Genomic DNA, 56842 nt, shown 5'->3' with positions numbered 1-56842 from the left:
TGTCTGCCGCGACGGGCGAGTCCGCGGTCGTGGCGGCCGCCCCCTCGCCCACGACTGCGGTCCCGCCCACCACGGCAGGCAGGCCCGCGGACGAGGTCACCACCGGGGCCGGGGAGCGGTCCACCCGCACGACGCCGGCCGGAGGCCAGGGCTCGCCACCGGGGACGCGTGGCAGGCCGCGACGGAGCGTGACCTCGGCGGCACCGGCCGGAGCTGGAGCGTGCGCAGCACCGGCCGCGGGCTCGGCAGCGCCAGCACGAGGAACGGGAGCCGCGGGGGTAGCGGGCGCCGCCGGGGCGGGACGATCCGCTGCAGCAGGCGCGGGCTCGGCCGCCTCCCGCACGGCGGTGCCGTCGGCTCCTGCCGAAGCCGCTGCCGCCGCGTCGGCCGGCGGCCAGGCCGGCCCGCCGGGACGACGGGGCAGTCCCTGACGAAGACCCTGGGAGAACGTCGCCACGGTGGTTACGCCTTCGCCTTCTCGATCTCCGCGATGAGTTGCGGCACGACGGTGAACACGTCGCCCACGACCCCGAAGTCGGCGATCTCGAAGATCGGGGCGTCCTCGTCCTTGTTGATCGCGACGATGGTCTTCGCGGTCTGCATCCCGGCCAGGTGCTGGATCGCCCCGGAGATCGCCAGGCCGATGTAGAGCTGCGGGGAGACCTGCACGCCCGTCTGGCCCACCTGGGCCGACGACGGCACGAACCCGGCGTCCACCGCGGCGCGCGACGCCCCGACCGCGGCACCGAGAGCGTCGGCGAGCTGCTCGACGAGCGCGAAGTCCTCCTTCGAGCCCAGCCCCCAGCCGCCCGAGACAACCTTCGCGGCTCCTCGCAGCTCTGGGCGCCCGGCGGTCTTCTCGGCGATCTCGACCGCACCGGTCGCGGCGGCGGGAACGCCGCTCGCCGCGACCTCCAGCGTGACCTCGGCCAGCGACCGCGCCTCGGCGCGCGCCTCGACGGCGCCCTGGCGCACCGTGACGACCGGGGCTCCGTGCGTCACCGCCGAGGTCACCGTGTAGGCCCCGCCGTAGGCGGAGCTGCGGGCGATGACGCCCTGGTCGTCACGGTCCACCCCGATCGCATCGACGACCAGGGCCGAGCGCGTGCGCACCGCGAAGCGGGCGGCGGCTTCCCGGCCGTCGACCGAGTGGGACGCCAGGACGGCGTCGGCCCGGGCCAGGGTCGCGGCGGCGACCAGGGCGTCGACCACGCCCACCTGACCGTCGGCCGACGCGGGGGCGCGCAGCACCGTGGCGGCCCCGAGCTCGGCGGCCGCCGTGGCGGCTGCCTCGTCGCCGAGCACGAGCGCGACCGGCGTCCCCACGGTCGAGGCCGCACCCAGCAGCGCGGCCGAGGACTTCGCCAAGCCACCGTCGGGGGTCGTGTCCAGCAGTACCAGGATCGAGTCAGCAGCGAGAGTCATCATCGTCCTCCTTCTCAGATCTGGTGGTTCTCGGCCAGGAAGGCCGCCAGCCGCACGCCGGCATTGCCGTCGTCGTCGGTGATCTTCACGCCCGCGCCTCGTGGAGGACGGGCGTCGACCGCGAGCATGATCGAGCGCGACGCGCTCAGGTCGTCCGCGTCGATGCCGAGGTCCGCGAGCGAGATCACCTCCAGCGGCTTCTTCTTCGCCGCCATGATCCCCTTGAAGCCCGGGAACCGGGGGTCGGGGAGCGCCTCGGTCACCGACACGACGGCCGGCAGCGGCGCGCTCAGGCCCACCGTCGCGTCGTCCGACGCACGCGTGCCGCTGACCTCGGCGTCCTCGATGGCTACCGCAGCGAGGTTCGTCAGGCTCGGGAGATTCAGGTGCTCGGCCACCATCGCCGGCAGCACCCCGCCCATGCCGTCGGTGGACTGGTTGCCGGCGATCACCAGGTCGTACCCGACCCGGCCGAGCGCCGCCGCGATCACCTCGGCCGTCAGCCCGAGGTCCGCGCCGACGAGTCCGTCGTCCGCGACGTGCGTGGCACTCGCCGCACCCATCGCGAGGCACTTGCGGATCGCCGCCGTCGACTCCTGGGGGGCGACGGACAGCGCGTGCACCTCGGTGCCCTCGTGCGCGTCGGCGTAGGCGAGCGCGACCTCCAGGGCACGCTCTCCGATCTCGTCGGCGACGAGACCGGCCGTGGCACGCTCGGTGAGCCCCGTCTCCAGGCTGAGCGTGCGCTCAGCATTGGTGTCGGGCACGACTTTCACCAGGACGACGATCCTCATGGGCGGACTCTGCTCTTTCCTCGGACGGCTGACGGGAGAAGGCTACTTGCGACCGGTGATGCTGCGGGCGACGATCTCGCGCATCACCTCGTTCGTGCCACCGTAGATGCGGTGCACACGGGCGTCGAGGAAGGCCCGCGCGATCGGGTACTCCAGGATGTAGCCGTACCCGCCGTGCAGCTGGACGCCCTGGTCGAGGATCTCCCACTCCCGTTCGGTGCACCAGAACTTCACCTTCGCGGCCTCGTCCGCGCTGAGCTTGCCCTGCCGGTAGAGGTTCATCGCGCGGTCGATGTAGGCCCACATGACGTCGACCGTGGTGGCCATCTCCGCCAGGCGGAACCGGGTGTTCTGGAAGTCGACGACCTGCTTGCCGAACGCCTCGCGGCTCGTCGTGTAGTCGAGCGTCCACTCCACCGCTGCCTCGCCCACCGCCGCGGCGACGGCACCGATCGAGAGGCGCTCCAGCGGCAGGTTCATCATGAGATGCACGAACCCGCGGCCCTCGACGCCTCCGATGAGGTTCTCGTCCGGCACGAAGACGTCGCTGAAGCTCATCTCGGCGGTGTCGTGGCCGGGGAAGCCCATCTTGTGCAGCTTCTTGCCGTGTTCGAACCCCTCCATGCCGTTCTCGAGGAGGACCAGGCTGAAGGCGTCCGGACGGTTGCCCTCGCCGGTCTTGACGAACGTGACGACGAGGTCCGCGGTCTTGCCGCTGGAGATGAACGTCTTGGCACCGTTGACGACGTAGCCGCCGTCCACCTTCTTGGCGGTCGTCCGCACGCCGCGCAGGTCGCTGCCCGCACCCGGCTCGGTCATCGCGAGCGCGCCGAGCACCTCGGCCGTGGCCATCTTCGGGAGCCACTTCGCCTTCTGGGCGTCGGTGCCGAAGTGGGCGAGGTAGGGCACCGCGAGGTCGTCCTGGATGCCCGCGGCCCCGGCCAGCGCCGAGCCGTGGCCGCAGCGGATGAGCTCCTCGTTCACCACGCTGCGGAAGCGGTAGTCCATCAGCATCCCGGCGCCGCCGAACTCCTCCGGCACCGAGAGCCCCACGATGCCGTGCTCCGCCGCCGCCTTCATCGTGGCGCGGTCGACCTCACCGTCGGCGTCCCACTGCTTCGCCTTCTCGGGGGTCACGTAGCGCTTGACGAACTCCTTCACCACCTCGCGGAACGCCTCGTGGTCCTCGTCGTAGATGTCACGCTGCATGGCTTCGCCTTTCGTTGAGCCGGGCGGCTGTGGTGCCCGGCGCATGGAGGGGAACTACCGCGTTCCGGCCAACCGGCCTCGACGGGACCCGGGGGCCCGCCCTCGACGTGGCGTGGGGGCGCGCCGCGACGACTGTCGTCGTATCGCCAGCTCGCATCGCGCGTCCCGTCCTGTCTCGTCGTCGAGAGTCTCGTGCGGTCGGCATCGCGCCGCCACCCGGTGCCCGCGAGTATGCCTGAGACGCAGTCTCAGATCAAGCATCACCTGCCGACGGAGGCCCGTCCGGCGGACGGTTCCGAGCCGACGCCTGGAACGGCGTCTCCCCAGCGTGGGGATCCTGGCCGACGGCCTCCGCCCCTACTCCGTTGCCTTCTCGATGAGGTCGTAGTGCTTGCGACCCCACTCGCCCAGAGGCTGCATTGCGGCGACCAGCTCGGCCCCGACCGCCGTCGGCGTGTACAGGATCTGCACGGGCATGGTGGGCACCACCTCGCGTGCGATGAACCCCTGCTGCTCCAGTTCGCGCAGGCGCCGGGTCAGGAGCCGGTCCGAGATGCCGCGGACGTAGCGGCGGTACTCGACGAACCGCCGCGCGCCCGCGACCCCGGCGTAGAGGATGGCTCCCGACCAGCGCCGCCCGGCGCGTTCGAGGGTGCGCTGGAAGATCACGCAGTCGTCCTCTTTCACGACGACACCGCGCGCCGCGCCCGGTGCGGCGCTCCGGGCGCGGGCAGCAGGGATGGCCGGATCGGAAGTCACTTACCCATAGTGAGTTACTAACCTGGCCCTTGGCAAGCTGCGACGGTTGCCGGACGATTCGTGAAGCGCTCGAACGGGCGCTGCTCTCGCCGGATACGCCCGGCCACTGTCCTCGGAGGACCCGTGTTCGTTGCCTTTGTCATTGTCTCCGCGCTCCTCGCCCTGGCCGCCGCGTTCAGCGGTTACAGCAAGCTGGCGCGCAACCCCCAGCTGATCGAGCAACTCACCACCAAGCTCGGCGTGCCCGAGCGGCTCATCCCGGTGCTCGGCACGCTGCTGGTCGCCGGCGCTGTCGGCACCGTCGCCGGGATCTGGTGGGCGCCGATCGGCATAGCCGCCACCGGATGCTTCGTCCTCTACTTCCTGGGCGCGGTCATCACCCACCTTCGTGCCAAGGACTGGCCGGGTCTCGGGCCGACCGGCGGCCTGATGCTGCTCTCCGCCGCGGCGCTGGTGCTGCGCGTGCTCTCCCTCTGAGACGAGGTAGTGGCCTGGTTGCCGGTGAATGCGACGACTCACAGGCGACTCGAGGATCAGCCCTCGCCGCGGTAGCTCCCGAAGCTCCACAGGTTGCCCTCCGGGTCGCGTACCACGCAGGACCGACCGCCGTAGTCCTGGTCGGCGGGCTCCCTGAGGCGGGACCCGCCGGCGGCGAGGGCGGTCTCGTAGACTCCGTCGACGTCGTCGGTCACCGCGTAGGCCGAGCCCGTCCCGGGCTGGTCGGGCCATCCGGGGCTCGGACGGTGCGTGCCGAGCATGACGCCACCGCCGTCCGGCCAGTCCAGCTCGGCGTGGTGCACCACGGCGGGGTCGGCGTCGTCCCGGTAGACGGCGCGCTCGGTGAAGCCGACGGCCTTCAGCCAGGCCATCCCCGCGTCGGCGTCCTGGTACTTCAGGGTCACCCACAGTCCGGTGCTCATGTCGTTCCTCCTCGGTCGGGTGTCTCCCACGATGCCCCGGCCGGGTCGGCCACGTCTTGAACGAACGGGAGCTCTTCGCGCATCCAGGTGGTCGGGGTGCACCCGCCCAGGGCCACCCATTCCCGGGTCATGTGGGCGTGATCGGCGTACCCGGCCGACGCTGCGACGTCTGCCAGGCCGACGCGTCCCGACCGGGCGGCCACCACGAGCACGCGGCGCGAGCGGGCGAGGCGGGCAACGCGACGCAGGTCCCGAGGTGTGAGCCCGCACTCGGCACGGACCAGGTCCTGCAGGTGGCGGCGGCTCCAGCCCTGCTCGGCCGCGACCTCGCGCACCTGACCGCCGCCCGCGATGCGGGCCAGCGCCCGCCCGACGTCGGCCCGCGGTCGCGGCTCCCCGGCACGGGCGAGCCGTTCGACCAGGGCGCGTGTGACCGTCGTGGCGTCGGGGGACGCTGCCAGCATCTCGGGCAGGTGTGCGAGGTGCGGGGCGACCTCGGGCAGGCTCACCAGCTCGCCGGCCAGCTCGCTCGCGGGCACCCCGAGCAGCGCCCGCGCACCGCGCAGCGTGAGGGACACGCTGACGCCGCGCTGCCAACCGCCGTGGTGGATCGCGGCGGGCCGCGTGTGCAGCCCGGACACGCACGACCAGGCGCGACGGCGGGAGCCGTCCTCCCCGGCCCACGAGACCTCGATCGGCTCGCCGAGCGGCAGCTCGAACGTCAGCCCGGTGCCGGGCATGCCGCGGTGCACGCCCGGAGCTCCCATGTCGAGGTCGTACGGCACGACGGCGGTGACATAGGGAGCGAGGACCTCCGGGACGCCGGAAACCGGGACGCGAGTCACCTCTCCACGGTAGCCGTCGCCTTCGAGACACGGCCGGGCGCGGCGGGCCGCCCACCGATACCCGACGTGGTGCCGGGGAACGCGCTCGCAGTCACGAGCGCGTTCCCCGGGTTCAGAGCGATTTCAGCACGCGAATGCGGTCGGCGATGGCACGGCGGGCCACGTCCGAGTCGGGGGCGATGGAGTCGAACTCGTGGGGGACGCCCGGGCGCAGGTGGAACTCCACCTCGACGCCGGCGCGGCTGAGTTTCGTGGCGTAGGCGGTGTCCTCGTCGCGGAACACGTCGAGCTGACCGACCTCGATGTACGCCGGCGGCAGGTCCACCGCATCCTCCAGACGGGCTGGGGCTGCGGTGGCGGGCACGTGGTCTCCCCCGGCGGCCTCGCCGAGCAGCGCCGGCCAGGCGGTGCGACTGTCGTCGTAGGACCAGATCAGGAACGGCTCGATCAGCGGGTCGGGCGTGGCGGTGCGATCGTCCAGCATGGGCATGAGCAGGATCTGACGCGCGATCTTCGGACCGCCACGCTCGCGCGTGAGAATCGCCAGTGCGGCTGCCATGCCGCCGCCCGCGCTGTCGCCCATCACACCGATGCGCTCGGGGTCGACGTCGAGTTCCGCTGCGTGGTCGTGAAGCCAGCGCAGTGCGGCGTACGCGTCCTCGAGAGGCGTCGGATATGGGTGCTCGGGAGCGCGACGGTACTCGACCGACAGCATCGACACGCCACTCGCCGATGCGTACCGGGAGACCGGTCCGTCGAACTGGTCGATGTGACCGAAGATGTAGCCACCGCCGTGGAAGAACAGTGTGGCTGGACCCGCCGGCGCGCCGGACTTCACGTACCAGCGCGCCGTGATCGTCGCGCCGTCGTCCGTGAGGATCTCGACGTCGCGGGTTGTCACATCGGCCGGTGTCGGCAGCACGGTGCCCGCGGCGGCGAGGATGGGCTCCCACATGGCACGGCGCCCGGCAATGTCACCGACCGCAGGTGGGGTGGTTGCCGCCATGGCCTCGCCCATCGGGGCGAGGGCCGAGGCGACCTCAGGATCGAGAGTGAAAGACATGTCGCACTTCTTCTCTTGGGAAGGGGCGGGTGGAGAGGGATCAGTGGGCGTCGGGGACGGCCACGACCTTGCCGCGCAGCTCGCCGGCGGCTGACTGTGCGTGGATCGCGGGCAGCTCACTGAGCGACACCCGCCGCGCCACATCGACGCGAAGATCGCCGCTGTCGACCAGGGCGACCAGCCGGGCCAGCTCTTCGACGTCGGCGCGGACGAAGATTCCGGCGGCCCGCACCCCGCGCTCGTCGTCACTGGGCGTGGGCATCCACGCGGTCGTCGAGGCCACGACGCCGCCGTCACGGACCAGCGTGACGAGAGTCGTGAACTCGTCGGGGCTGATCGGCGCCAGGTTGAGCAGGACGTCGACGGGTTCGCTCACCGACCCGAGGACGGTGGAGGCCGTGTGGTCGATGACCTCGTCAGCGCCAGCACCAACCACCGCGTCGCGGCTGCGGGGGCTCGCGGTCGCGATGACGTGGGCACCTGCTCGCTTGGCGAGCTGGACCGCATGCCCGCCCACCGCTCCGCCGGCGCCGGTGATCAGCACTCGCTGACCGCTCTTGAGCCCGGCCTCGTCGAAGAGCGCCTGCCAGGCGGTGAGCGCGACGGAGGGCAGTGCGGCGGCGTCGGCGAGGTCGATGCTGGTCGGGGCCTTGACGAGGGCGTCGGCGGGGGCGACCACGTACTCCGCCGCGGAGCCGTTCTCCGTCATCGGGAGGAAGCCGACGACCGCGTCGCCGACCTGGAGGCCGCTCACGCCGTCGCCGATCGCGTCGACCGTGCCGGAGACGTCGTAGCCGGGCACGTGCGGCAGCGTCACCGGGATCGGCAGGAGGCCGCCTCGAATGCCGTTGTCGGCCGGGTTGAACGCGGAGCCGGCCACACGGATGAGCACCTGGCCCTCCCCGGCGACGGGCCGGTCCGTGTCCTCGTAGCGCAGGACCTCGGGGGAGCCGATCTCGTGGAATCGAATGGTCTTCATGATGGCCTTCTCTCCGTTGGTGCTTCGGATTCGAAGCAACTGTGGAGACCGTATCACTGCTTCGAGTTCGTAGCAAGCACTTCGAGTTCGCAGCAACGTAGACTTGACGGCATGGCCGACACTTCTCGTTCCTTCGACGCCACCGAACTCGGCGCCTACTTCGCGCTCATCGAGGTCAGCAGCCTCTTGCGGCACACGGTCGAGCAGCAGCTGCGGGAGGCCGGCGATCTGAGCTACGTGCAGTTCCAGCTCCTGGCCCGGCTGGGCAACGCGCCTGACGGGAGTCACCGCATGACCGACCTCGCCGACGGCGTCGTCTACAGCCGCAGCGGCCTCACCTATCAGGCCCAGTCGCTCGAGCAGCGCGGGCTGGTCACTCGCGCACCGTCCCCCGACGATGAACGCAGCACCACGGTCACGATCACCGAGCAGGGAAGGGACACCCTCGCGAAGGTCTTCCCCGGCCATATCGCCGTACTCGATGAGCTGCTGTTCGAACCCCTGGCGCGGAAGGACGTCGAGGCCATGGCCGACGTGCTGGGCAGGGTCCGCGACCACATGCGCTCGGCACCGCCGCGCTCCGCGGCACCGCGCCGACGCAGGACGAGCTGACCTTCGTGGCCTTCGACACCGACGGCGGCGTGACCTCCAGAAACCGGAAGCGGAGATCGGGCAAGCCAGCATGGACGGTGAACGCCGACAGATGGTGTCTCGCCGGTTGACCGATCCGAGAGGATGCGCTTGATGACCGAGACCAACCGCCCGCCGACGGCGCTGCAGGATCTGGCGCCGATCCTGTCGAACGCGCCCGGTTCGTTCGCCGAGGGTGTCCTGCTACGCCGGCATCCCGACATCGTGGCGACCGTGCGGCGCCTTGTCCCGTACCCGCGCGCCGTTCAGGAAGCGCTCGACGCTCTGCTGTCCACGATCGACGGCGCGATTCCCGAGCTTCCGGAGGGCGCACACGACGGGTCGTTCTGGCGGAAGTCCGACGCCGGCTACGTCGGGCACCGGTGGGTCGACGTGCCGTTCCTGTGGGCCGAGTCCTCCTTCTACCGGCTGCTGCTGGAAGCCACGGGCTACTTCGGCGACGGGCCATGGCGTGGAGTGGACCCGTTCGCCCCGCAGAAGCTGGCCGAGCTCGAGTCACCCGACCTGGCCCGCGACCTGGCAGTCCTCGACGACCTGGTCACCGCGCCCCCGGCCGAAGGACTCGCAGCAGCCCTGTCCGCGTCGTTGTGGGGCAACCGGGCAGACCTCGGGTTCCGCCTGTCAGACCCGTCATCGACCGACCGCGACCGGGTCGACGACCTGATCGCCGACGACTCGGCGACGCTGTGGCGGCTCCTGGACACCGAGCAGGGCAGCGTGCATCTGGTCGCCGACAACGCCGGCCGGGAACTGACCGCCGACCTCGTCCTGATCGACCGCCTCCTGGAGACCGGGCGCGCGACGAACGTGGTGCTGCATCTCAAGCCCCATCCGTACTACGTCTCGGACGCCACCACGACGGATCTCCTTGCCGTGCTGCGACACCTGGCCGCGACACCGGGCGCAGCGGTGGGGATCGCGGACCGGCTCCACCACGCGCTCGCGACCGACCGGCTCCAGGTCCACGCGCACGACTTCTGGTGCACGCCGGGGACCTTCCACCAGCTCCCGGAGGACCTGATCGACGAGCTCTCGGCCGCCGTGGTGGTGATCGTCAAGGGCGACCTGAACTACCGCCGCCTCGTCGGTGACGCCCACTGGGACCCCACCACACCGTTCACCGACGCCACCGCCTACTTCCCGGCTCCGGTCGCGGCCCTGCGCACCCTGAAGTCCGACGTCGCCGTCGGGGTCACGCCCGAGCGGCTCGAACGTCTCAACGCCACGGCACCCGGCTGGCGCACCGACGGCACCCACGCCGTCGTCCACGTCAGAACCTAGAACCTCGGGGCGAAACCACATGCTCCGCCGCCTTCTGGGCAGTTCCCGAACGCCGGCGGAAGGAAGTCCTCAGCTTGGCGTCGTGCCATGATGCGGCCGTGAGCACCGATGCAGTCGAGGACACCGCCGTCGAGGCGGCGCCCGTCATGCAGCCGAGGTTCGACCGCAAGGACGTGTCCGACGAGATCGCGCACCTGGTCTGCTGCCGTGACGCCTCGTGGGAGCAGACGTTCTGCGGAGAGCCGGGTGACTACGTGAACCTCGCCGCGACCGTCGTGTGCACCATGTGCGTCGAAACCGTCGAGAAGATGCTGCCCGGCGCGCTCGTGGAGTCACCACGCCGATGCCCCGTAGACAGTCAGCCGTGCCCGGACGTGGAAACCCTCGACGAGGTACTTCGCCGCCACACGCACGACTGACCCCGTCGGTCGCGACTCGGCGCAGGACCTCCGGTCCGAGACCGCGATCCAAGCAATGGCCTCGGCATGCTCGACCGACGCCATCCGCTTGCCGTCTCGCCTCATGGTGGCGCACTCGCGGTGTACTGCCGGGTCGTATTCGGCGTTGATCGCTTCACGGCCGGTGGATACTGTTCCCGGCTCGCAGCACGAGGAAGCCGGTCGGAACATGCTGCTCGCGATGGGGCATGACGAACCCCTGGCGCGTTTTGCCGCGACTCACGGCGCCTGGGATGTTCCCGACCGCCAACTGGAGGACCTGCTCGTCACGCTCGCCGACAAAGTGTGGAAGGGCAAGCGCATCAGCGACCTGGAAGAACGCATCGCCGACCTGATCGCCGCTCTCACGGCAACGGACCGGTGGGAGGCATTCCTGACCGTCGACGAACTCTGCGAGGAGTTGGCGGCAGGCGCCGACGAGCGGCTGGCGCTCCACAGCGCAGCGCCTGTTGGTGTCGGCCCGAACGGGCCACTCGCACCACTGAAGGACTGAGTACTCCCAGCCTCCGGCGGCCGCACGCTCGAAGCTCGGCGGTCAGCGTAGGCACCGCCACCGGACGAGCCGGCCCCGCGGGCCCCGGTGTCGACCGGGACGCCGCGAGGCCGCTGCGTCTGCGTGCGCGAGTCCGGCGCGCGGGATCTCGCCGTGGGGAATGGTTCCGTTCAGGGAACCGGGTCGCCCGACCGGCCGTGCAGCACGCCGGTGGCGAACCCGGTTTTCGCTCCGGCACCGACCGGCTCCGGCGCCGCCTCCTGGGTGGACCGGCCCACCGGCACCGTGCGGGAGGCGATGGCATCCGTACCCGCGGGTGCGCCGACACCCAGCTGCACCAGTTCCGGACCGGGGGCGGTGCCGCAGCATCCTCCCGCGCTGCCGGTCCCGCCGTCCGCGGCCAGGGCCTGGTCCGAGGAGCAGACGCCGGTCTCGGGCAGTGCCAGCTCGACCGCGTCCGCGGCCGAACGGTCCCCGGCGAGGGCCGCGGCGATCGAGCGAACCTGCTCGTACCCGGTGGCCAGCAGGAACGTCGGTGCACGCCCGTAGGACTTCATCCCGGCCAGGTAGAAGCCCTCCTCCGGCTGGGCGAGCACGGACTCCCCGTGCGGGGGCACGGTCCCGCACGAGTGCAGGTTCGGGTCGATCAGCGGGGCCAGCTCCGCCGGCGCCTGCACGACGGGGTCCAGGTCCAGGCGGATCTCGCCCAGCATGTCCAGGTCGGGCCGGAAGCCGGTGGCATTCACGATCGCGGCGACCGCCAGGTCCAGCGCCCCGTCGGAACCGTCGCGTCGCCCGGTACCCGCCACGCGCACGACCTCGCCGTCGGGCACCAGCCGGTCGATGACCACCCGGGTGACCAGTTCCAGCCGGCCTGCCTCGACCGCCGCGCGCAGCCGGCTGCCCAGCAGTCCCCGGGCGGGCAGTTCGTCGGCCTCGCCGCCGCCGTACAGGCGGCGCGCCGTGGCCCCCCGGATCGCCCAGGTGATCCGCGTGCCCGGCTCGGCCTCGGCGAGTTCGACCAGGGACAGCAGCGTGTTGGCCGCCGAGTGCCCCATCCCCACCACCAGCGTGTGCCGTCCGGCGAACCGTGCCCGGTCCCGCCCGAGCACGTCCGGGAGCGGCCCGGTCAGGTACCCGGCCGCCTCGGCCTCGCCGACCGCGGGCAGACCGGCCGCTCCGACCGGGTTCGGCTGCCCGAACGTGCCCGACGCGTCGATGACCGCGCGAGCCAGCACGTCGGCCACCGTTCCGTCCGCCCCGACGGTGCGGACCAGGAACGGACGCTCCTCACGGCCCACCGACCGCGTACGGTCCGCGCCCTGCCGGGCCACGGCGACCACCCGGGCGCCGTACCGGATCCGCTCGGCCAGCGGCGTCCGGGTGGACAGCGGCGCCAGGTACTCGCTCACCAGGTCGGCGCCGGTAGGCAGTGCGTCGAGGTCAGGAGCCCTCCATCCCGTCGGAGCCAGCAGCCGGGTGGCTGCCTGGTCGACGTCGTACCGCCACGGGGAGAACAACCGCACGTGACCCCAGCTCGCCACCGCCGCGCCCGCGCTCGGACCGGCCTCCAGGACCAGCGGTTCCAGACCGCGCTCCAGCAGGTGCGCGGCCGCGGCAAGGCCCACCGGGCCTCCGCCGACCACCACCACAGGCAGAGTCGTCATACCGTCCTCCTCAGATCGACATACTTCGATGCGATGACGCCGACAACATATCCACAAACTTCGATCCGTGGCAAGATGGGCACATGACCACGGCGCTCGAGCTCACCCCGACGACGTCGACGCCCTCCGGCGCCTGCTGCGCGCCCATGGTCCGTGAGGCCATCGAGGCCGAACCGGCCCGAGAGCTCGCCCGCGTCTTCAAGGCCCTGAGCGACCCCACCCGAGTGCAGCTCGTGTCGATCATCGCCGCCCACGACGGCGGTGAGGCGTGCGTGTGCGACCTGACCGAGCCGGTCGGGCTGTCCCAGCCCACCGTCAGCCACCACCTCAAGATCCTGGTCGACGCCGGATTCCTCACCCGCACCCAGCGCGGCAAGTGGGCCTACTACGGCATCGTCCCCGGCTCCCTCGACCGGATCGCCGAGTCCCTGACCACGGCCGCCCCGCTGCGGGGCTGAGTGCGGGCGGGCCGGAGCACCCGCTACCGCCGGCCCCCCATGGGGCGCGACAGCGCTGACGTATTCCCGTGTCGACGACGTCGTCGGACTCGCCGTGCCGTCCGAGAATCCGAGGGGCGAGCAGTTGCAGGACCCAGCGGGCGTCGTCGCTGGGGATGGTGTGCAGGGTGCCCCGCATGCACCAGTTGCGGACGATGCTCCGCTCGTCCTCGTACGCCGTGCGGATGGCCTGGGCGGTGATGTCCCGGCCGCGTACCCGGATACCCAGGTCGGCGGCCGTGGCGTCTTGGGCCTGGATGGCGAAGACCCGTCGGACGACCGCCTCTGCAGAGACCTCCCATGCTCCGCCAGCCAGGGCCTGAGCGTGGGCCCGCAGCCTGCGGGCGCTTTCGTGGTCAAGCATCGGGCTGTGCCCCTCATCCAGCGCGGTCAGGAAACGGTCTTGTCGAAGATGCCAGCGAGTTCAGCGGGCGCGGACAGCATCGGCCAGTGCCCGGTGGGCAGGTCGAAGCGCCGCCATGGCGGCTGGTTCAGGAAGGCCAGCATCGGCACCCCGGAATCCAGCAGCCCCATGAAGTCACGGCAGGCGACCAGGACACGGTCCACATCGGAACCGAGTTCCGCCGGGCCGGCGAGACGCTGGGTGAAGGTGCCGAACGGCTGAGGGGTGGCACGCGTGCGCAGAACGTTCTGCCGGCCCTCATCGAGCCCGTCGAGGCTGCTGGACAAGCCCAGGACCTCAAACGGCGGCATCGGTAGCCGCCACCCGTCGCCGGAAGCGTCGACCTGCTGGCGCAGCTGGTCCGCTGCCTGCGGTGGCATGAGGTCGAGCATGCACATGCCTGCGGTGAACGGTGCACTGTCCACGTAGACCACGCGCTCCAGCCGGTCGCCGAGACGTCCGGCTGCCCCGGTTACAGGGGCAGCCGCATAGCTGTGGGCGACCAGCGTGACGTCACGCAGATCGTGCTCTTCGACGAATCCCGTGATGTCCGCGATGTGCGTGTCCAGATCTGTCTGAGGGCCGCCCTGATCGGCGTGCTCGGCCAGGCCAGTCAGTGGCAGCGGCAGCGCCGTGTGACCGCGCTCCTGCAAAGCTCGGGCGGTGTCTTCCCAGGCCCATGCCCCGAGCCAGGCGCCGGGAACGAGTACGAAGGTAGCCATGTGATCTCCCTGAAGTGAGGTGCTGCCGGGAGCGTATAGTCGATACAGGACAGAATCCGCCCTGAAATGCCGAGTGATCCATGTCACATCCCCTCACCCGTGTGCTGACCCTGCTGGAACTCCTCCAGTCACACGCCCAGCTCACCGGGACGGAGCTGGCCGACCGGCTGGACACCGACGTGCGCACGGTGCGCCGGTACACCGCGCACCTGCGGGAACTGGGCATCCCCGTGGAGGCCGAACGTGGCCGCTACGGTGGCTACCGGCTGGCCCGCGGCTACCGCATGCCCCCTCTGGTCCTCACCAATGACGAGGCTCTCGCCGTCGTTCTTGGTCTGCTCGCGGCAGAACGTCTGGGCATGGGCACCGCCGCGCCGGCCAGTGCCGGTGCCTTGGCCAAGATCGAGCGGGTGCTTCCGCACGCCCTGCGCGAGCCGCTCGCCGCCATGCAGGAGACCCTGTCGTTCACCGCCAACGCCGTGATCGGTCAGGCACCCGGAACCGGCGTCCTGCTGGCCCTGGCCCAGGCATCCCGCGCCCGCGCGACCGTCGGTATCAGCCACAAGTCCTGGCGCCATGAACACACCGAACGCGACATCGACCCCTACGGCGTGGTCTTCCACACCGGCCGCTGGTACGTCGTCGGCCACGATCATCTCCGCGACAGCCTGCGGACCTTCCGCATCGACCGCATCGCCTCCGTCACTACCCGAGCCGACAGCTTCACCGCACCCGACGGTTTCGACCCCGTCGCCCACCTGACCTCGACCCTGGCTCAGGGGCCATACCGTTGGCAGGTCGAGGTGACGATCCATGGCCCCCTCGATGAGATCGCCCGCCGGCTGCCGCGCTCAGCGGTGACCCTCACCGCCCAGCCCACCTGCGTTCTCATGCACGCACGGGCAGAACGGCTGGACGGTATGGCCCACCTGCTCGCCTCCCTGGAATGGCCCTTCACCATCCACCATCCCGACGAACTACGAGAAGCGCTCAAGAATCTGGCCGCCCAGCTCGCCGAATCCGCAGAACGAGCACCGGGAGAAACACTGCAGTGATGGCAGCCGGCCGCCATCGGGAAAGAGTCTTGTCCGCCGCAGATCATGAGGGAGCCGTTGACACTGCAGCGATCCGGTCGGCATAGGTGCGGTACGCCTTGCGCCCGGCCGGAGTGGAGCCACCGTCGGCGGGTGCGGCGCACTGCTTCAGCGGCTTGGTGGAGCGCGAGGGGGGCGCTGACGCGCACCGAGTAGCCCTGCCTGCGACGGATCCTCCCGCCACGGCGCAGCGCTTCCCTCCGGAACGAAGAAGGTCGCTGACCTGGCGCGATGCCAGATGCAGCGACCCTCAACCGGTGGAGCTAGGGGGATTCGAACCCCCGACCTCTTCAGGCTGGGTCGAATCTCCTCGCCTTCCGGCGGGATCACGGCATGTTGGTGCGATGGCGCTGATGAGAGCAGCGAAAGCGCGGAATGCTGCGGATTCCTGGCTCTCACGAGCTATCTTCGCGTAGCGGGCGTTGGCCGTCAATTGTTGGCGTCACCGGTTGACGGCCCCGTGGATCGGCTGTGGATTCTGGCTGCGACGCCCGTCCGTGTGGACGATGCGTGCACCGATTCGAACCGCAACCTATGGGTGGCAAGCGGGGCCGCTCCTGGAAGGATGCTCACCATGCCGACCTCGTCGTATCGCCGGCACCAGATGGTGGAGTCCCTGGTAACAGTCGCGATCGCTGCGTTGGATCAGGCGGTACCGCTGTCCGGCACCCTCGGCGCCGCCACGATCCGGAGTGTCCTCCCAATTGAGCCCCGTCGCACGTGGCACGCGACGCTCCACAAGAGCACCGCAACGGCAGTAGGCAGCTGGGCAGCCAGAGAGGGCCTCGGCGAGGATCTGGAGCCGGGCCTGCTTCTGGCAGAACGGGCTCTACGCGAGCACGGCGCAAATGAGGACCTGCTCGCCGAAGAGAACTATGACGCCGACCGGATTTCAGCGCGTGTTATCCGGGCTGCTCACGCCGACCCCACGTGGAGTCAGGAAGTCCGGCGCTGGGGCGCGGACGACAGGTACGTCATCGCCGATCGAGCGATTCGTGTCGCCTACGAGGCGCTCATCGCCGAGTTGCAGGCCGCCGCGCCGACCTTGCCGGGTCTCGCGTCTTTGGGTGTCAGGCTTGACGAGGTTTCCACCAAGGTCAAGAACCTGCAGTCGACGGGGAGACCGACCAGAGATCAGCTCGCCAGCTATCTCAAGGCCCGCCTGGCCGACTGGAACAAGCCAGTCTGGGGACCTCAGGCACCGATTGCCATCCCGCGCCGTGTCGGGCTGCGGCCGACGACCGGTCGCCGCTCCACCGAGGCCATCGAGGCCACCGACGCCCTGCCTGTGGAGCTCACCGACGCCACAGCGCTGGACGAGCACGAGATGCTGGTGGTGCTCGGCGATCCTGGCTCCGGCAAGTCATGGCTTGCCCGGAGATATGCACGCGAGGCGGCGCGCCGCGCGCTCAATCGCCTTACCGCAGGCGCACGGATCGGCGATGTCGAGATTCCGCTGTTCACGACTTGGGACGGATGGACTCGCGCGACGGGCGGGCTGCGAGAGTCTCTTGTCGAAGCGGCGTTCGCCGCCGGTTCGGGGCATAGCGCGACGGCGAACGACGCCGTCATCAAGAGGTTCTTCCTCAATCCCGCCGCCCGCGTGCTGCTGATCATCGATTCGCTCGACGAGGCGGCGGGAACGCAAGCTCAGACAGAGCGCCTGTATCAGCTCACGTCGCTGGTACCTGCCTGGCGAGTCGTGGTGACCAGTCGGCCAGCGGCGTGGGAAAGGACGGCCTACACGCTTCCCGAGCAGCGCGGACTCGGAATCGTCGACCTGCAGGCGCTGTCCTACCCGGAGGATGTCAACGACTTCGTACGCTCCTGGTTCGAGTCTGACGAGGGTCGTGCCGCCACGCTTCTGAAGCAGTTGCATGATCGTCCTGACCTGGCGCGGATGGCGAGCTCCCCGCTGCTGCTGACCATTTACTCCTTGCTCACGCAGCACGGCCCTGAAGAACGGCTACCTGCCCGTCGACACGAGCTGTACAAAGCCCTGACAGCGCAGATCCTCAGGCGCTGGGACAAGAACCATGGCATGAACGAGCCGCTGCGATACGAAGAGCGGGTTCGGACGCTTTCCGGGTGGGCGTGGCACGCAGTAGGATCGTCCAACGATCCGTACACCGGGCTCGGCAACTGGGCTGACACGTTCTCCCCGGCCGAGGAGCCATCTCCTGACGATCTCATCGCTCTTGACGAGATCACCCCACGCATCAGCACCGGCGGACCCCTCGGGAGGGTGGTTCGCAGGTTCCTCCACCGCTCGATCCTGGAGCATTTCGTCGCAGAGCACATCGCGACGCTCGATTCTGAACTCGCGCTGGACGTACTGCTGCCCCACCTGTGGTTCGACGCCGACTGGCAGACGGCGGCCCCTGCGGCCGTTGCCGCCCATAACCGCTCGAATCGCGGAGAGCTCTTCGAGCGCATCCTCACCGCCTTACCCGTGCATTCCCATCACGACGCCGAGGTATCCCGAGCGGGCCGCGAACTGGACAGCTTCCTACTTGCCGTCGCGGAGGAATCAGACCCGGAGGAGTGGCAGAGCGAGCATCAGGCGATCCTTGACGCCTGCCGCATCAGGAACGCGACCGTGGCGCCTCACAAAATGGCTCGCACGGCTCACTGGGGCAGCTCGAATCCTGAAGTCTTCCGGCGGATCATCGACCGGTTGGCCGCCCGGAAGCGTGATCGCTACTCCAGCGACTGGGACGGTCCCATGTGGGACAACGGCCCGGTCCACTTCGATGGGCGCGACGTGCCTGGCTTGGCGCAGACGGACAGCGACAGAACGATGCTTCGGGACATGATCATGGGCCAGCTGAACTCTGCCGACACCGGCGGCCATCTGGAGCTTCTGGTCGCGATGGTCAGTTTGGGGTCAATCCGAGAAGAAGACCGACCAGCGCTCGCGGAAGTCCTCGCAGGGATCCCCAACGACAGCTACGACGTCAGTGACCTCGCGCTCTTCATCGACCAGGCGCCCGCGGGACTTCCCCTCATCGCCCGCACCGAGCGTGACAAGACCCGCATCGTTGCCCGACTTCGTGAAGACGTCAGCGTCGACTTCGCACTCCACGTGGTCCACGGGATGCAGCTCCTCGAACGACCCGAGGACGAGCTTGAACATGTGCGTGGCGACCTCACCTACACGCTGCGGGTTCACCAGGGCACGACCCGCAACTTGGCTATGGCTCTCCAGCAGATCGGGCTATCGCCTGCGCAGCGCGATCTGGTCGCGGACACGCTCCTCGCCTCAATGAAGCAAACCGCCAGGCCGAGTCGTCGAGGCCACGTCCCAGAGCATGCCGCACAGGAAGCTCGATCGCTGGCCCGCATCAACCCCACCGCGGAGCACAAGGAGCAAGCGCGCGCGATCCTCGTCGACCTCCTGGAAGCGAACACCCGAGCGTGGCAGATCGAGGAGATCGTGAAGGCGCTCGTCGCGCTCGACCCTGCTGAAGACGACCGGCAACGAGCAATTGACCATCTCCTTGCCATCATGGGCAAGCGGTTCGAGGTTGATACCGAGCTGTTCCGCGCTTTCACGCTGCTCGAGCCCACAGACGTCGACCGAGCGCGTGCCCGCGACACAGTCGTGCGAATCCTGCGAGACCTGGGCCACTACTACGTCGACGACGCCGCTGGGTGGCTCGCTTCTCTCAGCCCGTCAGCGGCCGAACGCACATATGCGCGCTCAGTCCTGCTCGACCGCCTCGCAGAGAATCTGGCTGACAACGTCAAGGCGCTCCTGCTGCTCCGACCAACCGCTGACGAACTCAGGCGAGCACGCGAAACTGTACTGGGGGTCATGACTGGCGCCCACGCATACGAGGTCACTGAGGCAGCATCAGTTCTGGCTCGGCTGGACCCGACTCCTGGCGAGCGCGAGCACGCGCGGCGGCACCTGCAAGCCGTCGAAGCTACGTACAGATCGCCGCGACGTGGCACGCTCAGCTTGGACATCGGGGAGTATGCCAATGCTCTCCTCGCGCTAGAACCCGCCCCGGACGAGCAAGCACGTGCACGCGACCTCATCCTGCACGGGCTGCACGAATCGAACGGCGCTCGCTATCTGCCCCTGCTCCGGCGAGCCTCCACGCCCGAAGCCTGGCGCAGCTGGGTCTACAGGTCGTGACGAGCCCATTGCCGACATCAGCACCCTAAGATCGGCCGCCTGCTCACGCTGGCGCTCCGTCCACCATGCGACATGCGGGACTTTGCTTGCATTTCGCTCGCGTGGTTGGTGGGATGCTGCAGAACGGTCTGCCGGGCCGGTGAGCTGCGCCGACACACAGCGAGGGGCGGATTCTGGTGGGAGAGGCTTCGACGTCGGGCACAACCGCGACCAACGCGTACACGACGTTCGACGGCGTGGCGGAGCCGTCGAGGATTGCGCTGCCCATACCGGTCGTGGTGGTTCCGGACGACGTCCTCAAGGACACGGCGGGCCCGGTGCCCGTGGTCGTCGAGCACGACGGCCGCCGGGCACGTGCGTGGGCGTGGGCGGAGCGGGCCTGGGAAGGTACTCCCTGGCAGGACAAGGCACCGTCCGTTCCGGCCGACGAGGCGCGGTTCTCACTCGGCCGACTGACATGGGAGCGTCTGGGCATCGCCGACGCGATCCGTTCCGGCGAGTGCGTGGTCAGCGTGCACGTGCCGCGCGCGGTGACCGTATCGCGGGTGTGGCCGCTGATCCACGACCTGCCGCTCGGCAACCAGGTGCAGGTCGCGGCAGATTTCCCGGGACCCGTTGGCGACGCGGTGATGCTACGCAACGGTGTGGCGGCGTCCGTGACGGTCGTCGTGCGCGAGCACGTCAGGTCGGGAACATTCCGCATTGCCAACCATCTGCGATCGATTACCGACCCTGCCGACGGGGCCGACCCGGAACAAGAGGCCGTCTTCCTTCGTCCAGCGCCGCGGAGGTTCGCGGGCGCGTCCTCGAAGTCGCCGAGGACGGGTACTCGGGTGAGTGAGGCATGGTGGGGCGCGCAGGCGGCGGCGAGGTCCGGTATCGAGGGGATGCTGCGCTGGTTCTTCGGGGCGGAGGAACAGGCGGTGCGGGTCGTGCGGGCGCATCCGGGAGACAGCCATCAGCAGGTGGTATCGGTCTCGGACGCGTTGCTGACCCGGCTCGGAGTGCGGTCGGGTGACAAGGTGGTGATCGGCTGGCTCGGGACCGAAACCGAGGTCACGGCTCTGAAGGATCATCGACCAGTGGAGGCCGAGTCGGATGATCGTGGCTTCGATCCGCTGCGCCCAGGCCCCGCGCAGGCCATGCCACCGGACCTGGCCGTCCGGGTTCCAGCCGCGCTGGGGTACCTGATGAATCTGCCCGTCGGATCGGTCATCACGATGAGACGAAGCACCCGTTCGGTCCTGGCACGGAACCTGAACAACCTGATCCTCCCGGTTGCGGCTCTTGCACTGGCCGGTGCGGCGTTGAACGACCCGGACTGGAGGCTCGTGATCGCAGGCGCCGTCGCAACCGCGTTGCTCGGCCTGAGCCGCCTTCGTATGAGCAAGCGCCGCGCCGTGCGGCTGAGCCGCCAAGACTGAGAGTGCGCGCCTCAGGCCCGGGGCCCGCCAGGCCAGCTCCTACCTGCTACACCGTCTCCACGTGGTCGGTAGAGTCGGCCGTGTGACGGGCGAGGACAGGGACGAGTTGCTGCGGGAGTTCGAGGCTGCGGTCAAGGGCATGGGCTTGGACGAGTTGCGCGCGCTTACCGACAAGGTGGCCTCCGGCCGACTGCTCGACGCCGAAGCGTCGCGTAGCTCCGATGCGGCCCGCCCGTCACGGCGCAAGCCGCGTCGTGACGACACCGTCATTTTCTGTGTCCGTGCCGATCTCGACGATGCGAAGCCGTCGACCTGGCGGCGGCTGGAGCTGCGGTCGGACCTGTACCTGGATGCCGTACACCAGGTGCTGCAGGCCGCGTTCGGGTGGACGGACTCGCACCTGCACCGGTTCGCGATCGGCGGGTCCGTGTGGGACCGGGACGCGGAGTTGTTCCTGTGCCCGGACGACGTCGAGAACCCGGAAGGCTTCCCCGAGGAGGCCGGGACCCCGGAAGAGGATGTGCGTCTGGACGAGGTGCTCGCCGAGCCCGGTGACCGGCTGGCGTACGTCTACGACTACGGTGACGACTGGAGGGTCTCGCTCCGGCTGGAGAAGATCCTGGCCGCTCCGCCCGACGCCGATCCGGCGAGGTGCACCGGTGGCCGAACGGCCGCTCCGCCGGACGACTCGAGGTTCCAGTACATGCACGGCGGGCTTGCTTCCGTCGTCGACGACCCCGAACACTTCGATCCCGCCGAGGTCAACGACGCGATGTACCGCCCCTGGTCCATGCTCCACGGGCGTGGATTCCACCCGCACGTGGTCGAGCTGGTGAACATGATGTCGTTCACCGACGATGGTGCCGATCTCGGACCACGCCTTGCCCAGCTCACGCCCGATCCTCCGACGCCAGATGACTACGAGCTCGCCGACGCGCTCGGCGCGTTCCTCTGGTTCCTGGACCAGGCCGGTGGAGACGGGATCCCGCTGACCGCTGCCGGGTGGATGCGCCCCGCCGTCGTCGAACAGGCCGCTACACGGATCCCGCAGATGGCCGGCTGGATCGGCAAGGCCAACCGGGAAGACCTCACACCCCCGGTCATGAAATTCCGTGGCCTGCTCGTCAAGCAGCTCGGGCTGCTGCGCAAGTACAAGGGACGACTGCTGCTGACCCGGGCCGGAGCCGCCGCGCGCGGGAAACCGGACGCGCTGTTCCGGCACCTGGCCGAACGCCTCACTCCCCCCAACGCGCCCAGAGTGTTCGCAGCTGAGGCGAACCTGCTCATCCTCACCCGCGCAGCGGTCTCACCGAACACACCCCTGCCACTGGACGAGCTCGCCGACCTGCTCACCTACCTCGCATTCAAGAACCACGACGGCAGCCCGCTACGCGGCCACCAACTGCGTCACTACGACGGCGCGGTCTGGGGCGTGCTCACCAACATCGGCGAACCACCCACGCATCGAAGCCGAGAACGTGACCTGATCAGCCCCGTTGCGGCAGCGCTCGCACACGCGACACTCATCGCACGGACCACGTGATCAAACGTCCGTCGGAGCCGGGTGCTTCCTGTAACAACCCCCTATCCGACGGCCGCGGGTACGAACGCAGACTGCTGCCACTCGACCCGGGCGCCGGCATCCTCCGCGCGGCGTTCGTTCCGTCGTCTCGTAACATCGCGCGTAGCGTTGGACCCTGGGAGGCTTCGGCGAGCCTAACGCGTCTGCACGCTCTAACGGCCGTGCCGAACCTGCCGTAGACCTCGCCGACGAATCGGAAGGGGCTTGTGCACCCTCGGTGACTTCACGCGCGTCGGCGTCAATCCCGTAAGGACTTCGACCTGTGGTGCTGGGTAGGGATGAAAGCGCTGGCGTAGTGCTTCTTCCAGGAGTGGGATGTCGCGGTCCTTCCAGGACTGGTCGGCCGTTGCCAGAGCGACGCTGTCTGCGCGGACGGCGAGGGCGACGCCGGCGATCTTGTTGGCGTTCTTCTTCGCCATCTTGGCCGACTTCTGCTCGCCAAGTGCACCCGTAGCTTTCGCCTCAACCACGACGACACGCCCGTCGATGTGTGCGATCAGGTCGATCTCGGCGATCGGTCCACCGCCCTGCAGGAACTCCAGCTCGCCGACGTCGGCGTACTGGCGGGCCGAGCCCTTCAGCCTGTTAGCCGCAAGCAGGGGGATGTCGCCGCGCTCGGACATGAGCTGCCGAAAGGCGGCGTTTAGATCGAAGTGCCACGTGGGTTCGGCGCCGGAATGCCAGCGTGAGGAGGTCAGGACGTTGTCGGCACCGCATCGGGGGCACTCATAGACCCGGCCGAGCCGGTCGACCGCCACGAACGAGGCCCGCTGGCAGTCGTCGCAAGAGGTGATAATGCCTCGTCGAATGAGATCGGCGCGTGTGAGTCGATCCAGCAGCTTCACAAGCGGTTCTGTCGAAGCCAGCCCCATGGCGTGGTGCATTGCTGCGACGCCCGGGTAGGAGACGCCGTCCACCAACCAGGGCTGCAAGGCCCGCTCTTCGTCCGTCATGGATTCAAGGCGTCTCTGACGCTGCTTGCCCGACTCGCTGTTGTCCGCGAACAACATGAGAACCGGGTGCATCGGACCACTCATGAGGTCAATCAGGCGGTCACGACCACCCAGACGACGCGAAATCAGCTCGGCCCTTGCGCCTGCAGGCGAACTGCGCACCGCCAACTGCCCCTCTGCGGCCATCGCTTCGGCCCAGGCTCTCATGCCAGGGCTGATGAGCCGAGGCCGCGCAAGACGTTTCGACGGCGCCGTGCCCACGATCACCAGCCCGAAGGCGGCCGCAACGACGGAGACCCCGCCGCGGCTACTGCGGGCCAGGTCCCGCCCAGTTTGTAGCGGGATTGCCACCGCGTCGGGGCCGATCGGTCGGCCCTCGGGTACGGTCGAGTCGTCGAATGCCACATCGACGATCCATGCGGGAGTCGGACCGCCGAAGTAGCCCCCGGTACTCGGCGCCGGGAGGACGTACGGCGTCGTCATAGTCAAGGATCCATGATCATCACGCTCGACTGCCGCCGTGGACGGCACGTTGAAGTCATCAGGGAAGGCACGAATGTGCTGCTCACCGACAAGCTCCGGGAGCGGCATCCGAGCAATGCGGTTCCACGAGGGAGCCTCCCGGTATGGACCCGTGACGAGTTCGTCGAGCCGTCGCAGATACTCGTCGACGACGGCGTCGTCAAGGGATGTTGTCGTGTATCGGGGCAGCTTCTCTTCGGCACCGTAGACAGGGTGGCAGTCCTGGATCATCGGCACGACCGCGCCGCGGAACACATCCTCGTCCCCGAACAGTACGGTCGGCAGCCACAAGCCGAACCCGTGCAACACACGACATGCCTGCGCGAACGCGAAGTCCTCGACACTGTCGCCGATAACGACGGCCCCCGTACGGTCGAGGTGACCCGATCTGAGCACGGTGACGTCGTGATCCATGACGTCGAACAACGAGACGGCCAATACACCGGGCAGCCCCGACCACAGGGCGGCATCGACCTGGCGGCGTTCCGTAGGTAGAAGAGCGTCGCGGAGCAGCGTGCGGCCGTCGAGCTCGACAACGTCGGCGCTTGCTTCACGGACGCCCCACAGGCCACCGAGCACGAGAGCTGCGTCCGACTTCCAATGCCGGGGCACCGCGACGTAGGCAGAAGCCCATCCCGGGAGGACCGAGGACTTGGTCACCAGCCCGGATGTGCCATCAGGCCTGATCGTTGAACGATACTGAAACCGCACCCGGGTACCGTCCGAGCCCGACATCTGCTTCCAGAACGGCGAGCACCACTTCTCCACCCGTTCCCGAGCACGCACTCCAGCCGGATCCTCGTACTCCTGCTGGCCGTCGGGACCCGCGAGCCTGCTGGCAACCTGCTCTGGCGCAAGCCGCTGTCCATCCGCACCGATCGCCATGATGGATCCCGGCGCGGTGCGTTCCCACTCCTGCCGTGTCGGCGTCAACAGGAGAATGTGATCCGGATCAAAGCACTCGACGGCGCGCAGCATCCGGTCGCTGACGTCGCCCTCGGCGTTGTAGGGCACGAGGAGGTGGCCGGCGCCGGCCCACGTGTGACTCGCAGCCATCAGCGCCAGCCGTGCCCATGCGCGCCAGTTGTCGTCGCCGCGGAACAGGATGACGGCGCGCGGCGGCCGGATCGTCGTCTGGAGCGCCACATGCGCGAGCTCGCCCATCAGTCCTCGTCCTCAGAGTTGGGGAGGCCGAGGATACCGATGAACTCGGGAGTCAGATCGACGGCGGCCCCGATCGGGAGCGAGAGCTGACCCGAGTAGACCTTGTTGTGACCGCGGGCCGTGATCTCCCATGTGCCGCTCACCGGCGCATGCTCAGGGTCATCGACCACCAGGATCAGGTCACTGTCCGGGCAGACATACGTGGCACGCGGCCGAAGGTCTCCGATGTCAAACGTGAGCGTGACCGAACCCGTGTTTTCCCAGTTCAACGCCCGCACTTGTGACACGTACGGTCCCAGCGCCGGCATGGCCGGGATCATCCCGACCGTGGCGTATCCGCCCAGCAAGTTGTGCGGTCTGGGACCCCATGTCCGCGGCGGTCGTGGCAGGCCGAGACGGAGAAGCGTCGGATTGTCGTCGTGGTCCGTGTCGACCCGGACGCCGCGCACGTCACCCTCAAGATGCATCACCAACTCGACGTCGTGCAGGAACGCCTCCTCAAGGTTCACCACCCGCGGTGCGACTGACGCCAAGCGCATGCTGATGAGTCGTTCCTTCGCCTCGGGCCAGGCGGCTCGGAACTGTTCCCGCCAACCGGCGGCCTGAGCCCGGTATTCATCTTCCGAGCGGGACTCCGGCTCTATGAGGGAGCCGAGCGACGACGCCAGATCCGTGATTCTCTCGGTCCTGCGAGCGTATCGATCGGCCGCCGCGAGGGCTGCTTCGTGCCGCCGCGCGCTTTCGTCTGCTGGTAGATCCGCCAGGTCCTCAAGCATGCCCTCCGGTATGACGACTCGACGGCGACGCCCTGGTGTTTCACGATCTGCACCATCCGCTTCGGGCTCCTCACGGGCACGGCCCGGCAGAGGATGGAACAGGCGCCTCGTCTCAGCAGCGAGGTACGCCTCGAGCGTCGCGCCGGTATCAACCGTGACAGGAACGACCTCGCCGATAAGGTCCACGTCGAAGCCAACCGCGGGGGCCGCACCAGCGGCAACGCGGCGCGACAGTTCCTTGATCTCGCCCGCCTTGGCCTTGCGCGTCTCCCCGTCCGTGCGCACGTACACGTCACCGTCGAAGAGCCCCGCGCCGTCCTTGAGACACGGGAACGGCGGCTGACCCCATTGTGGTGGGTCCACGATCAACAGCAGCACGTCGTTCTCCGACCCAGGAACGGGGACTCGGATGAGGTCCCAGTTCGGACCGTCGGCCCCGATGAACGGCATCACAGCCTTCTCGATGTCGAGCACCTCCACCGGCGGGACACCGGCCGCCTGCCCGTCCACAACGCCGATCACCATGACCGCGTGTCCATCGAACGCCTTCGCAGCCCTATCAGGCATACGGTTGCCCGCGCCCAGAATGAACTTGGCCAGCTTGGCACGGTCCCGCGCGCTCGTCAGATCAAGGGTGCCCTTGACCTCGAGATAGTAGCGCTCAAGTCGATCGTCACCGGCGGCAACGGCATCGACAAGCGCGCGAGCAGCGCGCTCACCATGTGGCGCGCGCGACGTATCGACCAGTGGAACGCTCACCGACGCCACTTCTTCACTGCCGTCTTCCACGCCAGGCCTCCTACCCCGGGTCATGATGCGCTCCAACGGTAGGCGAGGACACTGACACTGCCGCGCGGGCCGCGCCGTCCGCGGCGCGCTCGCCCCCTCCCTCCCGCCGGAAGCGCTTGCAATGACGCGCGAAGGGCCGAGGTCTCGACGACCCACGGATGAGGCACGACCGGTTCGTCCCGCTCGGCCAGAGCACGGATCGGGTCGGCGGGGCACGGCGGACACCTCTGGGACTTCCTGTTCTCCAAGTCGCCACGCTACTGGTTCGACCTGGACGCGATCCGCGAGGAGTACGACGGAGACCGCGCGCCATCCCGGCGAGCTCGCAGCGGTCACGCGAACAAGCCGAACACGATCGCTCGTCCCTGGGGCGGCGTCGCCGCGCCTCAGCCTCGTATGGAAGCGACGGGTGTCGCGCACACCGCGGTCCACGAGCGCGGCCGCAATCCCGGCGACGTGTGGAGCATCGCCACCCAGCCGTTCGGAGAAGCTCACTTCGCCACGATGCCGCCCGCGCTGGCCGAGCGGTGCATCCTTGCCGGCTGCAAACCCGGTGGCACGGTGTTGGACCCGTTCTCCGGCTCTGGCACGACGGGCCTGGCCGCGACCGAGTCTGGCCGACGTTTCGTCGGTATCGATCTGAACCTGGACTACCTCAAGCTGTCGCTGCGTACGCGGCTGCAGCAAGGAGTGCTCGATCTGGGCGCGGCCATGTGAGGACGGCAGGGTGCCGCTGGGCACGTCGGCCGAGTCTGGCTCATGTACGGACTGCGCCCGTTCGTGTTCGGCGCCGTCGTGCGATCAGCCGCCCGGCGACCAGCGCGACGGCGCTGAGGGGTCCGGCGATGGCGAACTTGGTCATGTTCCACAGCCCCCACAGCATCCCGAGGACGTAGATGTCGTTGCCGGTAGTCGCGTATTCGAAGAGTGTCACGCACAGCGCGTAGAAGGCGCTGGCGAGCGCGGCGACGGGCATGCCCCAGGTGCGGTTCGGCCGTCGGAACATCCACTTGATCAGCAGGGTGGACGGGGTCCAGAAGACCGGAAGGCTCACGGATCTACTGTTGTCGGGCTCAGCCTCCTGGACGGGCGCGAGGTTCGCGCGTGTCTGGTAGGTCGGGAAGGTCGACGGCGGCAGCATCGCCGGTCCGGCGCCGGGATGCGTCGCGGTGTACCTCGCCCATTCGGGTGTCATGAGGCATGTCTCCTTCCGTCCGCGTGCTCGTGTTCAGCAGCCTCTGAGGTCTGCGGCCGGGTGATCAGGTGCGCGCTGCAGAGCATCGCCACCTCTGCTCCCTCGCCGTCGCCGGGACGTCGGTCGTCCCGACGGTGCCCGTCCCGCTCCAGGAGCGGTCTCGTCGTTCGTCTCATCGCTGTGCCTCCTTCCCGGGCACGACGAAGCGCACCCGGTAGCCGTGGCCCTGTCGGAACAGAGCGGCGGGAAGCTGCTCCGTGTAGGGAGCTCCGGCTCTGCGCCACCGGGCGATCTGGTCGTGCAACCGGGTCACCGACGTCGAGTAGCCCGGGTTGGCGATCAGCCGGGTGCCGGTCAGCATCACCACGCCCAGGCCGGCGTGACCACCGATGCCGATCCCGGTGCCGTGCTCTGTCGTCGCGATGAAAAGGCCCTCGGCGGGTACGTGGGCGAGGATCCAGTTCTTCACGTGTTCGAAGTCCTCGGCATCGCATGTCCACGGGGTCACCTGCGCGATGCGCAGGGCTGTCAGCCATCGCTCGGCCGTCGCCGCATCGGTACCGCAGTCGGTCGCCAGGACGTCGTGCTGGCCGTGGCGCACGATCGTGTACGACGGCGCCACGGTGGGCAGCACGATCGGTGACGTCTCGATGGCATGGACAACCGACTCCAGGCGGCCTGCGACTCGGGTGACCGTGATGTTCGCGTCGGTGCCGGGCAGGTCGTGGACACGGCAGCAGATCACGGCCTGCTCCTCGTCGGACAGCCGAGCCAGGGCTCTGGCCGGGACGAGACCGCCGGTACTCACGGGCGACTCACGCCGATGCCGGCCGGCCGCGACCTGCCGGGGCGCTGGGCCGCTCACCGTGGTCCCGCCAGGGCGTGCAGGATGGGGACGATGCCGTGCTCGTGGATGGTTCCGGTCACGAGGTCGGCGGCGGCCTTGACCTCGTCTCCGGCCTGGCCCATCGCGACGGCGGTGGCGGCCCACTCGAATGCGGAGATGTCGTTCTCGGCGTCGCCGATGGCGATCGTGGCGTCCTTCTCGATGCCCGTGGCGAGGCGGATCTGTTCGAGTCCGATGGCTTTGGACAGATTCTTCGCGTTCAGGTCGAGCCAGTTCGGCCCGGCCGGGGTCGCGGTGACTCCGCACCAGGACAGCTCGCCGACAAGATCGGCGGCGTCGTCGGCGTGGACGACGGCGCGGGTGGTGGGCCGGTCCCACAGTTCATGCTCCCACCGCACGCACTGCTGGGGTCCGTTGAGGCAGCCGCGGGGGAACTTCTGGTTGACGCGCCAGCCGCCCCGTTCGATGTCCTCGACCGCCAGGAGCGCGTCCGGTGCCGCGCCGCACGCACGCAGGAGCGCGGTCTTCGGGTCGAACGTGACCCGGCCGGTCACGGTCACGCGACGGCCGGTGATGTGGGCCACGATCGCACCGTTGGAGCCGGTGACCCAGCCCGAGCGGAGTCCCAGCTGCCGCACCACCGGCCGCAGCCCGCCCAGCGACCGGCCCGTGGCCAGCACCAAGGTGTGCCCGGCGGCGACCACGGCGCGCACCGCCCGGACCGTCACGTCCGGGATCTTGTGCCCTGTGACCAGGAGGGTGCCGTCGATGTCCAGCGCGAGCAGCGCCGGCACGGCGGCGGGCAGTCGCAGAGCTCGGCAGTTCAGAGCTCCGTAGTCAACTGCGGGGCGGGCATCTGAATGGATCTCGGGATACGTGTGCATGGCCTTGCTCCTTCAGGGATTCGTCCTGCTTGCCGGGCCAGAACCGGCCCCAGAGCTGGGGCCGCAGTCATGGGAGAGAGGCGGGCGGCAGTGGAATTGCGGCTCGCTCCGAGTAACGCGGTTATGGGCGGCCGCGTAGGAGTGTCGGAGGTCTACGGCCGGGCTCGGGGGACGTCTGAGTGAGCCCGACCGCAAGCAGAGAGGGCCCTACGGGCGGGTGAGGGAGAGCTCGAACCCGGCCGGGCGTCCGTCGCAGGCGGCATCAGCGGTGCTTCGCCACCAGGGTCGTCGTCGGCTCTCGACGCCACGCGGGTAGTTGAGTCCGGCGTCCCGTGCTGCCTGTTCGACCTCTCGCATCGTGGCTCCGCATCCGGCCGGTACGGGTGCGTGCCGAACCCAGCCGTGCTTGCGACGGGCCCAGACCTCAGCGGTGGCCAAGTAGGCGTGCTCGCCGTGCCACACCCGCAGCGTCGTCCCCGGTTCGGAGCCAGTCGCCGACGCGGTCATCACGGCGGCGGTCAGTTGCGCCGCCAGCGGCGAGAGTCCGGGCTGGAGCGCTTCGGGCGGGACCAGCGCGGTAACACTCTCACCGAGACTGTCGCCGGCAACGACGGTCGCGTGGGTCGGGAGGCCCAGCCGGGTTCGCACAGCGTCGTCGGCAGCGTTTCGTGACGCTTCCTGACCAGTCACTTCACAGGAGTCGGGCCCCGTCGGGATGACTTTCAGGCCGGTGCACGCGGCCAGCGCGTCCGCGTACTCGCGAATGCCCGGGGCATGCAGGCGCGCCAGGCTGATCGTCTTGCCACTGGGACGACTCAGCGGCGCCCCCTCCTGAATTCCGCTCGGGAGCTCGGTGCCGAAGTGGCGGTTGATCCGCCGACCGGTCCCGACGTCCTCGGCAGCGACCAGGGTTCCGGCCGGGAACTGGAGGTCCTCCAGCGCCAGCCTCAGCACGGACAGGTCGAACGTGATCACGTCGAGCAGCGCATACCCGCCCGGCATCGCCGCATCCAGGCGTACGGCCAACGCCCCGTGCGAACAAAACCCGTACCCCTCACGGATCCCGAACCCCCTGGCCAGCTGCAGGAGCCCGGACAGCGACTGGCTCGTAGACAGTACGACGTCGCATCCCGCCGCGAGCACCAGCTCCAGTGCTTCCAGAGCACCGGCAGCGTCCTGTCGGTCTGTGACCACGAGGTCAGCATCCGCGTCCAGGACCACCACCCGCGCGCCGCTCCCGGGAGTCGTGTCGACCGGAGCGGTCACGTCGACCCGGATCATCAGAAGGCTCCCGACCTGAGGAATCCCGAGCCGAGGGCGCTGGCCGGATCGCGCAGCTGCGCCCGCACCTGAACCTCCAAGCCCTCGCGGTGCCCCGTCCAGAGTGTGTAACCGGGCACCAAGAGGCGATGGTCCAACGGAGCATCACACCCCAGCAGGTGCGCGATCCGCTCCCCGTCGGACAGATCGCGCGGCTGCACGCACAGCCAGCCGCGCGCCGTCGTGACCATCGCGACCTGGTCGCGACCGGCCGCGCTGACGAGGGCGGCCGCGGTCTCCAGCGACCGCAGCAACACGTCGTCGGATGCGTCCTTCTCGTCGAACTTCGGTCTCATGCCTGTCTCCTCCCCCGCAGCCCACGACGTGCCGTTCGGGGGCCTGGGTGCTGCCGTGCGGTCAGGTTTGGCTCACGCTTCGTCACAAGCGAGCAAGGCTCGAACCATTCATTCCACTTATTGGTACGAGTGGCATGACCAGAGTGACTGGGCTCATACGTCGTGTCAAGGGCTGCCGCGTATCCTCGGTCGTGTCGTGGCATTGACCAGCAGGAAGGAACCACTACGTGGCCCGGACAGCGACCTACCAGCGGATCGCCGACCAGATCCGTGATCGGATCACCACCGGGGAGCTCGCCGAGGGGACGAAGCTGCCCAGCGAGTCCCAGCTCATGGAGGAGTTCGCGACCTCGCGCAACACGGTCCGCAACGCGCTGGGCGCGCTGGAGGCCGAAGGGCTGATCAGCACCGCGCAGGGACGCGGCAGCTTCGTGCGCGAGTGGAACATGCTCACCTTCCGCGCCACCCGCGCCGAGCACATCGACCGGCCCGCCTCATGGAGCCACGACTCCTTCGTCTCCGAGACCCGCGAAGCAGGTCACGAGCCGTCGACCGAATTCACCATGCGCATCGAGCCCGCGGTCCCTGAGGTCGCCGACCGGCTCAAGATCGAGGGCGACAGCCTCGTCGTGTTCCGGCGCGTGGTCCGCTATGCCGACAGCAAGCCGATGTCCCGGCAGGACTCCTGGTACCCGATGCCGGTCGCCGAGACCGCCGGGCTGAACGTGCCGCACGACATTCCCGAGGGCACCGTGCGAGCCATGGCCAAGGCCGGGCTGAAGGAAGTCGGGCACTACGACGAACTCACCGCGCGCATGCCCACGCCCGAGGAGTCCCAGACTCTTGACGTGCCCTCCGGCATCCCCGTGATCGTGTACGTGCGCACCGCGTGGACCGAGACCGAACCGATCCGCGTCACCCGCACCACGTTCCCCTGCGACCGCAACAAGGTCGTCTACGAACTGGGCAGCCTCGACAAGCTCACCAACAACCACGACGCATGAGAATCTACCGCGCCACGGAGGATGACGTTCCCCTCCTGTACGAGATCCGCAACGAGTCCGTCGCCTGGCTCGCCGCCCTCGGCACCGACCAGTGGTCCAGCCACTTCCCGACTGAAGAGACCATGCTCAAGGGCTTCGCCGACGCCGCCCGCTCCGGCACCGTCTGGCTCGTCGACGACGCCGACGGCACCATCGCGACCGTCACCCTCGACACCGTCGCCGAACCCGTCCTGTGGACCGCCGAGGAGATGGCCGAGCCCGCCCGATACGTCCACCGCCTCACCGTCCGACGACGCGCCGCCGGCGCTGGCCTGGGCAGCGAAATCCTCGACTGGTGCGGCAACCGTGCCTACCGCGAAGGCGCACGCTGGCTGCGCCTCGACGCCTGGACCACCAACACCGCCCTGCACCGCTACTACCTCGACGAAGGCTTCACCCACGTCAGGACCCGAGCGCTCCCCGACTACCCCTCCGGGGCGCTCTTCCAGCGGCCCGCGACGCCGGCGGCCACGCCGCGACTCCAAGCACCGCCCGCTGGTGTGAGCCTTTGAGGCAAGTTCCTCCTCGGTCGCTGTCTACCCGTCGGCGATGCGCCTCCACACCCATCTGCCGAGCGTGCCGCCGAGTAGCAGCGACCAGAAGGCGCGGTCGGCGACCAAACCCCAATCGGTGCGCTCGGGAGCGGTTTTCCCCTCGACGGCGGGCGTCACGGTTGTCTCGAAGATGGGCTCACCACCGACCACGCCGCCATGGTGTGAACAGGCGCCGCGCTTTCCGATTGATGGCGAGTTCCAGCCGTCGGCGCAGTGCAGCGGGGTAGAACCCGTCAGTTCCTGCTCGGTAGCTGCGGGCTGCGGCTCCACAAGCCACTCTCGGTCCGCGGTTGAGTCGTGCAGCGCGAACGTTGCTGACCCAGCTACGACCAGGGATGCAATCGTCCACCCAGCGATACGGTTGCGCCGCCTCTCGCGGGCTGCGTTGCGGGCGAGCATTGCGCGGTATTCGGGCGAACTGCGTTGACCCCGGCGATATCCCGTAGCTGCGCGTCGTGCCGTACCGTCCGGCCTGCGTGCGTTGCGATTGACTTGCGGCATTCCAGCTGCCACAGGCTCAGCGGCGTCGGAACGGGAGCAGGCGAGGCACCGGATCTTGCGCGTCGCCGGATCCCAGAGGGCCTCTGTTCCCACAGGTACGGACGTCGCGCACTCGCGGCATCGACCCTGGTATCTCAGACGGAGACGGCGCTCCGGCACGTCAGTCTGTCTCTTGCCACTGGGGCGCTCTTCCTCCACGGCGTCCGCGATGCTGATGTACGCGCGCATCACGACATACCCCGCACAGCCGAGGGCACAGCCAGCGATGACGGTGGCTACTCGTGAGCCCGTGCTGAGGGTGGTCGTGAACACGGCACCCCCTATGGCGACCACGGCCATGACGTACAAGAAGAGGCCCAAGAAGTAGAGCGGCACCCGCATGGGCGGGACGCTACTCGGCCGAGCGCTGGGTGCACAGGGTGAAGTCGATGTGTGAATCCCGCTGCCGCACTACACCTCAGTGCAGTCCTCCCCATACGCCGGGTGTCCGGCCAGGACGAAAGTCGTGCCGTCGGCCTCCATCACGCTGACCTGCTGATAGCCGAGCTCAAGGGACTTCTCGCAGACGTCCAGCGCGAGCTGCGCTTCCTGGCTGCCGCCGTCGCCACGCGGGTCGACGATCGTGGTCTGCACGGTGAGCCGATCGCCGTCGACCTCGGCCAGCGTGACGACGTCCCCGACAGCCGCCTGGAGCTCGGCGGTCACGTCGTCGAGCGAGGCTGCGTCGCCGGTCTCTTCGGTGCTCAGGCTCGCTGAGGGCGTCGAGTTCGTAACTGTCGGCTCAGCAATGCAGCCAGCCAGGAGCGTCGCAACGGCGCACGACAGCACAGGCACAAGCAGCTTCGTTCCCATACTCGAGACGCTACCGATCCATGCTGGTCAGCGGTAGGAAAGTGCGACGGGTTCACCCGGGTGAACTTGAGGGGGCGCGGACTGGCGAAGTGCGCGGTGGGCACCGGTGGCAGGCACGGTTGCCGAGTTGTACCCGCCCGGGTCGCGCGCGAGGTGGAGGAGTGCCGCTGCCCAACAGGGCGAGAGGTCCTATTCGACAGCGGCCCGTCGGCCCGAGCCTTGATCACATCGTCGAACGACCACTTGCACCATAGCTTGGGGTGGACCATCACGTTGGCGCCAGGGGCGCTCTGGATCAGTACTCGCGTGAGGCGCCCGACGGGTTCTGCACCGGGACTACCAGAGGTGACTACTCGCGCTAGTCGGCCCGGCCGCCTGGCCAAGCAGGCCCCACGGTGGTCTTACCCGACGGCGTCGCCCTCCCCCAGGCTGGCGTTTCGAGCCTGGCCGACTGGCCGGGATGGCGACCAGCCAAGGGGGCATCGTGACGATGGAGAGCGGGCAGCCGGACACGCTCGCCGTTCAGTGGGCTCAGTATTGGCGAGCCGCGCTGTGCTGGCCGTCGGCCGAAGGACTCGATCCGAACCTGGTCGCCAGGACCCGGCGCGCGGCCCTGCAGCTTCTGCAGGGCGACGACTTGGAACGGGCGCTTCTGCTCAGGGAACCGGGTCTTCCGACCGACCGGGTCATTGATGTCACCGGCACTCCGCCCATGGTCCGTTCTGCAAAGGCGCAGGAGCGTCGTGCCTGAGCCGCAGCCTGCAGTCAGCGCACTCCGCTTCTCTCCGGCGCACCGGCTACCAGCCGATCCACGCGAGGCACGGCGCCACGGGTTGGCCGACAGGCTCGCCGTCGTCGAGGCTGCCTGCCCATGAGTGCACGACCGGCCTGAACGGCCCCGTATCCGTGTGGCCATCCCGGTGGCCCGCGAAACAGGCGTCCGGAACCCAGCGCCTGACCGACAACAGAAAGGGATCACCTCATGGTTCTATCCATGGCCCGGCCAGAGGCCGGAGCCCAGCACGACGACCCGGCCGCTCCCGTGGAGCCGGCCGACGACGGCGAGAAGCTCGCTGCCGACCCGTTCGGGCTCGACATCACGTTCATCGAGGGGACGCCGGCGACCGAGACGGTGCTCATGTGCAGCACGGGTGACACCTGCGGTAGCTCCTGCCCGAGCGCCTGCACCACCTCGTAAGCACCAGGAACACGCTCGCCAGCGCAGGCCGGGCGGCATGCCCGGCCTGCGCGATCGACCTGAACACGGAGTGAGGATGACGCGCTCACGACACCGCCTCTTCGAGCACACGGGCGACGCCATGCTGAGGGCAGCCGTGCACCTGACCGAGCCGCCGATGCCGCGATGGCCCGCATCATCGGCGCCGGTCGACCAGTGGAGGACGTGGCTTGGTCAGGTGTGGTCGGATGACGATTTCCGGCAGGCAGTCAGTAGTACGAGCACGGATCTGGCCGGGCAGATTCAGGCGATCCTGGACGGGCGTGTGCGCACGGCGCGCCGGGTGCGGCGGGCAGCACGTGCTCTGGCGCGATACGCGATCCGGTACGCCCATCGGGCCGCCCCGTTCGGGTATTTCGCCGGCGTCGCGTCGGTCGGGTTCGGCGAGCAGACGTACGTCCGGTTCGGCGGCGGGCATCGGGTCGTCACGCGGGTCGAGCCGCAAGCGCTCGATGAGGCCGTCAGCGCGTGGGAGGCAGACCCCGAACAGATGGCAGGTGTCGAAGTCTGCGTGAACAACCTGGCCCGCATGCGCGGCGGGCGGCTGCATGTCCCGTCCGAGGGTGCCGATGAGTTCACCCTTGCCCTGACGCCGGCTCTCCGGCTGGTCCTTGAGGCGGCGAGCTCGCCCATCGGTTTCGCCGACCTGAGCGAGAAGCTCGGCGCCGAGTTTCCGGAGGCGCCCCGACAGCAGCGACACGCGCTGCTGACCGAGCTCTTGCGCGTGCGGGTGCTGCGGTCATCGCTTCGTGCCCCGGCCACCGTCACCGTCCCCACCGACGTCCTGCCGCCGTCACACCGAGACGCGCACGGTGTGACGACGAGGCTCCACGACCTGCGGCTGGACGCATCGATCCGGCTACCTCAGCACGTGGTGACCGAAGCGGAGACCGCGGCAACCGTGCTGTCCCGCCTGTCACCGCACCCGGGCGGCATACCGGAGTGGCGTGGCTGGATCGACCGGTTCACCGAGCGCTACGGCACCGACACCGACGTGCCGCTGAACCTCGTTCTGGATCCCGACGCCGGTGTGGGGTTCCCCGAGGGCTTCACTGCGGCCTCGTCTCCGCCGCGGGTCATGACGCGCCGTGACCGGCTGCTGCTGGACCTGGCGGGGACCGCCGGGATCGAGTGCGCCCGATCGGTCGAGCTGTCGGAGGCCATGATCACCGAGCTTGAGGACGCGGCGGATGAACCCGGCCCGCGGACCCCGCACTTGGAGATCGCCGTCCAGGTGCACGCCAGGTCGGTCCGGGAGCTGGATCAGGGACGATTCCGCCTGCAGGTGGCGACGGTTTCCCGCTCCGCGGGCTCGATGACCGGCAGGTTCTGGCACCTGTTCCCCGGCATGGGGGCTGCCTACCGGGACCTGCCGACCGTGGAGGCCGGTGCGGAACTGGCGCAACTGTCCTTTCATCCGGCGCGGGTATCGGCCGATCTGCTCACCCGTGCTCCGCAGGTCCTGCCGCGCGTGGTCAGCCTCGGCGAGCACCGGAGACCCGGCAAGGACGTGCTGACTCCGGCCGATCTGAGTGTCGGCGTCCGCGAGGGGCGCCCCTACCTTGCCGAGACGGCGACGGGTCGGCATCTGGAGTTGTTCGCGCCGACGGCGCTGAACTTCCTGTGGAACAACTACACCCCGCCGCTTGCCCGGTTCCTCGTCGAGATCAGCCGCGCCACCACACCCCAGGTGACCTGGTTCGACTGGGCAGCCGCCTGGACCCTGCCGTTCACTCCCGCACTGCACTACCGTCGCTCGATCCTGACCGCCGCACGCTGGAAGATCCGCGCCCGCGACCTGCCACGCCAGGCGGCGTCCCTGGACGAGTGGGCCACGCAGTTGCACCGGTGGAAGGACCGGATCGGCGTACCGAACCGGGTGCTGCTTGCCGAGGACGATCAACAGCTTCCGCTGGATCTGCACCACGACATGCACCTGGACCTCCTGCGCGCACACCTGAACGCGAGCCGCCAGGGCGTGGCGGTCCTGTACGACGCTCCCCCGCCCGAAGCCGACGCGTGGATCGCGGGCAGGGCACACAACATCGTCATCCCGCTGCGAGCACGTTCATGAACAACGCCACGACCGCCACGATGACGCCCGCGGGCCGGCAGGATCTGTCCGAAGGGCCGCTCGGTATCGCGCTTCTGCACATCGAACGCGGCGAGACGAGTGCCGCTCGCGACCACTTGGCCCGCGCCACCACGGCTGGCGTCAGCGCAGGCGCCAACGCGTCACTCTTCCACGGAGCCCCGGCCCTGGAATTCGTCCTGTCCCGCGCCGGACGCCCCGGTGCGCAGGTGCGCGCCGCCGTCGACCAGGTCGTGGACGCACGGTTGGAATCGGCCCGACGGCGGCGCGCGTCCGGCAGGCTGCCGCACCTGGCCGAGTTCGACCTCATCCGCGGCCTGACGGGACTGGCCGCACTCCTACTCACGCGAGACGAAGACTCGGCCCGGCTCCGGGACGTGCTGGCCTACCTCGTCTCGCTCGCCCGGCCGGTCCGCCTCGACGGCACCGAGCTTCCGGGGTGGTGGTCGGCTGCGGGTCCTGACGGACGTGAGATGAACGGCGGACACAGCAACAACGGCGTCGCCCACGGCATCGCCGGCCCCCTGGCCCTCTTCGCCTTGGCCACAAGGCGCGGAATCCAAGTACCCGGACAGAGCGAGGCGATGGATGTGTTCGCGACCTGGCTTGATGTCCACGGCGGCGTGTACTGGACGACCTACGACCAGCTGCGGGCTGGCGCATCGCCCCGCCACCGGCTTGTACGTCCGTCATGGTGCTACGGCCTGCCCGGCATCGCTCGCGCCCAGCAGCTCGCCGGCATCGCCACCGGTAACCCGGCCAGGCAGTCCGCCGCAGAAGACGCCCTGATCAGCACGCTGACCAGCTCCGACCTGCTGGCGCGTGTCACCGACTCCACGCTCTGCCACGGCTGGGCCGGTCTGCTCGCCGTCGTCCGCGCGGTCGCCGACGACAGCCCCACGCCGCAACGCTTCACTGCCCTGACCGACGCACTCGGCCAGCAGCTCGAAGCGCACGTCGACCTGCTGAAGAAGCCCGGGCTGATAGAGGGTCGCGCGGGAGCAGACCTTGCCCGGGCCGGCACAGACATGACCGGCTGGACCCGCTTCCTGCTGATCACCTGACGCCCGCGCCCTTTCTCGAAAGGAACCTCCTCGCATGGACGACGAGAATCTCCCGGCCGCTATCGAACACTCCTGGTGGCACGCCAACGTCGCCTTCCCCAGCCGGCAACTCAGCGCGGAAGCTGCCCATGCCCTGGCCAAGGGCTTGAACGGCCAGCGCTTCCACTTCCTGCGCAAGGACGCAGGCGTACGCCTGCGCACCGAGCACCCAACCGGCGCCCTGCTCGACCAGCTCGTGGCCGACGGACTCACGACCGGATGGACCGGCGGCATCTACGAACCGGAAACCGCCGCGTTCGGCGGACCGGAAGGCATGGCGGCCGCACACGACCTGTTCTGCACCGACAGCCGTCATGCACTGCCCGAGACCGGGACAGCAGGCTCCCGGGAACGGACCATCCTGCTGCTGTCCGCGATGCACCGGGCGGCACAGCTCGACCCGTTCGAGACCGGGGACGTCTGGGCGAAACTCGCCGCCCTGCGCCCCGCCATCACCCCGCCCCACCAGGCGGCCCGGGACCAGGCCGTCCGCGCGATGCGGCGCCTCATGAACGCCGACCCCTCCCGGCGGCCCGACAGCGAACCTGGCTGGGCCGACCAGCTGGCCGCCTTCGAGACCGCCGGGCGGCGCTACCGCGAACTCGCCGACGACGGACGGCTGACCCGGGGCCTGCGCGCCGTGCTGGCCCATCACGCCATCTTCGCGTTCAACCGCGCCGGCGTGCCCGTGGCCGAACAAGCAGCCACCGCTTGGCTCGGCCGCGAAGTCGCATTCGCCGACCCCGAACCCATAGCCCTGGCATCCCGTCGGCCCGATCCGCCAGGACCTACCGTCAACCGAATGGAGACCACCATGACCACTGCTGAAACCGCCGCCACGAGCCCCGAAGAACTGACCGAGCGGCTGGTCGCGAGCAGACACGCGCACACGTCTGCGGTCATCGACGCATTCCGGACCACGAACCGACACGAGTTCCTGCCCGGTGTCGACCTCGAGCGCGCCTACCGGGAGGACGCCGTACCGATCAAGCACGACGAGCACGGCGAGATGATCTCCTGCATCTCCGCACCCTCGATCGTGGCCACCCAACTCGAACAGCTCGAAGTACAACCGGGCGACAAGATCCTCGAAGCCGGAGCCGCCACCGGCTACAACGCCACCCTCCTGGGCAAGCTCACCGGACCGACCGGACAGGTCTGGACCCTCGACGTCGACCACGACCTCATCGACGGCGCCCGCAAGAACATCGAGAACGCCGGACTCGGCAACGTCACCGTGACCATGGCCGACGGCGCAGCCGGCCTGCCCGAACAAGCACCGTTCGACCGAATCCAGTTCACCGTCGGCGCCGGAGACGTCCCACCCCGAATCCTCGACCAACTCACGCCCACGGGGCGGCTCGTCCTACCCATGCGGATCAAGGGGAGCATCTCGCGCAGCTTCGCCTTCGAACGCGACGGCGCCACCTGGCGCACCGTCTCGTGTGAGATGGCCACCTTCGTGCCCCTGCGCAAGGGAGTCTGCGACGACATCTACACCCTCGTGCCCATGGACGGCGAAGGCACCGTGTGCCTGGAGACCTTCAGCGAGCAGGACGTCGACCGCGACGAGATCCGCACCGTGCTGGACCGCTCCCCCGTCAAGGCCTATACCGGCGTGAAGTTCCGCCAGGGAGACCCCTGGGAGTGGCTCTACCTGTACCTCGCCTACACCCTCCCCAGCGGCCTGTCCCGCATGCCCGGACAGCGGCCCGGCTTCACCCCGCACTTCGGCTGGGGATCCATGGCAGCCCTCGACGGCGACAGCCTGGCCTACCTGACCATCCGCGAAGGAGAAGACAACCAGGGCCGCTACTGGGAGATCGGCGTCATCGGACACGGCACCCGCGCCGTCGGCCTGGTGGACCACGTCATCAGCGAGATCCGCACCTGGGACGAAGGCTGGGGCAACACCGCCCCCGAACCGACCTTCCGCATGGCCGTCGGGGACGCACGCGATCAGCTCACGCCAAGCGAGCCGGGATTCGTCATCGACAAGGACTACAGCCGTATCGTGCTCGACTGGCCCCGCAAGAGCTGAGCCGATGGTTCCCCCGATCGCGGCCCGCATCCCGCTGGTTTGCCGCCCCAAAGCGCCGGCGCTCCCGTTGGACGAACGAATCACCCACCTGACGACGCTGACGGCCTCACCCGCAGCCGCGGGCCACCAAGACCTGGTGGCCCGCGGCTGCGGCGTCCTGAACTACGCCGCCCTCATCGCCTCCGACGTCGGCATGCCCGACCTGGCCACCGACCTGTGCTGGCGACAACACCTGATATTCACCGACGCCGAGAACCTCGCCGGCGACATCGCCGCGATGTCGCTCATGCCCCTGATCAATATCTCCCGGCTCCTGACCCGCCAAGGAGACGGACGGGAAGCCTACGAGCTCCTCCAGGACCTCTTCGGCGCCGCCCAGGCACGCACTACCACCGAGATCGATGGCCACATCGTGGACCTGGCCGCACTCACCCGCACAGAGGCGGATCACCGCAAGATCTGCCAGGAGCTGTGGACGTCGCTACTCGTCGACGGAGCCCGAGCGCTGGCGCGAGAAGGCCGCTGGACCGACGCCGCGCAAGCCATGACCGAACACCGCGGCATCGGCAACCGGATGCTCGACGGCCGACAGATCAGCATCATGGCCCTCATGGAACGCGGCCTCGACGCCGAGGCCCGCGACACGATCGACACCAGCGCCACCACCGAACCGTGGGAGCACACCGTCGCAATCCTCCTGCGCGCCCACTGCCAACCCGAACCCGGCGCCCTGCCGGCCGAGACCCTCGACCACATCGCGCAAGCCGTCACCGCGCAGATCGGCTACGCCGAACCGTCCACAGCCGTATTCCACACCCGCCTCGGCCTCGGTACCCTCGACCTACCGGCCCGGCCGGGCTCCGACCTCTCGCCGTTACAGGCCGCGATCATCCAGACCGCGGCACTGGACGCCTACGCCGCACGCGAAGTCCGGCACCACCCCGTAGCCAGCGCCCTCCTGACCGACGAACAGCACCGGAATCTTGAGGCCGTCGTCCAAACAGCGGGCCTCGGCGCCGGGGCCCTCCCACCGCATCACATGCAGACCCTCGCCGAAACAGTCGATCAGGCAGACGAGCACCTGCGTCAACTCCTTTGACCCGCGAGCCCTGCTGCTCAAGTTGCAGTCAGCGCGCGTAGACCCGACTCGCCGCTGGCCTCGGCCAGCTATTGGCCGCGTCCGCGAGCGTTCTGGCGTTGCTTGGCCTTGGCGGCGAGGTCGACCTGGGGCCATGGCGTCCAGATCTGCCGGTCGTCGCGTTCGCGGATCGTGCGGACGCGGAGGTGGAACTCGTCGCGGACGCCCGGGTCGATCTCGATGATGGGAATGACGGCCGTGGTGACGCGGAGTTCTCGGATGCGGCGGATGGTCTCGTAGTGGGGCCAGTCGCGGATGTCCCAGCCGTAGGCTGCCGCGAGGCGGTCCTGGTCGCCGTCCATCTGGGTGAAGCGGGCCGCGTTGACGGCGGTCGGAATGAGGTCCCATTCGCGGGCTCCGACGGCGGCCGTGTCGTAGTCGCACAGGACGGGTCCGTCCGGTGTGTCGATCAGCGCGCCGATATGAGGGTCGCCGTGGATAGGGCCGACCGGGAGTGCGAACTTGGCGCGGGTCATCTCCTCTTCGAGGTCGTCGAGTTCGCTAGCCAGGTAGCTGCGCAGGTCATCCGGTAGAGCAGGGTGATCGAGACGGGGCCGGATCTCGGCGATCTGGTCGAACTCCGGGAGATCTGGGGGCGGCTCCGTGCTGGTGTGCAGCCGGTGAAGCGCGTCCGCGAGATCCTCCAGTGGCGGGAGGCGTCCGGTGTCTTCGACGAGGTGCCAGACAGTGACGGCGTGTCCGTCGATCTCGAAGGGTTGTGGGATCTCTTCGACGGGGACGATGGTGGGCACGTCCCGCTTGTCCAGCCAGCGCGCAAATTCAACTGCCTTGGCTGCCTGGGCACCGATCGTGGCGGACGCGGCGATGCGGACCACGTACGGGGTGGACGCCAAGGAGAACACGGCGTTGCTCGTCAGCTTCAGGAACTTCGCTCCGGTCGGGTCGAGCCCGACATGCTCACAGGCTTCGGCGAGGAGATGCTGGTACTCGGCCAGCGCCTCGTCACTAGCCGGACCGGTCATGACCTGCCCCGCACGGAGTTGATCTGGGTGATCACATCGGGGAAGCCTGGATGATCCACGTCGGCCAGCGTAGTCGCCAGTGGCCCGAGCCAGTCAACGACCCGGCGCGAGCTGATCCGGTCTGCCGCGTCGATCGCCCGCTGCGAGACCTCGACAGTGGCATCCAAGTCTCCGAGCCGAGCAGTCACACCCGCAAGGACCGGAAGTGCGAGTGCTTGCGCGCGTTCGTGCTCGTCGCCACGTTCCACGAACGACGCCGCCAGACCGGCACGGGCCAGCTCCAGCGTCACGGTCCCAGCGCCGGGAAGTGCGGCTCGTGCGACCCCTGACATGGCGTACAGCTCCCCCGCGCCGAACCAGCCGATCCACCGTGGCGTGTCGCCGTCTCCGGCCCCGAACTCGAACTCGAACTCAGCACGACTGATCGATCGTTCCATCTGCCGCTCATCACCCAGGAGGCTGCGCGCCCACGCCTCATTGATACAGATCAACGACGTGGTCGTGCTGCTGCCCGAATTCTGAGCGGCGATCTGCCCCAGTTGAAGCAGTCGCAGGCCCTCGTCGGCCTGACACGAATGCAGATAGACCCGGGCCATCCGGAACAACACGTGCGCGGTCATGGCCCAGTCCCCGCCGGCGCGGGACAGCTCCAGTGCACGCTTCAGATGCGCCAAGGCGGGCTCCACCATGCCGACATCGAAGGAAGACCAACCCGCCAGGACATGCAGGTCGGTCAGGGCGCGAAAGAGGTGCGTCCGAACGTCGTCGTCCATGTCGGCAACGAGTAACTGTTGCGCCCAGCACGCCTGAGCGGCGACAGCGTCGCGGCACGCACCGCCTCCATGGGCATTGTCCACCTGCCACATCGCGGCGGTCAGCATCTCGATCCGGACGACATCGTTCATCCCGATGCGCTCGGGACCAGGGGCAGTGGCGCGATCTACCGGCTGCCACCACCGCCCGATCTCACCGGGAGCAACACCCATCGTGGTCGTCGCCGCGTGCGTCAGCACGTCTTGCGTAGCCATCCGATCGAGGACTTCCGTAGAGAACGACGCTGAGGCCAGATCGAGCAGGTCGGCAGTCTCCTCGTCGTACGCGAGCCCCATGTACCCACGCGGCACGCCGAGGCCGTCAGCGATCCGCACCAGAACCTCGTGAGCCTGCACCCGCCGCCCACGAGACATGATCTGATACACCTCCGCCGGCGACTGGCCGGTCAACCGCCCGATCCGCCGCTGTGACACACCCACGCGGCGCAGCAGCCCGTAGACCGTCTTGAAATCGTGCCGGGCCAGTGCCCGTCGCATCGGCGGAGACTCCCAGTGCGCGGGACTGATCGCGTCGGCGCCCCCACCCTCGACGTTCATCGCGCGGCCGCCCTCCCGGTAGATGCCCCTCCTGGGGAGCCTAGCCACACCGGCGACCTCCCGTCACCAGGGACTATCCAAGGGGACTAGCGGGAGTAGTCACCCCCGTCGACTCATGAAGAGGACTCCGCGGCGCGCTTACCTAGCGCCGGACCGCACCTCCAGGGTGGAACTCGTTCAGCCGCCCTTGTACCGCGAATGCACGTCAGGGGCGGACTCGCCGACCACCCCAGGAGTCATCGTGACGTGCGCTGACCTACAGCCCAGGCATACCGAGCAGATCAAGCTCGCCCTTACCGCGAGCGACGACGGACGCCACTGTTCGCGCGTAGACGTCGACGGCGCTACGGCCTGCCAGCTGGACGTGGTCGAGCCGTGAGGTGGCTGTTCCGCCGACGCTCGTCGCGCCAAGCCCAGCGGTTGAGCGAACAGTTGCGCATCGCTATGTCCGGGCTCCCTGCCCGAGCAGAACCCACGCTCCGGGTGTCCGACCCATCCGACGACGCCGAGAGGTGGTGCGCGCTGTGGGTCCGCGGCAAGGACGGCACCCGGTCCAGGATGTGCGATCTGCCCGCCGGAGCCGACCTGCCGCTGGGGTATCTCGAGCAGGCGGTCACCAGCGCAGGGTTCGGCTTCGCCCGCACGATCCTGCGCGGCCGCGCCGCGTGGCAGCACGTGACAGCAGCAGACAGAGCGCGCCATCTCGAACTCGAGATCCACGTCTTCCGTGCACTACCCTCCCTCGCACCGAGCGACGGGCCAGTCACGGGTCCGCACCCACCCGCGCGACAACCGGCCAGCTGAACGCACCCGGAAACGACGCGGCCCGGCCATCGAAGAGGCAGACCCGTACCCGCGCCTGCCACACGCTCTTCGCCCGAGCGCGACCTCCCTTCAACGGGATCTCGCGGTAGGAGACCTCACCCAGCTCGCCAGGGCGCAGCTTCCGGCCAGTCATCGCTCACCACCCCCACGACGAGTCGCCGGGCTCGCTGCCTAGGTCGCTGCTGAGATCAACAGCGTCCGTCGCGTGCTGCTCGAGCCAGGCCCGAACGTCCGACTCCTCGAACAGCAGATGCTTGCCGATCTTGTAGGCCCGCGGGGCGATGCCGTGCTTGCGCCACGTGTAGACCGTCTCGCGCGTGCAGTGCAGCTTGCGGCAGAGGTCGTCCAGCGTCCACATCGGACCGCGGTCCAGGGGGGTATCACGCGACTCGCTCATGCCCGACAGGTGTTCGAAACACACCTGGGGACGAGTCCACAGACGGGCGTCGCCAGGCGTTCTCAGTCGGACGCCCTGTGGATTGATGCGTGCACTCAAGGGGATCACCTCTTCGATTCGGGTGATCCCTCCGGAACGAAGAAGGCCGCTGACCTGGCGTGATGCCAGATGCAGCGACCCTCAACCGGTGGAGCTAGGGGGATTCGAACCCCCGACCTCTTCATTGCGAACGAAGCGCGCTACCAACTGCGCCATAGCCCCGAGTGCTGGAACAGGTTAGCACTGCACCGGGTCAGATCCGCAAATCAAAGCGGGTGGTGCGCGCCACACAACGCCAGGCCACGGGCCGATCGCCCTCTCCGGGCCAACCCTGTCACCCCGCCATCCACCCGACTTGACCGTTTAGTCGCGCCTGACCTCTTGACCCCGACCCGCCCGTTTACTACGTTGCAAATCTTCCCGCGCGCGTCGCCACGCAAGCGCCCCATGGCCACGCGCGCCACCGATCCCGACGAAGGAGTTGGACTGATCGTGAGACGAATCCTGCGACGACGCGGCGCAACCGCCGTAGCCGTCACCGCCGTAGCGGCCCTGACCGCCGGGATCTCTATCGCCGTGAGCGCCGTCGCTCAGGCCGACACACCCACCGCGGGCAGCACCTACACCCTCGCCGCCGGCCACACCGGCATGTGCCTTGACGTGCCCGGCGCGTCGGACGAGCCCGGCACCGTCCTCCAGCAGTGGGGCTGCGCCGACGGCGCCGCCTGGCAGCAGTTCCGTCTGGTCGACGCCGGATCGGGCACCTTCGAGATCGTCAACGCGGACAACGGCCTGTGCCTCGACGTCACGGGCGGTTCGACGGCGATCGGCGCCAAGGTACTGCAGTGGACCTGCAAGGGGTCGGCGTGGCAGCACTGGACGCTGTCGGAGGGCAGTGACGGCGCCCACCAGGCCGTCAATGTGAACAGCGGCCTGTGCCTCACCGTACAGAACGGCTCGACATCGTCGGGTGCGCAGACCGTCCAGGGGCAGTGCACCACGGCCGACGACAAGAAGTGGCACTTCACCACGGTCGGCGGGGACGGCGGCGGCAACGACGACGGCGAGTACACCGTCGCCGCCGACGGCACCGGCACCTACACCACCGTCCAGGCGGCGGTCGACGCCGTCCCGGCGGGCAACACGCAGCCGGTCACGATCACGATCAAGCCCGGCACGTACCGCGAGACGGTGACCGTGCCGTCGAACAAGCCGTACGTCTCACTGATCGGCGGGGGCAGGGCCGAGGACACCGTCATCGTGAACAACGTGAGCGCGAGCCAGGCGGGCAGCCTCCGAGGCAGCGCGACGGCCGTCGTCCTGGGCCACGACTTCTTCGCGGACAACCTGACGATCGAGAACGACTACGACGAGGCTGCGGGCGGCCAGTCGCAGGCCCTCGCCCTCTACCTCAACGCGGACCGCGCGATCCTCGACGACCTGCGCCTGCTCGGCGACCAGGACACGTTCCTCGTGAACAACGACGCCCGTGCCTACGTGAGCGACACCTACATCGAGGGCACGGTCGACTTCATCTTCGGCGGCGGGATCGCCGTCTTCCACCGCTGCCTGATCTTCGAGAAGCGCTCCACCGGCGGCCCGATCACCGCGGCGAGCACCCCGGCCGAGAACCCGTATGGGTTCCTCTTCTACCGGTCAGAGATCACGGGCGCCACGGACAACACCACTCAGCTGGGCCGGCCGTGGCGGCAGGGCGCGCAGGTGGTGTACCGGGAGTCGGAGCTGTCGGCGACGATCGAGACCGCCCAGCCGTGGACGGACATGGGCGACGCCACGTGGGAGAGCGCCCGCTACTTCGAGTACGAGAACACGGGCCCGGGCGCCACGGAGAACTCGAACCGCCCGCAGCTCACACCCGCGCAGGCCGCGAACTACACCCCGGAGAGGTATCTGGCCGGCGAGGACGGCTGGGATCCGATCGACCGGTCGGGTGGGGCCTAGCCGGACACACCGACGGCTTCGCGGCGCTCGGCGGCGGCACGACGGGCGGTGCCGCCGCCGAGCCGCCGCCGGTTGACTCAGCCCGCCGCGCGGCGGCGCGCGAGGATCTGCTCCAGCGGCTGGGCGAGCGTCTCGTCACGCACGCGCGGCGCCGGCCGCATCAGTTCTTCCTCGTCGGGGTGCGTCGCCGCGTCCGACGACGGTCCGGGCGCGCTCTCCGCACCCGGACCGCCCCCGGCATCCGCGTCCACCCGCACGCGCCCGGCCGGCTTCTCACCCGCAGGCCTCGCAGAAGCAGCCTTCTCCCCCGGCGGCCTCTCAGCCGCCGGCTTCCCGGCCGACGCCCGCATCGCGGCCGCCAACCGCGCCGAGGCGTCGTCGGCACCGGTCTTGTCCGCGCCGCCCTTCCCGACGGCGCCCTTTCCGGCGCTCTCCGACATCCGCGCGGCGACAGCCTTCGCCGTCACCCGGGACGCGGGCGGCTTGGTCACGTACGTCGGCAACGGCACCGGAACGGGATCCCAGGCGCCACCACCGACGCCCGGGCTCTCCTCGTCCTCGGCGTCGTCCGCGGCCGCCTCGGCGGCAGGTGCCCCGTTCTCGTCCACGACCTTCGAGCGCGCCGGCTCCGGCACGGTCAGCAGTTCGTCGAGCACGCCGCCCTTCTTCGCGGCCGGAACCACCTCTTCCCCGGCCCCCGTGACCCGCATCCGGTTGCGCGGCGCGTACGGCCCGCCGTTCGCCAGCGCGCGCGCCTGCGTGGCCCGCTGCCGCGCGGCCCGCCGGGCCGCCTCGACGGCGTTCTCGGCGCGTCGCGCCCTGATCGCCGCGCGCCGCCCGAGCACGAGTGCCGTGAGCAGGAGCGCGGTCGGCGACGCCGCGACTCCCCAGGGCAGCGGGACCACGACCACGCAGGCCCAGGCAGCAAGAGTGGCGAGGAGAAGGAGGAAGGTCAGCACGAACCGCCGTCGGGCACGAACCGCCCGGTGGGCGCGCTGCTCCGCCAGCGCCCGGCGCTGCTCCGGGGTCTCGACGTCGTCCGGGGCGCGCACGAGCGGAGCCGGGCGCGCGCCGGTCAGGCGCGAACCACCAGTTCCGGTCGTCATGGCTCCTCCTCGCCTTGGTCCGGTCGGCCTCGTGCGGAAGACCGTGCCGCCGCTCACCGCGATGACACGCAACCCACCGGAGAACCGGTCGCCGGTCCGTGCCGCCGCGAGCTCCGCGCGGTAGCGGATCAGGTGCGGCGCCCAGTACCCCAGCCACAGGACGAACAGTGCCACGACTGTCACCCCTGCGGCCGACTCCACGACACGACGTTAGGGGGTTGTCAAGGCCCGTCGGCCGGCGACACGCCCGGGCGTCGGCTAGTGCCCGATATGACCTGCGGATCGGGCATGATGCGTCTGCCCCACGATGTCCGACGACGGCGCCGCGGGCCAGCCAATTTCGGCGCGCGGCCTGTCCGTGCTCTCGTCCGCCGACACGGTCACGAGTCAGCTGGTTGCCTGCAGCACCTGGCCCGAGCGGTCACTCCGCGCCACGACGGGCCGACGCCGGGGTGGTACCGCCTGCGCGCCGCGCCGCCGCGACCGCCTCGCGCACGGCGGGCGCGATGTCGCCGCCCCAGGTCTCGATCAGCCGCGAGTCGTCGCCGGTGAGGATGAAGGTGCCGATGCCGTCCTCCAGCGCCAGCCGGGTGAGCTCCTCGACCCACTGACCCATGGGCCCCTGGAGGAACCCGGCGCTCGTGGTCCGGATCGTGCCGCCGAGGTTGAGCAGGCGGCGGATCTCCGCGGGGTCGCGCCCTGCCTCGACGGCGGCCTCGTCGATGACGGCGTTGCCGCGCGCCAGGTCCCCGTCCTTCAGGTAGGCCAGCGAGGGGAGCCAGCCGTCGGCGTCGCGGCCGATCAGGCGCAGCATGCGCGGCTTGTAGGCACCGAGCCACACGGGGATGTCGTGCGCCGGCGCCGGGCCGCGCTTGGCGCCCCTGACCTGGTAGTGCTCACCTGGCACCCGCAGCGGGGTGCGGTCGTCCACGTCCCAGATGCCCCGCATGATCTGCAGCGCCTCCTGGAGTGCCGCGACCGACTCCCCCGGTGAGCGGCGCGGCCCGCCCATGGCCTCGATCGCGTCCCAGAATCCGCCGGCGCCCAGGCCCATCGCGAACCGGCCGACGGACAGCAGGTCCAGGCTGGCCGCCGACCGGGCGAGCACGGCGGGCTGGCGCAGCGGCAGGTTGAGCACGTTGCCCGACACCGTGATGCGCTCGGTCGCGGCGGCGACCCAGGTCATGAGGGTCCAGGTGTCGAGGAAGGCCGGCTGGTACGGATGATCCTGGAACGTGGCCAGGTCGAGCCCGGCCTGCTCGGTGAGCCGCGCCAGCCGGACCGGCGCCTGCGGGTCGGCGTTGGTCGGGATGAGGAACGTACCGAACTGCAGCTCGTGCCCGTAGTCCGTCATGGTGAGATGCCCTCCGATTCCATGCTTCCGTCCGCCTAGCCCCCGCGGGTCTGCTGCCAGCGGGCCAGGAGGCCGCCCGGGACCTCCTCCGCCGTCAGCGCGAACGTGCGGTGGTCGCGCCAGCCGCCCTGGATGTGCAGGAAGCGCTCGCGCACTCCCTCGTCCCGGAACCCGAGCTTCTCCACGACCCGCAGGCTCGGGACGTTCTCGGGCCGGATGTTGATCTCGATGCGGTGCAGTCCCAGCACGAACCAGCAGTAGTCCGTCGCCATGGCGACGCCGGTAGGGGTCACGCCCCGCCCGGCCACGTGCTCGGACACCCAGTAGCCGATGCTCGCCGAGCACAGCGACCCGTAGGTGATCGACGCCACGGTGAGCTGGCCGACCAGCTCGCCGTCGAGCTCCATCCCGAACGGCAGCAGGGTGCCCGCCCGCGCCTGGTGGGACAGCGTGCGCACATACTCGTGGAAGGACGCCACCGTCGTCCGGTTGTCGCCGGTGAGGGGCGACGTCGCCTCCCACCGTTCGAGCCAGGCGGCGTTGTCGGCGCGCAGCCGCGACCACACCCTGCCGTCACGTCGCCGCAGAGGGCGCAGCACCACGACACCGCCTGGTGTGTCCTCCCGCAACGTCACGGGCCATGGCTTGGACACGGTCCATCCCTTCACGACGAGCCCCGTCGTCTCCGACATTCGTTCCTAGCACCCCCAAGACGCGCCCGCCGATCGGACGCCACCGTCCCTACCTGCAGAGGGTCTACCACGACCGGCCGCCGCAGACCTGCCGAAGCCCACTTCACGGGGGCATCCGGGAATCCTGGAACAATAGCGCCCATGAAGGGCGCCCGAATTCCGACATCACAGCCTTACCCGGTCCAGGCCGGGATGGACGCAGAGGACGCCAAGGAGGAGCTGCGCCGGGCCATCCGTAAGCAGCGCAACAGTCGGAGCCCGAAACAGCGGGCCCAGGCCGAGTCGGCGATCGCGGACGTGGTCTCGTCGATCCCGGAGGTGAACGACGCCGCCGTCGTCGGCATGTATGCCGCGCGCGCCGCCGAGCCCGCGACGGGCAGGCTGATGGAGCTCCTGGCGAGCCGCGGGGCGCGCGTCCTGCTCCCGGTGCTCGGGACGGGCCTGGCCCGTGACTGGGCGGACTACGCGGGGCCCGAGGACCTCCTCGAACGCGCGCCCGGCCGGCCCCCGGAGCCCGGCGGCGAGACCCTGGGCCAGGACGCCCTCAAGCTGGCCGACGTCGTGATCGCGCCCGCCCTCGCCGTCGACACCCGCGGCGTCCGGCTAGGCCAGGGCGGCGGCTGGTACGACCGCGTGCTCACGCACGCGCGCCCGGAGGCGAAGGTCGTGGCGATCGTCTTCCCGGAGGAGGTGTACGACGCCGCCGAACGTCCGCTGCCCTTCGAGGAGCACGACCGCCTGGTGCACGCCGTGGCGACCACGACGGGCTGGCGCTGGCTCGGAGACCTGGCGGACGGCTAGCGCCGCCTGCGACGACGCTCCGTCCGCGCGGTCCCCTACGACGACGGCCCCTACGGCTTGAGCGTCAGTTCGTCCTCCACGACCGCCTCGACCGCCTCGCGGCTGAACGGCCACACGAAGGTCTCGCCGTCGACCCACTCGTCGAGCTGGTCGTCGTAGTGGTTCGAGGCCGGGTGACCGGACACGCCGGTCACGTTCACCCAGGTCGAGGCGTCCAGGTCGGCCATGTCGACGACCATCCGCATCGACGGGCCCGCCGTCACGGTGTAGCTGCCCGACGACGCGTCCCATGACGTCGCGTTCACGACCGAGGCGCCTCCGGGCACGGCATGCGGCGCCGGATTCATGTACGTGCGCACCAGTGACGGAACTCCCTCGCCCCCGAGCGCCACGTGCTCCAGTTCGAGCTGGTGCAGCATCCCCCAGGACCAGTCCCCCGGGTCCTTGCTGATCTCGACGGTCATGTCCTGGCGTGCGCTCTTGAGCGCCTGGGTGAGGATCTCGTCGCGGCTCTCCCGGACGGAGGCCGTGGTCTGGTCGTCCCAGAAGGCGTTGTTCTCGTCCTCGAGGATGCCCTGCACGACGGCGAGCCAGCGGTCCCCGCCCTCCGGCCACATGCTCTCCGGGAGCTCGTCCTGGAATGTCGCCCGGAGCAGGTTCTGCCAGACGGCCGCGAAGTACGCCGCTGCCGCGGAGTCCTCCTCCATGGTGTGGTCCCAGTCGCGCAGCAGCCGCTGGCCGTCCGCGTCGTAGTCGTCGTCGAGCTCGACCGCGAGCAGCACGCCCACGAGCAGATCCGCGAAGGGGCTCCAGTTGTCGTTCTGGATCGTCGACATGTCCTCGGCGGTGAACAGCCGGCCGGAGTCGATCTGCTCAGTGAGCAGAGTGCGGATGCGCTGCGAGCGGAAGCCGTAGTCCCAGTCCCGGGCGAGGAACGGGGCCGAGCCGCCGGGCAGCACCGCCTGGTTGGCCGCCACGATGAACCCCTCAGCCGGATCCTGGGCACGCGGCATCCGGTCCGGGTTCACGTAACCGAGCCAGTCGTACCGCGCGTCCCAGCCGGGCCGGGGCCAGGAGCCATTCGAGCTCACCGGCCCGGGGACGTCCGCACGCAGCGGGATCCGGCCCGGCGCCTGGTAACCGATGTGACCGTCCGTGGTGGCGTACACGATGTTCTGCGCCGGGACGTCGAACAGGGCTGCCGCCTCACGGATGTCCTCGGCGTTCCGCGCCGTGTCGAACGCGAAGACGGCGTCAGCGGTACGGCCCGGCTCGAGCGCCGTCCACTGCAGCGAGATGGCGTAGTCGCCCAGCTCGGTGCCTTCCTCGGTGGGCGACTGGACCAGAGCCTCCATGGTGGCCGCGCCCGCCTTGTCGTCGTCGAGCACGTCGGAGATCAGGGGGCCGTGCACCGTGCTGCGGACCGTGAGGTCGACGGGCGAGCCGCCGTTGACCCGGATGGTCTCCTCACGCTGCTCCAGGTCGATCCACTGGTCGCCGCGCTTGTAGGTGTCGCCGCGCACGCGCTCGATGAAGAAGTCCGTGACGTCCGCGCCCATGTTGGTCAGGCCCCAGGCGAGGTCGGCGTTGTGTCCGATGACCACCCCGGGGAAGCCGGAGAAGCCGAACCCTGCCGTGTCGAACGGGCAGCTGTCCGAGACGGTGTTGCAGTGCAGGCCGATCTGGTGCCAGATCCCCGGCGCCTGCAGGCTGAGGTGCGGGTCGTTGGCCAGCAGCGGCTGGCCCGACTCGGTGTACTCCCCGGAGACGACCCACGAGTTCGAGCCCGTCCCCTCGCCACGGGCGATCTGCTCCGGGACGGCGGCGAGCGCCTCCTGCGTCGCCGCCAGGGCCTGCCGCAGGTCCGTGTCGAGGAGGGCGCCGTCCAGTCCGTCCGACGACGGCTCCCCGGTGGCCGAGTCCTCTCCCGTGGCGGTGCCGTCCGCCGTTGTCCCCGATTCCGCGCCCCCGGTGCCTTCGGTCCCCGCGCCCTCGGTCCCGGCTTGTTCCGACGCGGTGTCGTTCGACCCGGCCGCGTCGCCCGATCCGGTGCCGGGCTGGGCCGCGGACTCCGTGAGGATCGGCCGGTTGCCGGCGGTGCCGTACTCGGGGAACAGCTGTGCCACCAGGCTCGGGTCCTCCAGGGCGCTGTACGCCAGGCCGCGGTCGAGTTCGTCGTTGTAGTTGGACCGCAGGTCCCAGGCCATCGCCTTGAGCCAGGCGAGCGAGTCCACGGGGTCCCACGGCTCCGGGTTCTCGAGGTCGACCGTCGTGCCCAGCACGGTGTACTCCACGCCGAGCTCCGAGGGCGTACGGTCCGCGATGTAGGCGTTCACGCCGTCCGCGTAGGCGCGCAGGTATTCCTGCGTCTCCGGGCTGACGAGATCCAGCTCCTGTTCGGCGACCTGACGCCAGCCGAAGGTGCGGATCAGCTTGTCCGCCGAGATCGCGGACTCCTGCTCGCCGACGAGTTCCGCGAGCCGGCCGGCGGTGACGTGCCGCCGGAAGTCCATCTCGAAGAATCGGTCCTGCGCGTGCACGTATCCCTGCGCGCGGAAGAGGTCGGTGGCCTGGTCGGCGTAGATGTGCGGGACGCCCTGCTGGTCCCGGAGCACGCGGACGTCCGCCGTCAGGCCCTCGACCTGCACCTCGCCGGAGGTGGCCGGTAGTGCGCGGCGCCCGATGGCCCAGCCGAACGTGGTCACCGCTGCCAGGACCAGCACGACGACGACGGCGGTTCCGATCGCCAGCTTGCGGAGTCGGGACATCGCGCGACGCGTGGGCTCGGCGGACTCGGTCGCGTCCGGTGTGACGGTCTCGTGGGACGTAGGCGCTGACACGCAGGTGAGACTACCGGTACTCACTGACGCTCCCGAACCGGTACGAGTGGCGTTGCGGCACCCGTCCGCGAACCCCGTGGCCGGAAGGTTCGTGGCGCCGACGGCGTTATGATTGGCACTCGCAAACCCTGAGTGCCAGAGGAGATCCCGTGCCCACGTACGCGTACCGGTGCACCGAGTGCGACCACGCCTTCGACATCCACCAGGCGTTCACCGACGACGCACTCACGGCCTGCCCCGAGTGCTCCGGCCGCCTGCGCAAGGTGTTCGGTTCGATCGGCGTCACTTTCAAGGGCTCTGGCTTCTACCGCAACGACTCGCGCGGTTCGTCGAAGTCGAGCGCGCCGGCGTCGAACGGTTCGCCGTCGAAGGAGTCGAGTTCCACCGGGTCGGGCTCGAACGGTTCGAAGACCGGCGGCTCGTCGAGTTCCGGCGCTTCGACGTCCAGCAGCTCGTCGTCGACCACCTCGACAGCCGCGAAGGCCGCACCGGCCTGACCGCCCTCCTCCCGAAGCCGGGCGGAGGCACGACGGCTCGTCCGAGGCCGGATGGAGACCTGGCAACGACGCCGCCGTGTCCTGCCGTCCGCGGCGTACCCATGCCGGTCTCGTTCGACGGACCCCGCGTTCCCGACGGCGCCGGATCTCCCCTCTGTTCCAGGGGTCTCCGGGCACGCCGTGGCGGAGCTTCCACGGTTGGACGCCGACCACAGGGGGCCGATTCGGCAGGTTGTGCACAGCCCCCGCTCGGGCCCTCGGCGCCGCACCGGGTGCCCGCCTAGCGTAGAGGTATGACCTTCCTCGGCAGCCTTCTCGAGCGCGGCGTTCCCGATCCCCGCGCCGCGGTCCGGCTCGCGCGACGCGCCCGGCGCCTCGTGTGGCGTCATCACATCCTGCTCGCGGCGCTCTGCTGCGGGCTCGCGGCCATGGGAGCCGTCCAGGTGCTGCGGCCCGCGCCACCGCCGTCGACGCCGGTTCTCCTCACAGCCCGCGAGGTTGCCGCCGGAACCCGGCTCACCGGTGACGACGTCACGTTGCGCGAAATCGCCGTGAGCCTCGCGCCGCCCGCCGCGCTGCGGGGCCGGTCCGAGGCGGTCGGCCTGACGGCCGTGGTCCCGCTGCCGGCGGGTGCGCCCCTGCACACCGGCGTCGTCTCGGACGGCGGAGTGCTCGCCTCCGCGCCGCAGGGCACGGTAGTGGTTCCCGTGACCCTGGCCGACGACGGCGTCGCGGCGCTCCTGCGCCCCGGCGACCGCGTGGATCTGCTCACACCTGGCTCGACCCGCTCCACGGACAACCGGGAACCCACGACCTCCTATCTCGCACGGCGCGCGCTGGTGCTCCCGACACCCGCGCATCGGACCCCCGACACCGGCGCCGCGGGTCTGCTCGGCGGAGGGACCGACCCGCCACCGGTCACGCTCGTCGCCGTGGACCCCGCCGAGGCACCGGATCTATCAGCCATAGCCGGAATAGGAGCCGTGTCGGCAATCCTCGTACGTTGATCGACCTGGGCGAACAGTCTCCTTCGCCCGTTCCGAGATGCGCGGCACGGGATTCGCCCGCAGAATCTCCTCCGGACACCGGCAGCGCGCCGGACTCCGCGGTCACCGGTACACACCGGAGTCGCCGCACGCTCCCATCCAGAACGAATCGAAGGACTCCGCATGCGCAACGTGCTCAACGGCTTCAAGGATTTCATCACCCGTGGCAACGTGCTCGACCTCGCCATCGGCATCATCATCGGCAGCGCGTTCACGGCGATCGTCACGGCCCTCACCAGCAGCATCCTCATGCCGCTCGTGGCGTGGCTCTTCGGCGCGCCCAACGTCGAGAGCTTCTCGATTCCCCTGCCGAGCCTGCGGGGCGGCGACCCGACCGTGTTCCCGATCGGCCTGGTCCTGCAGTCGATCCTCGACTTCCTGTTCATCGCGGCGGCCCTCTACTTCTTCATCGTCCTCCCGATCCAGAAGATGACGGAGATCCGCAAGACCACCGAGGAGGAGATCGGGGAGACCCTCGAGAAGGACGTCGAGCTCCTCACCGAGATCCGCGACCTCCTCAGCACCCAGGCCACCACCAGCCGCTGACTGCCACATCACGCCACGGTCCGGGTGCCGCCGGGCAGGTGCCGCGCAGATCACCGTGCCGTGTGGTCGGGGGTTTTCCGTGTGGTCGGTCAATCACTTGACCGACCACACGGAAAACCCCCGACCACACCAGCCGACGCTGCCGTCCACCTGCACGCGGCGACACGTCCCTGGGAACGGCGACCGTTCCCAGGGCACACGACCCGATCACGCCGCAGCTCACCAGTGCGGCGGCACGTCCCGCAACAACCGCTCGTCGTTGCTCCCGTGCTCGCCACCCCGCGCGGACTCACTCTCCGCCTCGCCCCAGCCGTCCCCTCGCTCATCGGAGCTCACCCCGAGCACGGCCTCCCGCTCCGTCCCCCGCCGAACAACCCGCCGAGCCCCCCGGCCCCGCCCCGAACCACGCCCCCCACCCCGCGCCGAAGAGGACGCCGACCCACCCACGTCCCCACCAGAAGTCATGTCTTCACCCACAGCCCCATCCTCCCACCCGAGGAAAGGGCCCCACCCACCAAGGGCCGCGGCGGCAGGATGCCGCGCGCGGACTATCTTTCCCGAAGTGGAGGGCCCCCTGGGGCCCGTGAACGCGTCCGCGCGAGGCATCCTGCCGCCGCGGCCCTCCCCAGACCGACCCACAACCCCCGCCCCCAACCCCCAAGCCCCA

Annotated in this window: 53 protein-coding genes, 1 tRNA gene and 1 pseudogene (1 of these 55 only partly in view); 25 read left to right on the top strand and 30 right to left on the bottom strand. The window is 69.5% G+C overall.

Annotation, left to right across the window (positions count from 1 at the left end; genetic code table 11):
- The 5 genes from ACYVK5_RS10075 to ACYVK5_RS10055 form a co-directional block, all read right to left on the bottom strand.
- On the bottom strand, window positions 1–457 hold the 5' end (the start) of the coding sequence (locus tag ACYVK5_RS10075; RefSeq protein ID WP_460704415.1) for a cytochrome b/b6 domain-containing protein. The gene continues 1430 nt to the left of window position 1, outside the view; 457 of the gene's 1887 nt are visible here — the first part of the coding sequence; it begins with the start codon at window positions 455–457; its stop codon lies beyond the left edge, outside the window.
- A 5-nt stretch (window positions 458–462) separates the two neighbouring features.
- On the bottom strand, window positions 463–1428 hold the full coding sequence (locus ACYVK5_RS10070; RefSeq protein WP_460704413.1) for an electron transfer flavoprotein subunit alpha/FixB family protein: 966 nt from the start codon (window positions 1426–1428) through the stop codon (window positions 463–465).
- An 11-nt stretch (window positions 1429–1439) separates the two neighbouring features.
- The gene (locus ACYVK5_RS10065) at window positions 1440–2219 is read right to left on the bottom strand and encodes an electron transfer flavoprotein subunit beta/FixA family protein (RefSeq protein WP_460704411.1); all 780 of its coding nucleotides are present in this window, start codon (window positions 2217–2219) and stop codon (window positions 1440–1442) included.
- A 42-nt stretch (window positions 2220–2261) separates the two neighbouring features.
- Entirely contained in the window at window positions 2262–3428 is a 1167-nt protein-coding gene (locus ACYVK5_RS10060; protein WP_460704409.1) for an acyl-CoA dehydrogenase family protein, read from the bottom strand.
- A 357-nt stretch (window positions 3429–3785) separates the two neighbouring features.
- Window positions 3786–4187 (bottom strand): winged helix-turn-helix transcriptional regulator, encoded by a 402-nt coding sequence (locus ACYVK5_RS10055; RefSeq protein ID WP_460704407.1) that lies wholly within the window; start codon window positions 4185–4187, stop codon window positions 3786–3788.
- A 123-nt stretch (window positions 4188–4310) separates the two neighbouring features.
- On the opposite strand from ACYVK5_RS10055, the gene ACYVK5_RS10050 reads away from it, so the two are divergent.
- Window positions 4311–4664 (top strand): DoxX family protein, encoded by a 354-nt coding sequence (locus ACYVK5_RS10050; RefSeq protein WP_460704405.1) that lies wholly within the window; start codon window positions 4311–4313, stop codon window positions 4662–4664.
- 56 nt (window positions 4665–4720) lie between these two features.
- Here the strand turns inward: ACYVK5_RS10050 and ACYVK5_RS10045 are convergent, their stop codons facing one another.
- The 4 genes from ACYVK5_RS10045 to ACYVK5_RS10030 form a co-directional block, all read right to left on the bottom strand.
- Window positions 4721–5107: a VOC family protein gene (locus tag ACYVK5_RS10045; protein ID WP_460704403.1), complete on the bottom strand. Its 387-nt coding sequence runs from the start codon at window positions 5105–5107 to the stop codon at window positions 4721–4723.
- A complete protein-coding gene (locus ACYVK5_RS10040) occupies window positions 5104–5952 on the bottom strand; it encodes a helix-turn-helix domain-containing protein (protein ID WP_460704401.1) in 849 nt (282 codons plus the stop codon). Before ACYVK5_RS10040 ends, ACYVK5_RS10045 begins: the two co-directional genes overlap by 4 nt.
- A 112-nt stretch (window positions 5953–6064) precedes the next feature.
- A complete protein-coding gene (locus ACYVK5_RS10035) occupies window positions 6065–7015 on the bottom strand; it encodes an alpha/beta hydrolase (protein ID WP_460704399.1) in 951 nt (316 codons plus the stop codon).
- A gap of 40 nt (window positions 7016–7055) precedes the next feature.
- Window positions 7056–7994, bottom strand: a complete 939-nt coding sequence (locus ACYVK5_RS10030; protein WP_460704397.1) for an NADP-dependent oxidoreductase — start codon at window positions 7992–7994, stop codon at window positions 7056–7058.
- A 111-nt stretch (window positions 7995–8105) separates the two neighbouring features.
- Between ACYVK5_RS10030 and ACYVK5_RS10025 the strand changes: the two genes are divergently transcribed.
- From ACYVK5_RS10025 to ACYVK5_RS10010, 4 genes are all read left to right on the top strand, one after another.
- A complete protein-coding gene (locus ACYVK5_RS10025; protein WP_460704395.1) occupies window positions 8106–8606 on the top strand; it encodes a MarR family winged helix-turn-helix transcriptional regulator in 501 nt (166 codons plus the stop codon).
- A 132-nt stretch (window positions 8607–8738) separates the two neighbouring features.
- On the top strand, window positions 8739–9926 hold the full coding sequence (locus ACYVK5_RS10020) for a damage-control phosphatase ARMT1 family protein (protein ID WP_460704393.1): 1188 nt from the start codon (window positions 8739–8741) through the stop codon (window positions 9924–9926).
- Window positions 9927–10024: 98 nt separating this feature from the next.
- Entirely contained in the window at window positions 10025–10345 is a 321-nt protein-coding gene (locus ACYVK5_RS10015) for a hypothetical protein (protein WP_460704391.1), read from the top strand.
- A gap of 208 nt (window positions 10346–10553) precedes the next feature.
- Complete coding sequence (locus tag ACYVK5_RS10010; protein WP_460704389.1) at window positions 10554–10877, top strand: hypothetical protein; 324 nt, start codon at window positions 10554–10556, stop codon at window positions 10875–10877.
- A 170-nt stretch (window positions 10878–11047) separates the two neighbouring features.
- On the opposite strand, the gene ACYVK5_RS10005 is transcribed toward ACYVK5_RS10010, so the two are convergent.
- Window positions 11048–12544 (bottom strand): FAD-dependent oxidoreductase, encoded by a 1497-nt coding sequence (locus tag ACYVK5_RS10005; protein WP_460704387.1) that lies wholly within the window; start codon window positions 12542–12544, stop codon window positions 11048–11050.
- An 83-nt stretch (window positions 12545–12627) separates the two neighbouring features.
- Between ACYVK5_RS10005 and ACYVK5_RS10000 the strand changes: the two genes are divergently transcribed.
- Window positions 12628–13002, top strand: a complete 375-nt coding sequence (locus ACYVK5_RS10000) for an ArsR/SmtB family transcription factor (protein WP_460704385.1) — start codon at window positions 12628–12630, stop codon at window positions 13000–13002.
- On the opposite strand, the gene ACYVK5_RS09995 is transcribed toward ACYVK5_RS10000, so the two are convergent.
- Together ACYVK5_RS09995 and ACYVK5_RS09990 are read right to left on the bottom strand one after the other, a co-directional pair.
- A complete protein-coding gene (locus ACYVK5_RS09995) occupies window positions 12899–13405 on the bottom strand; it encodes a DNA glycosylase AlkZ-like family protein (RefSeq protein WP_460704383.1) in 507 nt (168 codons plus the stop codon). The two genes, ACYVK5_RS10000 and ACYVK5_RS09995, sit on opposite strands and share 104 nt — an antisense overlap.
- A 26-nt stretch (window positions 13406–13431) precedes the next feature.
- Window positions 13432–14166 carry an alpha/beta fold hydrolase gene (locus ACYVK5_RS09990; protein ID WP_460704381.1) on the bottom strand — a complete coding sequence of 245 codons (735 nt, stop codon included), beginning with the start codon at window positions 14164–14166 and terminating at the stop codon, window positions 13432–13434.
- An 80-nt stretch (window positions 14167–14246) separates the two neighbouring features.
- On the opposite strand from ACYVK5_RS09990, the gene ACYVK5_RS09985 reads away from it, so the two are divergent.
- The 4 genes from ACYVK5_RS09985 (at window position 14247) to ACYVK5_RS09970 (ending at window position 22371) form a co-directional block, all read left to right on the top strand.
- Window positions 14247–15221, top strand: a complete 975-nt coding sequence (locus ACYVK5_RS09985) for a helix-turn-helix transcriptional regulator (RefSeq protein ID WP_460704379.1) — start codon at window positions 14247–14249, stop codon at window positions 15219–15221.
- A gap of 613 nt (window positions 15222–15834) precedes the next feature.
- Window positions 15835–19404, top strand: a complete 3570-nt coding sequence (locus tag ACYVK5_RS09980; protein WP_460704377.1) for an NACHT domain-containing protein — start codon at window positions 15835–15837, stop codon at window positions 19402–19404.
- Window positions 19405–19721: 317 nt separating this feature from the next.
- Window positions 19722–20828, top strand: a complete 1107-nt coding sequence (locus ACYVK5_RS09975) for a hypothetical protein (protein WP_460704375.1) — start codon at window positions 19722–19724, stop codon at window positions 20826–20828.
- An 82-nt stretch (window positions 20829–20910) separates the two neighbouring features.
- On the top strand, window positions 20911–22371 hold the full coding sequence (locus tag ACYVK5_RS09970; RefSeq protein ID WP_460704373.1) for a plasmid pRiA4b ORF-3 family protein: 1461 nt from the start codon (window positions 20911–20913) through the stop codon (window positions 22369–22371).
- Window positions 22372–22562: 191 nt separating this feature from the next.
- Here the strand turns inward: ACYVK5_RS09970 and ACYVK5_RS09965 are convergent, their stop codons facing one another.
- A complete protein-coding gene (locus tag ACYVK5_RS09965) occupies window positions 22563–25049 on the bottom strand; it encodes a hypothetical protein (RefSeq protein ID WP_460704370.1) in 2487 nt (828 codons plus the stop codon).
- Window positions 25049–26614, bottom strand: a complete 1566-nt coding sequence (locus tag ACYVK5_RS09960; protein ID WP_460704368.1) for a hypothetical protein — start codon at window positions 26612–26614, stop codon at window positions 25049–25051. Before ACYVK5_RS09960 ends, ACYVK5_RS09965 begins: the two co-directional genes overlap by 1 nt.
- A gap of 198 nt (window positions 26615–26812) precedes the next feature.
- Here ACYVK5_RS09960 and ACYVK5_RS09955 point away from each other — a divergent pair, with 198 nt between their 5' ends.
- The gene (locus ACYVK5_RS09955) at window positions 26813–27331 is read left to right on the top strand and encodes a DNA-methyltransferase (RefSeq protein ID WP_460704766.1); all 519 of its coding nucleotides are present in this window, start codon (window positions 26813–26815) and stop codon (window positions 27329–27331) included.
- A gap of 40 nt (window positions 27332–27371) precedes the next feature.
- Here ACYVK5_RS09955 and ACYVK5_RS09950 read toward each other — a convergent pair whose 3' ends face one another.
- The 5 genes from ACYVK5_RS09950 to ACYVK5_RS09930 all read right to left on the bottom strand — a co-directional run bounded on the left by ACYVK5_RS09950 (window position 27372) and on the right by ACYVK5_RS09930 (window position 31156).
- Window positions 27372–27809: a hypothetical protein gene (locus ACYVK5_RS09950; protein WP_460704366.1), complete on the bottom strand. Its 438-nt coding sequence runs from the start codon at window positions 27807–27809 to the stop codon at window positions 27372–27374.
- Between the two features lie 172 nt (window positions 27810–27981).
- Window positions 27982–28617, bottom strand: a complete 636-nt coding sequence (locus ACYVK5_RS09945) for a hypothetical protein (protein ID WP_460704364.1) — start codon at window positions 28615–28617, stop codon at window positions 27982–27984.
- Window positions 28618–28670: 53 nt separating this feature from the next.
- Window positions 28671–29540 carry an HAD hydrolase family protein gene (locus ACYVK5_RS09940; RefSeq protein ID WP_460704362.1) on the bottom strand — a complete coding sequence of 290 codons (870 nt, stop codon included), beginning with the start codon at window positions 29538–29540 and terminating at the stop codon, window positions 28671–28673.
- A 207-nt stretch (window positions 29541–29747) separates the two neighbouring features.
- Window positions 29748–30821, bottom strand: a complete 1074-nt coding sequence (locus ACYVK5_RS09935) for an HAD family hydrolase (protein WP_460704360.1) — start codon at window positions 30819–30821, stop codon at window positions 29748–29750.
- Window positions 30821–31156: a hypothetical protein gene (locus tag ACYVK5_RS09930; protein ID WP_460704358.1), complete on the bottom strand. Its 336-nt coding sequence runs from the start codon at window positions 31154–31156 to the stop codon at window positions 30821–30823. The genes ACYVK5_RS09935 and ACYVK5_RS09930 overlap by 1 nt, the downstream gene beginning before the upstream one ends.
- Window positions 31157–31383: 227 nt before the next feature.
- On the opposite strand from ACYVK5_RS09930, the gene ACYVK5_RS09925 reads away from it, so the two are divergent.
- Window positions 31384–32160 (top strand): GntR family transcriptional regulator, encoded by a 777-nt coding sequence (locus ACYVK5_RS09925; RefSeq protein WP_460704356.1) that lies wholly within the window; start codon window positions 31384–31386, stop codon window positions 32158–32160.
- Window positions 32157–32711, top strand: coding sequence for a GNAT family N-acetyltransferase (locus ACYVK5_RS09920; RefSeq protein ID WP_460704354.1), 555 nt, complete (start codon window positions 32157–32159; stop codon window positions 32709–32711). Before ACYVK5_RS09925 ends, ACYVK5_RS09920 begins: the two co-directional genes overlap by 4 nt.
- Window positions 32712–32735: 24 nt before the next feature.
- Here the strand turns inward: ACYVK5_RS09920 and ACYVK5_RS09915 are convergent, their stop codons facing one another.
- Both ACYVK5_RS09915 and ACYVK5_RS09910 read right to left on the bottom strand, forming a co-directional pair.
- The gene (locus ACYVK5_RS09915) at window positions 32736–33635 is read right to left on the bottom strand and encodes a hypothetical protein (RefSeq protein ID WP_460704352.1); all 900 of its coding nucleotides are present in this window, start codon (window positions 33633–33635) and stop codon (window positions 32736–32738) included.
- Between the two features lie 69 nt (window positions 33636–33704).
- The gene (locus tag ACYVK5_RS09910) at window positions 33705–34106 is read right to left on the bottom strand and encodes a hypothetical protein (protein WP_460704350.1); all 402 of its coding nucleotides are present in this window, start codon (window positions 34104–34106) and stop codon (window positions 33705–33707) included.
- Window positions 34107–34590: 484 nt separating this feature from the next.
- Between ACYVK5_RS09910 and ACYVK5_RS09905 the strand changes: the two genes are divergently transcribed.
- The 6 genes from ACYVK5_RS09905 to ACYVK5_RS09880 all read left to right on the top strand — a co-directional run bounded on the left by ACYVK5_RS09905 (window position 34591) and on the right by ACYVK5_RS09880 (window position 41678).
- The gene (locus ACYVK5_RS09905) at window positions 34591–34857 is read left to right on the top strand and encodes a hypothetical protein (RefSeq protein WP_460704348.1); all 267 of its coding nucleotides are present in this window, start codon (window positions 34591–34593) and stop codon (window positions 34855–34857) included.
- A 231-nt stretch (window positions 34858–35088) separates the two neighbouring features.
- Window positions 35089–35304, top strand: a complete 216-nt coding sequence (locus ACYVK5_RS09900; protein WP_460704346.1) for an FxLD family lanthipeptide — start codon at window positions 35089–35091, stop codon at window positions 35302–35304.
- A 76-nt stretch (window positions 35305–35380) separates the two neighbouring features.
- Window positions 35381–37417 (top strand): lantibiotic dehydratase family protein, encoded by a 2037-nt coding sequence (locus tag ACYVK5_RS09895; RefSeq protein WP_460704344.1) that lies wholly within the window; start codon window positions 35381–35383, stop codon window positions 37415–37417.
- Window positions 37414–38499: a lanthionine synthetase C family protein gene (locus tag ACYVK5_RS09890; RefSeq protein WP_460704342.1), complete on the top strand. Its 1086-nt coding sequence runs from the start codon at window positions 37414–37416 to the stop codon at window positions 38497–38499. The genes ACYVK5_RS09895 and ACYVK5_RS09890 overlap by 4 nt, the downstream gene beginning before the upstream one ends.
- Window positions 38500–38533: 34 nt before the next feature.
- Entirely contained in the window at window positions 38534–40579 is a 2046-nt protein-coding gene (gene fxlM, locus ACYVK5_RS09885) for a methyltransferase, FxLD system (protein ID WP_460704340.1), read from the top strand.
- Window positions 40580–40646: 67 nt separating this feature from the next.
- Complete coding sequence (locus ACYVK5_RS09880; RefSeq protein WP_460704338.1) at window positions 40647–41678, top strand: hypothetical protein; 1032 nt, start codon at window positions 40647–40649, stop codon at window positions 41676–41678.
- Window positions 41679–41746: 68 nt separating this feature from the next.
- Here the strand turns inward: ACYVK5_RS09880 and ACYVK5_RS09875 are convergent, their stop codons facing one another.
- Both ACYVK5_RS09875 and ACYVK5_RS09870 read right to left on the bottom strand, forming a co-directional pair.
- The gene (locus ACYVK5_RS09875; protein ID WP_460704336.1) at window positions 41747–42700 is read right to left on the bottom strand and encodes a phosphotransferase enzyme family protein; all 954 of its coding nucleotides are present in this window, start codon (window positions 42698–42700) and stop codon (window positions 41747–41749) included.
- Window positions 42697–44070, bottom strand: coding sequence for a hypothetical protein (locus ACYVK5_RS09870; RefSeq protein ID WP_460704334.1), 1374 nt, complete (start codon window positions 44068–44070; stop codon window positions 42697–42699). Before ACYVK5_RS09870 ends, ACYVK5_RS09875 begins: the two co-directional genes overlap by 4 nt.
- 483 nt (window positions 44071–44553) lie before the next feature.
- Between ACYVK5_RS09870 and ACYVK5_RS09865 the strand changes: the two genes are divergently transcribed.
- Window positions 44554–44874, top strand: a complete 321-nt coding sequence (locus ACYVK5_RS09865; RefSeq protein WP_460704332.1) for a hypothetical protein — start codon at window positions 44554–44556, stop codon at window positions 44872–44874.
- Between the two features lie 157 nt (window positions 44875–45031).
- Here the strand turns inward: ACYVK5_RS09865 and ACYVK5_RS09860 are convergent, their stop codons facing one another.
- On the bottom strand, window positions 45032–45292 hold the full coding sequence (locus ACYVK5_RS09860) for a helix-turn-helix transcriptional regulator (protein WP_460704330.1): 261 nt from the start codon (window positions 45290–45292) through the stop codon (window positions 45032–45034).
- Window positions 45293–45480: 188 nt separating this feature from the next.
- Window positions 45481–45553: transfer RNA gene (locus tag ACYVK5_RS09855), tRNA-Ala, on the bottom strand.
- 270 nt (window positions 45554–45823) lie between these two features.
- On the opposite strand from ACYVK5_RS09855, the gene ACYVK5_RS09850 reads away from it, so the two are divergent.
- The gene (locus ACYVK5_RS09850) at window positions 45824–47293 is read left to right on the top strand and encodes a pectinesterase family protein (RefSeq protein WP_460704328.1); all 1470 of its coding nucleotides are present in this window, start codon (window positions 45824–45826) and stop codon (window positions 47291–47293) included.
- A 77-nt stretch (window positions 47294–47370) separates the two neighbouring features.
- Here the strand turns inward: ACYVK5_RS09850 and ACYVK5_RS09845 are convergent, their stop codons facing one another.
- The 3 genes from ACYVK5_RS09845 to ACYVK5_RS09835 form a co-directional block, all read right to left on the bottom strand.
- On the bottom strand, window positions 47371–48573 hold the full coding sequence (locus tag ACYVK5_RS09845) for a hypothetical protein (protein WP_460704326.1): 1203 nt from the start codon (window positions 48571–48573) through the stop codon (window positions 47371–47373).
- A 247-nt stretch (window positions 48574–48820) separates the two neighbouring features.
- Window positions 48821–49753 carry an LLM class flavin-dependent oxidoreductase gene (locus tag ACYVK5_RS09840; protein ID WP_460704324.1) on the bottom strand — a complete coding sequence of 311 codons (933 nt, stop codon included), beginning with the start codon at window positions 49751–49753 and terminating at the stop codon, window positions 48821–48823.
- A gap of 35 nt (window positions 49754–49788) precedes the next feature.
- Entirely contained in the window at window positions 49789–50445 is a 657-nt protein-coding gene (locus tag ACYVK5_RS09835) for a GNAT family N-acetyltransferase (protein WP_460704322.1), read from the bottom strand.
- 141 nt (window positions 50446–50586) lie between these two features.
- Between ACYVK5_RS09835 and ACYVK5_RS09830 the strand changes: the two genes are divergently transcribed.
- Complete coding sequence (locus ACYVK5_RS09830; RefSeq protein WP_460704320.1) at window positions 50587–51246, top strand: 5-formyltetrahydrofolate cyclo-ligase; 660 nt, start codon at window positions 50587–50589, stop codon at window positions 51244–51246.
- Between the two features lie 50 nt (window positions 51247–51296).
- Here ACYVK5_RS09830 and ACYVK5_RS09825 read toward each other — a convergent pair whose 3' ends face one another.
- A complete protein-coding gene (locus ACYVK5_RS09825; protein ID WP_460704318.1) occupies window positions 51297–54086 on the bottom strand; it encodes a penicillin acylase family protein in 2790 nt (929 codons plus the stop codon).
- 149 nt (window positions 54087–54235) lie between these two features.
- Here ACYVK5_RS09825 and ACYVK5_RS09820 point away from each other — a divergent pair.
- Window positions 54236–54376: pseudogene (locus tag ACYVK5_RS09820) on the top strand (FmdB family zinc ribbon protein); the annotation flags it as partial.
- A 14-nt stretch (window positions 54377–54390) separates the two neighbouring features.
- Here the strand turns inward: ACYVK5_RS09820 and ACYVK5_RS09815 are convergent.
- On the bottom strand, window positions 54391–54552 hold the full coding sequence (locus ACYVK5_RS09815) for a hypothetical protein (protein ID WP_460704786.1): 162 nt from the start codon (window positions 54550–54552) through the stop codon (window positions 54391–54393).
- A 324-nt stretch (window positions 54553–54876) separates the two neighbouring features.
- On the opposite strand from ACYVK5_RS09815, the gene ACYVK5_RS09810 reads away from it, so the two are divergent.
- Together ACYVK5_RS09810 and mscL are read left to right on the top strand one after the other, a co-directional pair.
- Entirely contained in the window at window positions 54877–55590 is a 714-nt protein-coding gene (locus ACYVK5_RS09810; RefSeq protein ID WP_460704316.1) for an RcpC/CpaB family pilus assembly protein, read from the top strand.
- Window positions 55591–55752: 162 nt separating this feature from the next.
- Window positions 55753–56175, top strand: coding sequence for a large conductance mechanosensitive channel protein MscL (gene mscL / locus ACYVK5_RS09805; RefSeq protein ID WP_460704314.1), 423 nt, complete (start codon window positions 55753–55755; stop codon window positions 56173–56175).
- Window positions 56176–56842: the final 667 nt, after the last annotated feature.

Source organism: Myceligenerans halotolerans (assembly GCF_054782975.1).
The sequence above is the reverse complement of the archived record's forward strand: the minus strand, read 5'-3'. Positions and strand labels throughout refer to the sequence as shown.

Coding starts and splice junctions, on each gene's coding strand:
- ACYVK5_RS10070 (WP_460704413.1), bottom strand. CDS start 1,428: ATGATGACTCTCGCTGCTGACTCGATCCTGGTACTGCTGGACACGACC.
- ACYVK5_RS10065 (WP_460704411.1), bottom strand. CDS start 2,219: ATGAGGATCGTCGTCCTGGTGAAAGTCGTGCCCGACACCAATGCTGAG.
- ACYVK5_RS10060 (WP_460704409.1), bottom strand. CDS start 3,428: ATGCAGCGTGACATCTACGACGAGGACCACGAGGCGTTCCGCGAGGTG.
- ACYVK5_RS10045 (WP_460704403.1), bottom strand. CDS start 5,107: ATGAGCACCGGACTGTGGGTGACCCTGAAGTACCAGGACGCCGACGCG.
- ACYVK5_RS10035 (WP_460704399.1), bottom strand. CDS start 7,015: ATGTCTTTCACTCTCGATCCTGAGGTCGCCTCGGCCCTCGCCCCGATG.
- ACYVK5_RS10030 (WP_460704397.1), bottom strand. CDS start 7,994: ATGAAGACCATTCGATTCCACGAGATCGGCTCCCCCGAGGTCCTGCGC.
- ACYVK5_RS10025 (WP_460704395.1), top strand. CDS start 8,106: ATGGCCGACACTTCTCGTTCCTTCGACGCCACCGAACTCGGCGCCTAC.
- ACYVK5_RS10020 (WP_460704393.1), top strand. CDS start 8,739: ATGACCGAGACCAACCGCCCGCCGACGGCGCTGCAGGATCTGGCGCCG.
- ACYVK5_RS10010 (WP_460704389.1), top strand. CDS start 10,554: ATGCTGCTCGCGATGGGGCATGACGAACCCCTGGCGCGTTTTGCCGCG.
- ACYVK5_RS10005 (WP_460704387.1), bottom strand. CDS start 12,544: ATGACGACTCTGCCTGTGGTGGTGGTCGGCGGAGGCCCGGTGGGCCTT.
- ACYVK5_RS10000 (WP_460704385.1), top strand. CDS start 12,628: ATGACCACGGCGCTCGAGCTCACCCCGACGACGTCGACGCCCTCCGGC.
- ACYVK5_RS09995 (WP_460704383.1), bottom strand. CDS start 13,405: ATGCTTGACCACGAAAGCGCCCGCAGGCTGCGGGCCCACGCTCAGGCC.
- ACYVK5_RS09990 (WP_460704381.1), bottom strand. CDS start 14,166: ATGGCTACCTTCGTACTCGTTCCCGGCGCCTGGCTCGGGGCATGGGCC.
- ACYVK5_RS09985 (WP_460704379.1), top strand. CDS start 14,247: ATGTCACATCCCCTCACCCGTGTGCTGACCCTGCTGGAACTCCTCCAG.
- ACYVK5_RS09980 (WP_460704377.1), top strand. CDS start 15,835: ATGCCGACCTCGTCGTATCGCCGGCACCAGATGGTGGAGTCCCTGGTA.
- ACYVK5_RS09965 (WP_460704370.1), bottom strand. CDS start 25,049: ATGGGCGAGCTCGCGCATGTGGCGCTCCAGACGACGATCCGGCCGCCG.
- ACYVK5_RS09950 (WP_460704366.1), bottom strand. CDS start 27,809: ATGACACCCGAATGGGCGAGGTACACCGCGACGCATCCCGGCGCCGGA.
- ACYVK5_RS09940 (WP_460704362.1), bottom strand. CDS start 29,540: ATGCACACGTATCCCGAGATCCATTCAGATGCCCGCCCCGCAGTTGAC.
- ACYVK5_RS09935 (WP_460704360.1), bottom strand. CDS start 30,821: ATGATCCGGGTCGACGTGACCGCTCCGGTCGACACGACTCCCGGGAGC.
- ACYVK5_RS09930 (WP_460704358.1), bottom strand. CDS start 31,156: ATGAGACCGAAGTTCGACGAGAAGGACGCATCCGACGACGTGTTGCTG.
- ACYVK5_RS09920 (WP_460704354.1), top strand. CDS start 32,157: ATGAGAATCTACCGCGCCACGGAGGATGACGTTCCCCTCCTGTACGAG.
- ACYVK5_RS09915 (WP_460704352.1), bottom strand. CDS start 33,635: ATGCGGGTGCCGCTCTACTTCTTGGGCCTCTTCTTGTACGTCATGGCC.
- ACYVK5_RS09910 (WP_460704350.1), bottom strand. CDS start 34,106: ATGGGAACGAAGCTGCTTGTGCCTGTGCTGTCGTGCGCCGTTGCGACG.
- ACYVK5_RS09900 (WP_460704346.1), top strand. CDS start 35,089: ATGGTTCTATCCATGGCCCGGCCAGAGGCCGGAGCCCAGCACGACGAC.
- ACYVK5_RS09895 (WP_460704344.1), top strand. CDS start 35,381: ATGACGCGCTCACGACACCGCCTCTTCGAGCACACGGGCGACGCCATG.
- ACYVK5_RS09890 (WP_460704342.1), top strand. CDS start 37,414: ATGAACAACGCCACGACCGCCACGATGACGCCCGCGGGCCGGCAGGAT.
- fxlM (WP_460704340.1), top strand. CDS start 38,534: ATGGACGACGAGAATCTCCCGGCCGCTATCGAACACTCCTGGTGGCAC.
- ACYVK5_RS09875 (WP_460704336.1), bottom strand. CDS start 42,700: ATGACCGGTCCGGCTAGTGACGAGGCGCTGGCCGAGTACCAGCATCTC.
- ACYVK5_RS09870 (WP_460704334.1), bottom strand. CDS start 44,070: ATGAACGTCGAGGGTGGGGGCGCCGACGCGATCAGTCCCGCGCACTGG.
- ACYVK5_RS09860 (WP_460704330.1), bottom strand. CDS start 45,292: ATGAGCGAGTCGCGTGATACCCCCCTGGACCGCGGTCCGATGTGGACG.
- ACYVK5_RS09840 (WP_460704324.1), bottom strand. CDS start 49,753: ATGACGGACTACGGGCACGAGCTGCAGTTCGGTACGTTCCTCATCCCG.
- ACYVK5_RS09835 (WP_460704322.1), bottom strand. CDS start 50,445: ATGTCGGAGACGACGGGGCTCGTCGTGAAGGGATGGACCGTGTCCAAG.
- ACYVK5_RS09830 (WP_460704320.1), top strand. CDS start 50,587: ATGAAGGGCGCCCGAATTCCGACATCACAGCCTTACCCGGTCCAGGCC.
- ACYVK5_RS09810 (WP_460704316.1), top strand. CDS start 54,877: ATGACCTTCCTCGGCAGCCTTCTCGAGCGCGGCGTTCCCGATCCCCGC.
- mscL (WP_460704314.1), top strand. CDS start 55,753: ATGCGCAACGTGCTCAACGGCTTCAAGGATTTCATCACCCGTGGCAAC.